The following is a 57,671-nucleotide window of genomic DNA, read 5'->3' as shown; positions in this document are numbered from 1 at the left end:
AGGTTGTTGGTGCGGGCGCCCACGACGTCGATGGTGTCGCGCGTCTTGCCGGCCCCGGCAGCGTGTGGGGCCGGCACGCGCGTGTCCGGTACGGGCGGGGTCACGCCTCGTCCGCCTTCCCGCCGAGCTTGGCGAGGTCGGGGGCGAACACGGCCATCCACTGCGGGTGCAGCCGGTAGAAGACCACGTCGTTGTCCCAGTCGAAGGCGTCGTCGCCGTAGAAGTCCCGGAAGTACGCCAGCAGGTCCGGCCAGTCGGCGGCCGGCTCGCCGCGGTGGGGGTTGAGGACTTCCGCTGTGCCGTGTGTGAACACGCCCAGGTCCTCCCCGCGCATGTGCGCGGCGCTGACGGCGGGCCGGGCGGCGAGGTGCCGGGCTTTGGCGGCGCCGCGCGCGGTGCCGAAGTGCCACTTTCCGTGCAGGAAGTGCCCGTCCACGCCGCTGATCCGCGGCTCGCCCTTCGCCGTCACGGTGGACAGCGCAAGCGTGCACATGCCGGTGAGTACGCGAGTGAGCTGCTCGGCGGTGAGCGTGCGCTCGCTGCTGATGATCGACCGCAGGTGCGCCGTGGAGCGGGAGAGTGAGGCGTCGAGGAGGGCTTGGAGCCGGTGGAGGTCGTCGGGTGTTTCGCGCATGAGGGTCCTTGTCTGTCCGTCGTCCCGGCCCGCGCCACCACGGCACCGACCGGCGCCCCCACTGTCTCCACAAAACTCGACATCCTCTGTCGTATTTCTTGCGGTGTCCTCTGCATCCTGCCACCGGGGCGTGGGCAGGCGTACGAGCGACGACCGGCTGCGGACGCCGCGACCCTGCGCCGCGCCCGCTGCGCCGTCCCCGTTCGCCTTGCGGCGTACCGGCCGCCTTCCGGTGGTCGGCGACACTGGACCTATGGATGCGCTCGGACGTTTCCGCCGATCCTCGATACCGTTTTCCCGCCTGTTCGCTGGTTGGCGTGCGCGGAGTCGGCGTGAGGTTCCGCGTCCGGGAACGGGACAGCCGACTCGGCCCAAGGGCGAGCGGGAGGCCCCGCGCCGTTCGCCAGGGCGGCGCCTGCGCTCTCTGCTGTGCGCGCGAAGCGTCGCCGGTCAGGTGTTCCTTCTGCAGCTGGTGGTCGTGGTGGTGCTCGTCGCCGCGACGGTGGTGGCGCTGGTGGTGCAGGCGCGGCGCCAAGGCACGGAGGAGGCCCGCAAACGGACGATTGCCGTAGCCGAGGCGTTCGCGAACTCCCCGGGGATCGTGGAGGCACTGGACCGCCCTCACCCGACCGCGGTGCTGCAGCCGCTTACCGAGAAGGCCCGGAAACGGTCCGGTGTCGACGGCATCGTGATCATCAACACGCATGGGATCCGATACACCCACCCCGATCCGGACCGGATCGGAAAGCACGTCATCAAAGGTGACCCCTATCAGGAGGCGGTGAGGGGCAAAACCCTTACGGACACCCTCGTGACCCCTCTGGGCCTGACCGTGTTCGCGGAGGTCCCCGTCTTCAGGCCTGACGGCTCGGTCGCCGGCATCGTGTCCCCCGAAATCAAGATCAAGAATGTGAACGAACGGGTGGCGCAACAGCTGCCGACGCTCTTCGGTGCCGCGGGCAGTGCGCTCGTCCTGGCCGCGGGCGGGTCAGCGCTGGTGGGCCGGCGACTGCAGCGCCAGACCCGCGGACTGGGCCCGGTCGAGATGACCCGGATGTACGAGCACCATGACGCGGTGCTGCACGCGGTGCGGGAGGGGGTGCTGATCATCGCAGGGAACGGGCGGCTGCTGCTGGCCAACGACGAGGCGCGGCGGCTGCTGGACCTGCCCGCGGACGCGGAGCGGCGCCACGTCACCGACCTCGGCCTGGCGCCGGACACTGCCGGGCTGCTGGCCTCCGGACGTACGGCCACCGATGAGGTGCACCTTGCCGGGGAACGGCTGCTGGCCGTCAACCTGCGGCCGGTCGACAAGGGTGGCCAGGCAGGCAGCGTGGCCACGCTGCGCGACACCACCGAACTGCGCTCCGTGGCCAGTCGGGCGGAGGTGGCGCGGGAGCGCCTGAGACTGCTGTACGACGCCGGGGTCCGGATCGGCACCACGCTGGACGTGGTACGAACCGCCGAGGAGCTGGCCGAAGTAGCCGTGCCCCGCTTCGCCGACTTCGTCACCGTCGAGCTCCAGGACCCCGTCCTGCGAGGCGAGGAGCCGGAAGGCCCGAGCACCGAAATGCGCCGCACGGCCGTCCGCGGAATCCACAACGACCAGCCCCTCTTCCCGGTCGGCGAGTTGATCCGGTTCGTCCCCACCAACCCCATAGCCGCAGGTCTGGAAACAGGCCGTGCGATGCTCGAGCCCGACCTGGCGGCTTCCGACGGCTGGCGTGCCCAGGACCCAGAACGCTCTCAGAGGATCCTGGAGTACGGCATCCACTCCTTGATCTCGGTACCGCTGCAGGCGCGCGGGATCGTGCTGGGGATGACCGACTTCTGGCGTTCGGAGAACCAGCCCTTCGAGGAGGAGGACCTCTCCTTCGCCGAGGAGTTGGCCACCCGCGCCGCTGTGTGTATCGACAACGCCCGCCGCTATACCCGCGAGCACACCATGGCCGTCACCCTGCAGCGCAGCCTGTTGCCCCGCGGCCTGCCCGAGCAGTCTGCCGTCGAGGTCGCACACCGCTATCTGCCCGCCCAGGCCGGGGTGGGCGGCGACTGGTTCGACGTCATCCCGCTGCCCGGCGCCCGGGTCGCTTTGGTGGTCGGCGACGTGGTCGGGCATGGCCTGCACGCGGCGGCCACCATGGGCCGGCTGCGCACCGCGGTGCACAACTTCTCCGCCCTGGACCTGCCCCCGGACGAGCTGCTGGGGCACCTGGACGAGTTGGTGGCCCGGATCGACGCGGATCAGGCAGCGGAGGGCAATGGCCCGGGGGTCACCGGCGCCACCTGCCTGTACGCGATCTACGACTCTGTGTCGGGGCAGGTGACAGTGGCCCGGGCCGGCCACCCCGGTCCCGCCCTGGTCCTGCCCGACGGCATGGTGGCCTTTCCCGAGATCCCCGTCTCCCCACCGCTGGGCCTGGGCGGCAGCCTGCCAGTGGAGACCGCCGCACTGCGGCTGCCGGAGGGCAGCCGGCTGGTCCTGTTCACCGACGGGCTGATCGAGAACCGCCACCGCGACCTCGACACCGGCCTGGAACTGCTCCGCGACGCCCTCGCCCACCCCGATCGCACCCCGGAACAGACCTGCCAGGCGGTTTTCGACGCCCTGCTGCCCGAGCGCCCCAGCGACGACATCGCCCTCCTGGTCGCCCGCACCCACCTACTGGACCCGGCCCAAATCGCCGACTGGGACGTGCCCTCCGACCCCGCGGCCGTTTCCCGCGTCCGCGCCGACGTCACCCGCCGGCTGAAGAGTTGGGGCCTGGACCAGGTCGCCTTCGCTACCGAGCTGATCACCAGCGAACTGGTCACCAACGCCATCCACTACGGCAGCCAGCCCATCCGGCTGCGCCTGCTGCACAACCGCAACAGCCTGATCTGCGAGGTTTCCGACGGCTCCAGTACCTCTCCGCACCTGCGCCGGGCGGCCACCACCGACGAGGGCGGCCGCGGGCTGTTCCTCGTCGCCCAGTTCGCCCAGCGCTGGGGCACCCGGTACGGCGCCCGCGGCAAGGTCATCTGGACCGAACAATCCCTGCTCAATGCCGCAGCCGAACCCGCCGCAAGCCTCGGCGACAGCCTGTTGGATCTATGGACTGAGACAGAGCTTTGACGTGCTCCCTGGCCTAAAGTCCAGGGATTCCGGCCTGGGTCGGCTGACCCGTCCGGGGGCTTCCTGCTTCACTGCGCTGTGCCGGGACTTTCGTCCTGGTCTTACCGGCGCTCCACGAGGCGTTTAGCGTCTCCGCCCGTCCGGCGGCGACGATACGGCGTCCTTCGAACAGGACGTTGCGTGCTGCGTTGTGGTCGCGGTCGTGCACGGTGCCGCACTCGCCGCACGTCCACTCCCGGACGTGCAGGGGCTTGGGGCCGTCCCTGAATCCGCAGGCCGAGCAGACCTGAGAGGACGGGAAGGCACGGTTCACCTTGGCGAAGGTGCGGCCGTGTTTGACCGCCTTGTACTCCAGCATGCCGACGAACGCGGACCATCCCGCGTCGTGCACGGACTTGGCGAGCCGGGTGCGGCCGAGGCCGGACACCGCGAGGTCTTCCACGTACACCGCATGGTTGTCGCGAATGATCTGTGTGGATACCTTGTGGTGCCAGTCCCGGCGCCGGCCCGCCACCTTGGCGTGCTGGCGTGCGACCTTGATGCGGGCCTTGGCCCGGTTCTTCGATCCTTTGGCCTTGCGGGACACCTCCCGCTGAAGGCGCTTGAGTTTCTTCTCGGCCCGGCGCAGGAAGCGGGGGCTGTCGATTTTCCGGCCGTCGGACAGGACGGCGAAGGCGGACAGGCCGAGGTCGAGACCGGCGTCGGCCTCTCGCTCGGGGAGGATGTCCGGGTCGGTGTCCACGACGAAGCTGAGGAAGTACCGGCCGCAGCTGTCCTTGGTGACGGTCAGGGACGTGGGCGCGGCCGGAAGCCGGCGGGACCATGTGACCTTGAGGTTGCCGACCTTGGCCACGTACACCGTGCCGTTGTCCTGGAGGGAGAAGGCGTTGGTGTTGAGGCGGATCGACTGCCGGGTGTCCTTTTTCGACTTGTACCGGGGCGGCCCGGTCTTCCGGCCCTGCCGCTTGCCCTGGAGGCCGTCGAAGAAGTTCTTGTAGGCGGTGTCCAGGTCCCGCAGGGATTGTTGCAGGACGACCGCTGACACGTCGGCGAGCCAGGCCCGTTCCTCGGTGTGCTTGGCCTGGGTGATGCGAAGCCGGGACAACTGGGCCGACTTCACATACGGCAGTCCCGCCGCGTGCGCTTCCTTGCGGTCGCGCAGGCAGTCGTTCCACACCACGCGGGCGCACCCGAACGCGCGCGCCAGTGCACCGCGCTGGATGGCATCCGGGTAGGCCCGGTAGTTATAGCGGAGCTGCACAAACAAGACCCTACTGCGCTCGGTCTCATGGGCGAGGAGAACGACTACAGACGGGGCAGGCAAGTTGTTTCGGCGATGATGTGCACTTGGCGCTCAGTCAGCAGTTCGTGCGACGCATGGGGAACGACTCATGTCAGGCACGGTCTGGTGGAGAGCCTAGTGCCGCGGCAGGCTCCCTGGCGACGCCCGCCGAGCGGCCCGTCGGGGCGACTGACGTCCTGTGGGTCGACCCGAGTCACCCGCGCGGTCCAGCGGCATCGCGGTCGACTGAGTGACGGCGACCCGTGGCTTCCCTGTCGTAGGGGACAGTCGGGAGCGCGACCAGGTGTGAACGACCGGGTACACACGATGGCGCCGTTCACGGCCGAGGTGGTGACAACCGCCAGGACAGGAATCCTGCCGATTGTTCAGACTGGCAGGCATCAGGATTCTGATGAAGTCCTGGTCAACTCGCTGTGAAGTTCGGGGTGTTGTTCCCACAACTTAAGAGGCCCGGCTTGCCGGTGCCGCCGCGATGACGACGTGCTGGAGCATGTCGTCGGAGAACTGGTGCGGGTAGCGCCGCTGCGCGCCGCGCGAGTCGCGGATGCCCACGGACACCTCGGCCGCCCACGCCGACCCGCCCGTCACGACCCTGAACCTCCAGCCGGTGAGCGTGGCCGAGAAGGGCGTCGAGCTGCTCGTCGCGGCCCTGGAGAGCGGGAGCCTGGAGCCGACGGGCGCGCTGGTGCGGACGAGGCTGGAGATCCGGACGTCGTCGGAGCGCGGTGGCGAGCCCGCAGGCGGTGCCGCGCTCCGACGGCGCGGCCGTCAGGAGGCGGAGTACACCAGCGCTCCACCCACGTAGGTCCGCAGAGCCCGGGCCGTGTGGATCTCCTCGGCCGGGGCGGTGAAGATGTCCCGGTCGAGGACCACCAGGTCGGCGAGGTGGCCCGGCCGCAGGGTGCCGGCATCGTCCAGGCCGTTGACGTGGGCCGAACCCGCCGTGTAGGCCGCGACCGCGGTGGCGAGGTCGAGACGCTGTTCGGGCAGGAAGATCCGGCCGTCGGTCGCCCCTGGCTCCATCCGGTTGACGGCGACATGGAGCCCGGCGAGCGGGTCGGGGCTGCTCACGGACCAGTCGCTGCCCGCCGCCAGGGTCGCACCGGCCCGCAGCAGGGAGCCGAAGGGGTACTGCCAGGCGGCGCGTTCGGGACCCAGGAATGGAATGGTCAGCTTGTCCATCTGCGGCTCGTGGGCGGCCCAGAGAGGCTGGATGTTGGCGATCGCGCCGAGCTGCGCGAAGCGCGGGATGTCGTCCGGGTGGACCACCTGCAGGTGGGCGAGGTGGTGCCGGGTGGCACGGTGGCCGTTGGCCGTGCGGGCCGCCTCGATCGCGTCCAGCGCCTCGCGTACCGCGCGGTCGCCGAGGGCGTGGAAGTGTACCTGGAAGTCGAGTGCGTCGAGTTCGGTGACGTGTGAGCGCAGCGCGACCGGGTCGACGAAGCTCAGGCCGCTGTTGTCGGTGGCGCAGCCGCAGGCGTCCAGGTAGGGGCTGGTCAGCGCGGCGGTGAAGTTCTCCGCGATGCCGTCCTGCATGATCTTCACCGAGTCGGCCCGGAACCTGCCGTGGTTCAGTTCCGCGCGGCGGGAGACCAGCTCCGGGATCTGGTCCGGGCCGCGGCCGCGGTTCCACCAGAGCGCGCCGTTGACCCGGGCGGTGAGGGTGCCCTCGCGGGCGGCGGTGAGGTATGCGTCGGAGGGGTCCGGCTGGCCGTTGAACTCGCCGAGCAGGGCGTCCTGCCAGCCGGTGATACCGAGCGAGTGCAGCAGCCGCTGAGCGCGCAGCAGGCCGTCGAGGCGGTCGGCGGCGGTCTTCGCGGGTACCAGCCGGGCCACCAGGCCGGTGGCGCCTTCCTGGAGGACGCCGCTTGGTGTGCCGTCGGCCTCCCGTTCGATCCGGCCGTCGGCGGGGTCCGGGGTGTCCCGGGTGACGCCCGCGAGTTCCAGCGCACGGGTGTTGGCCCAGGCTCCGTGGTGGTCGCGGTTGACCAGATACACCGGCCGGTCCGGCACCACGGAGTCGAGCAGCTGCCTGCTCGGAAGGCCGCCCTCGAAGCTCTCCATGGACCAGCCGCCGCCGGTGATCCAGGTGTTCTCGGGGTGGGCGTCGGCGAACTCGCGGAGGCGGCGCAGATATTCGTCGACTTCCACGGCACCGGTGAGGTCGCACTCGGCCAGCTCCATGCCCCCGTAGACGGCGTGGATGTGGGAGTCCTGGAAGCCCGGGAGCAGCAGCTTGCCGCTGAGGTCGACCACTTCGGTCTTCGGGCCGATCAGCTCCCGTACCTCGTCATGGCCGACGGCCGAGATCCGCGGCCCGGTGACGGCGAGACTGCTCGCCCGGGTGCGGGCGGGGTCCCCGGTGTGCACGGGGCCGTGGGTGAAGACCAGATCTGCCTTGGTCATAGGAGGTTCTCCTGGTGGGTCGGTGGTCCGCGAGCGGGCCGGGAGGAAACGTGGATCGTGGTCTGCGTGGTGCGTCCGCAGTGGACTGGTCAGCCGGTGCTGTGCGGGTCGCTGTCGCAGGAGGTGTCGCGGGAACGGAAGAAGTAGGGCGACCGGCGGCGCCCGCGGGCCCACGCGGCGGCCAGGAGGCCGGAGCCGATCATCAACATCGGGACGAGCAACGCGAACCAGCCGTTGTCGGCGGAGAGTTCGAAGTGATCGGTGGAGCGGTAGAAGGTCCAGACGAGGTAGCCGCCGAGGGCGAGCAGCGCGAGCGCGCCCAGCACCGGTCCGACGACCGCGCGCAGAGCCTCCATCGGTGAGGTGCGCAGCAGGTGGCGGAAGTGCACGGCGGCGGCCGCGGCGGTGAGGGCGTAGTAGAGGGCGACGACGATGCCGATCGCGTTGACCGCGGCGAAGATCAAGTCGTTGACGGTGGGGATGACCAGCGCCAGCAGGGCGAGGGCAAGGGCGATCGCGGTGATCAGCAGGGTGCCGACGGCGGGGGTCCCGTGCCTGGGGTGCAGGCGCGTCCAGACGGAGCCGAGCACACCGTCGCGGCCCATCGCGTACATCCCGCGGGCGGTGGGGATGACGGAGGCCTGGAGCGACGCCACCGCGGAGAACATGAGGGCGATGAGCGGCAGTGCGGCCAGCGGCTGGTGGGCGAGCTTCGTACCGAAGTAGGCGAGCCCCTGTGCGCCGTTGTCCGACAGTTCGCCCAGTGGCAGGACCCGCTGGAAGGCGGTGCCGGCGAGCAGGAACAGGAGCAGCATGACGGTCAGCGCCATGAAACCGCCGCGGGAGGCGTCCCGCGGGTCTGCGACTTCCTCACTGACGCTGAAGACCGACTCGAAGCCCCAGTAGCAGAAGACGGCGAGCACCATGCCCTGGGCGAGGGCTTCGGCCGAGGGGATGTCGAAGGGGTTGTACCACTGGAGCGAGAAGGGCTGGTCCCCGGCGAACAGGCCGTAGCCGCAGAAGGCGAGCAGCACGCCGTACTCGAAGATCAGCAGGTATTTCTGGAGACGCGCAGCGAGGTCGAGTCCGCGGACGGCGACCAGCGCGGCGGCAATCAGGACGGCCATGCCGAGGAGGGTGGACTGGAGAGTGGAGTCCGGATCCAGGGAGAGGCCGGCGACGCTGTGGAGGTTGGCCTGGCCGAGGAGCTGGATGATTGCCGAGCCGGTCACCGTGGTGGTGTAAGCCATGAACACGATCGTGCCGACGACGTTGACCCATCCGGTCAAAAAGCCCAGCCAGGGGCTGAGAATGCGGCCGACCCACTGGTAGCTGCTGCCGGCGTTGGGTTCGGCACGGTTGAGCCGTCCGTATCCGCCGGCGATGCCGAGCACGGGCAGGAAGGCCAGCAGCATGATCGCCGGCAGGTGCAGGCCGACGATGCTCGCCATCAGACCGAGTCCGATACCGATGCTGCTGGTGGCCGCGGTGCTCGACGCGGCGAGGACGATGCCGTCGACGACGCCTATGGACTTGCGCATCGCGGTCTTGGGGGACTGCGGGCTGTTTCTCAGCGCGCTGCCCGCGTCCCTTACTGGTACTGCCAATGATCTCCGCCTTGCTGATAGGGGAACGTGGCCGAAGGGGCCGGATGGCAGGCCATGAAACGCCAGCCCCCTTCACACGTCAATGGTGTTGTCGTAAGCTCCGGATCCATGATCGAGCGTGTAGTGCCAGAGCCGCAGCGGCGACGCAGACGGCCGACCAAGCAGGGCACGATGCTGTCCGAGCGGATCATCGTCGAGACGGCCCTGCGGCTGATCGGCCGGCATGGTGCGGAGGCGTTGACGGTCCGGCGGCTGGGAGCTGCACTGGGTGCCGATCCGAGTGCGCTCTACCGGTACTACCGCAACACCGACGACCTGTTGCTGGCCATCGCCGACGAGCTCATCGGCCGGGCCCAGCACGGCTGGCAGCCCACCGGGGACTGGCGTGCCGACCTGTGCGAGGCGGGCCTGCGCATCCACGCCTCGTACCAGGCGCACCCACAGGCCGCCCTGCTGGCGGCGCACCGGACGACCGGGCGGGACAACGAGATGCGGGCCGTGGAGACGATCCTCGGCGTGCTGCGTTCGGCGGGCTTCGGCGACCGGGACGCGGTGCGGATCTATCACGCGTTCGTGGACCAGGCGCTCGCCTTCGCGGCCCTGGACGCGGCCGCGCTCGCCCTGCCGACCGCCGCACAGGCCGCCGACCTCGAGGTCTGGCAGGCGCGCTACGGCCGCCTGGACACGAGCACCCACCCCAACATCGCCGCCACCGCACGCCTGCTGGCGGCCGACATGAGGCACAGCGGCTACCCGTTCGCGCTGGACCTGCTGCTCGACGCCGTCGAGGTCAGGCTAGCCGGGGCGGGTGCGGAGGCGGGCTGAGGCCCGGATCGTGCGCCCCGCCATGCGCCCCGCAAGGGCTCGGGCAGGGCGGATCGCTGCCATTTCAGCAGTCGTTGTCCGCCCATTGCAGCGCGGCCAGTGCCCGCGCTGCGACCGTGGCCGGATCCTGGCGACGCTCCCACAGCGCTTCGGAGAGCTCGTCGATCGTCGCTTGGTCAAGCGTGGCCAGGGTGCGCCGCCGCGCCTGCGCACCGATCAACTCGAGCGCCTCTCGCTCCAGGTGCCGCAGCCTGCGCTTCTGCAACTGTCCGCTGCCGCGCCGGGTGTCAAGGAACTCCTCGACTTGCCGGACTACCTGCTCCACGCCATCGCCCATGTCTGCTTTGGTGAGCAGGACGACGGGACGGGGAGTCCGATCCTGCATGCGGAGCATGGCATTCAGTTCGCGCCGGGTGCGCAGCGCTCCCTCTCGGTCAGCCTTGTTCACCACGAAGACATCACCGATCTCCAGAACGCCGGCCTTCATCGCCTGGATCCCGTCACCGGCCCCGGGCATGGTGACGAGAACGGTGCAGTCGGCGGTGCCGGCGATGGCGATCTCGCTCTGACCCACCCCGACGGTCTCCACCACGATGACGTCCATACCCATGGCGTCCAGTACCCGCACGGCAGCAGGCGTGGCCTCGGCGAGCCCGCCGAGGTGGGCCCGGCTCGCCATCGACCGGACGTAGACGCCGGGATCGCCGGTCAGCGACGCCATCCGAATCCGGTCGCCGAGTATCGCGCCTCCGGTGAAAGGACTGGACGGGTCGACCGCCAGCACCCCCACCGTTCGGCCACGGTCGCGCCAGGCCCGCACCATGCCCTCCACCAGCGTGGACTTGCCGGCGCCGGGCGGGCCGGTGACGCCGATGACGGCGGCCCGGCCGGTGTGCGGGAACAGCTCTGCCAACCGGGATGCCGCCCCTGGGGCGTCGTTTTCGATCAGTGTGATCATTCGGGCGCCGGCTCGCTGGTCACGGGCGAGTACCCGGCTCACCAAGTCATCGTCCTCGGTCATCCAAGGCCTCCTGTTGCCACGAAGACTCCGTCGCCCGCCTTGGCGGCCCCGGACTCCAGCGCCTCTGTCACGTGTACCGCAGTCACGCTGGAGGCCCATGGGATGACGTCGTGAACCGCCGGTGGGTACACGCATCGCTCCAGTTCCGCGAAGGTCGCCGGCCCGCGGGCGAGGGCGGCCGTGATCCGTTCGGTGCGCGCTGCGATCTGCCGTTCGGTGGCCTCGATACTGATCGCCACCGCATGGGGTCCCTCCAGGAGCCCACCGTGTCCGGAGATGCCGAGCCGGGGTTCCAGCGCCGCGACCCGCCGCAGGCTCTCCCGGTAAGCGCCGGTGCCCCCGCCCCCTGGCGCGTACCAGGGGATCGCGGTACCCCGGGTGACCAGTAGGTCCGAGTAGACGAGCATCCCGGTGCGCTGCTCCCAGTAGCACATCAGGTGCGCGTCGTGCCCGGGCGTCGGCACTGCGGTCCACGCGTAGCCACCCAAGCGGATCACGGCTCCGGGCCGCACCTCCTCCACGGCGTGGTCCGGTGGCAGCGCGACCGCGCCGCATTCGTCCTGAAAGTGGCTGTCGATATCGAGATCGGCGAGCCAGGGGGCGAACTCCCGCACCACCGGGGGCAGGATCGCCTCGGCCACCAGCGCGGGGTCGTCAAGGATCGCGCGGGCACCGGCCGGAACCAGTACGCGACGTCCAGCGGCCAGGCTCGCCGCGGCTCCGGCATGGTCGGTGTGCGGGTGGGTGCACAGCACCGTGTGGACCGCCGCCAGGCTCCGCCCGACCGACCGTAGGCCGGCTTCCAGCGCCTCCATACCGTTCTCGGTGCCGAATCCGCAGTCGACCAGCGCTGCGCCGTCGCGGTCAAGGACCACCAGGACGTTCCCCGGGGAAGGCCACCTGCTGCTGTCGGCTCGCAGCAGCACCAGATCCGCGCCGAGCCATTCGACGCCGAACCGCCCCTGCCATCGACCTCCCAGGCCGCGGGCCGGGCTGACGCCGCACACCGTCAGCTCTCCCCGCCCGGTCGGCGCGCGCCGAGGAACTCGTACCAGCCGCCGCGACTGCCGGGCTTGAGCGCCGGTGCACCCCGGTATCCGGCCCGGAACACCTTCCGGGCCAATGGCGGCACGGCGTACCGGTCCCCGCACGTCTCGTGCAGATACTCCTGGGCGTGGTACCAGGAGTCGAAGCTGGCCGTGTCGTCCAACAGCTCGAAGACCCCCATCGGCCAGCCGAGACCGGTCTTCACCATCTCGTCGATCTCGGCGGGACCAGCCACCCCGAGCTCCACGAGCCGGATGGCTTCGGCGATGTAGAGGTTGATGAACCGGGTCATGAAGAAGCCCGGCGCGTCGCCGACCACCACCGGCTTCTTGCCGATCGTGCGCAGGAACCTGGTTACTCGTCGGACGGCATCGTCGTGGCTGAGCTCGCCACGGGCCAGCTCGATCAGCGGCATCACATTGGCCGGGTAGAACCAGTGCGTGCCGACCAGTCGGCCGGGATCGTTCAGCGTGCCGGCCAGTTCGGAGATCATGATCGATGAGGTGCCGCTGGCGAAGACGGCGGCGGGCGGGGCCACCTGCTCGGCTTGGGCGAGCACCTTCTGCTTGGCGGCCAGGACCTCGGGGACGGTTTCGAAGACCAGATCCACGTCGGCCAGGCCCTCTTCGTAGTCCAGGGTGAGCCGCAGCCGGGACAGCATGTCGTCGGCCTGCTCGCGGGTGATCTTGCCGCGCTCCACGCCGCGCTCGATGCCGAACGGGCCGCTGCGCACCAGCTGGGCACCGTGGTCGAGCGACTCCTGACGCCGGGACAGCAGCACAACCTCGGTTCCCGGACTGCGCAGACAGGCCAGTGCCATGCCGTGGCCCATGAGGCCACCACCGCCCAGGATCGCAACTCTCTTCACAGGGGAATCCTCTCCGCCGGGCCGGACCGGACCGGCTCACACCGCGCTGCGTTGCCGAACGTGCTCCTTGATGAACTCGACCGCCGACTCGGCCGACGCTCCCGGACCGAACACTGCAGGTACCCCCAGTCCGGCGAGTACCCGGGCGTCGACGTCGGGGATGATGCCACCCCCGATCACCAGCACATCGTCGACCGAAGCGGCCGCCAGCCCGGACATCAGCTCTTCGAAGACCGGCATGTGCCCGCCGGCGGAGCTGGACACGCCGATCACGTCCACGTCCTCCTGCAACGCGGTCGCGATGATCTCCTCGGCGACAAGGAAGTTGGTGAACACCACCTCGAACCCGGCATCGCGGAACTTGCGCGCGAGGTAGCGGGCTCCTCGATCGTGCGCGTCATGGGTGGGCTTGGTGAGCAGGACCTTGATTCTGTTCGCCATGGGTGTCCCCTCTCGTCAGGACTCGTGCGGGGGACCCCAGCCGAGGTGGCGTTTGAGCACCCCCATGATCTCGCCGGTGGTCGCGTCGGCCCGGGCCGCGTCGATCGCGGCCGGCAGGAGCTTGTCGTCGCCGAGCTGGTCCATCCTGCTGGCGGCGAATTCCTTGGCGGCCAGCTCGAGGGACTCCATGGCGCGGTCGAAGGCGGCCGCGTCGCGCTCGTCCCGCAGCCGGCGCACCCGTTCCACGGCGATCCGCTCGACCTCGGAGTCGACCTTGAACAGCTGCGGTTCCGGCTCCTCTCCTGCGGTGTAGCAGTTGAGCCCGACGATGCGCCGCTGCCCGGAATCGACCAGTTCTCGCCAGCGCTCGGAGGACTCTTCGACGATCGAGCGGATCCAGCCGTTGCGCTGGGCCCGCACATAGCCGCCCTGGGCCTCGATGTCGGCGACCAGGTTGAGAGCGGCATCAGCGAGCTGATCGGTGAGCGCCTCCACGTAGTAGGAGCCGGCCAGCGGGTCGCTCACGGCCGTGATGTTGGTCTCCTCCTGGATGACCTGCTGCACCCGCAGGGCCAGGGTCGCGGCGTCCCCCGTGGGGATGGCCAGGGCCTCGTCGTACGCCGAGACCTCCATGGCCTGGGTGCCGGCCATGGCGGCGCCGAACGCGTGCAGCGTGGTTCGGATCAGATTGACCAGGGGCTGCTGAGCGGTGAGCACCGCGCCCGAGGTGTGGGTGTGGATCCGCACGTGCATCGAACGCGGGTCGGTGACGCCGAACCGGTCCTTCATGGTGGTGGCCCAGATCCGGCGCATCGCGCGGATCTTGCACACTTCTTCGAAGAAGTCGTTGGCCTGCGCGAACTGGAAGCCGAAGCGGGGCAGCACGTCATCGGGCCGCAACCCCGCCTGCTGGCAGGCGCGGACCAGCTCGATGCCGAACGCCAGCATCAGGCCGATCTCCTGCACGGCGGTGCCGCCGGCCTCCTCAACGCCGTAACCGAAGAAGTTGGTGGTGTTCCACTTCGGCATGTGCTTGCTGCAGTACGAGATGAGCTCGACGGCGAGCTTGAGCCCCTGCTCCGGCGGGAAGGCGCTCATGCCGACGTAGGCCGACTGGTGATACCAGTTCATCGTGTTGCCGCGGAGCTCTGCGGGTGCGACACCCTGCCGTTCGGCGTAGGCGATGTACTGGGCCAGTGCGGCGATCACCTGGTAGTAGGTGATGTGCACGACGTTGATCTTGCGGAGATCGAGGCCGTCGAACAGCCGGGCCATGTCTGCGGCCGAGTAGACGGCCATTCCGCACTGGCCGATGCGCCCGCGGGCCGCGGGGTGGTCCGGGTCCAGCCCTTCGTGGGAGACCAAGTCGTAGACCAGGTTGTAGAACCTGCTGCCGAAGTAGCCGACCATGCCCTGTTCGGCGAGCAGATCCATGCGGCTGCGGGTGTCCTCGGGCAGCCCGTATCCGATCACCGGCTGGTTCGCCCAGTTCATGAACTGGTACTGGGTGGCCAGGTTTCCCCGAGTGTAGGGGTAGGAGCCCGGCGCCTCCGGACGCGTGGAGTCCGGGACGTCGTGCGGGAAGTAGCAGTTCTTGATCGGCAGCCCCGAGTGCGATTGCGGGTTTAAGGCCTGGGTTGGTGCCTGGTCGGCGAAGCGCTTCGCGATCCGCTCGTAGTCCGCCTGCCATCGCGCCTTTGCCTGTTGGGACGCGGACAGCGTCTCCTCGTCGAACATGTCACCCTCTCCCATCGGCGCGCGCCCGGAACTGCTCGGTGCGGCGCCGATGTTCGGCCGTATCCATCAGGAAGCTCTGCGTGCTGGCGCCCAACTGCAGCGCGTCGGCGAACGAGCGGGCTCCGTCCAACAGCGCCCGCTTCGCCTCTGTGTAGGCCGGCCGCGCCGCTGCCGCCGCCATTCCCGTCGCCGCCTCGAGCGCGGTTGCCTCCAGCTCGTCGTCCGCGACGACTCGGGCGACCATCCCCCACTCGCGGGCGGTCTCGGCATCGATGCGTTCGGCACCCAGGACAAGCCGACGGGCTCGCGAGAGCCCCACCACTCGCGGCAGCAGCCAGCTGCCTCCCATGTCCGGCACCAGGCCCATTGCCACAAAACCGGAGCCGAACGACGCCGAGCGGCCGGCCAGGCACAGGTCGGCACCCAGAGCCAGGTCGAGCCCGGCACCGGCGGCCGCGCCGTTGACCGCGGCCACGACCGGAAGCGGCAGCTCGGCAAGACGCATCGCCAGTTCGGCCGCCCGCTGGAACCGGACCCGGCGCTCCGCGGAGACCAGGCCCTGCCACCTGGTCAAGGTGTCCACATCGCCCCCGGCGCTGAACGCCCGCCCGGACCCGGTCACCACCAGTGCGTCCGCGTCCGGGTCGGCGGCGACCTCGGCCAGGCCCGCGTGCAGTGCCTCGAGCAGTTCCTCGTTCATCGCGTTCAGCCGGTCCGGCCGGTTCAGCCTCAGCAGCATCACCCGTCCGCGACGTTCCCGAAGCAGTACCTCGTCAGCCACGGCCGGCGTCCTCCAACGGCGCGCCTGCGGCCGGTGAGGCCGCCGGCTCCGCCCGCCCGGTGGCGACCAGGTCCCGCAGCCGGGTCTTCACCACCTTCCCGGACACGTTCTTGGGCAGCTCGTCGACGAAGTGGACGCGCTTGGGCAGCTTGTAGCCGGCCAGGTGCGAGCGGGCGTTCGCGATGAGCTGTTCGGCGGTCAGCCTGCTCCCGGGGCGCAGCACGACCACGGCATTGACCGCCTCGCCCCAGCGGTCGTCGGGCACCCCGATCACCGACACCTCGGCGAGCTGCGGGTTGGCCGCGAGCAAGCCCATCTCCACTTCGAGCGAGTAGACGTTCTCCCCGCCGCTCTTGATCATGTCCTTCTTGCGGTCGACGAAGAAGAGGTGGTTGTCGCTGTAGTAGGCGAGGTCGCCGGTGTGCAGCCAGCCTCTGCGCAGGACCTCGGCGTTGGCCTCCGGACGCTTGTAGTAGCCCTTGAAGACGTTGGGGCCGCGGACGATCAATTCGCCGATCCGGCCGTCCGGTACGTCCTGGTCCAGTTCGTCGACAATGCGCACGTCGTTGTACCAGAGAGGGAATCCGAGAGTGTTCTCCCTGGCCAGCGCCTCCCCGGAGAACTCCGTGATGGTGACCAGGGGAGCGGCCTCGGTGAGCCCGTAGGCGAACAGGAATCGCTCGAGCGACAACGCGTGCATGGCGTTGATCGGCAGGTCGCGGGTGTACTTTGCGGCCGCACTGAGCACCAGGCGCAGTGAGCTCAGGTCGTGGCTGCACAGCTCCGGCAGTTCCAGCAGTTGCTGCAGCGGGGTGACCAAGATGGTTGCCACGGTCACCCGGTGCTGCTCGATCAGCCGGCAGGCGTCGGCCGGGTCCCACTGCCGCATGATCACCAGCGGCAACCCGCGGATCAGGAACGACGTGGTCTGGATGTGCAGCCCGCTGACATGGTTCATCGGCATGCCGACGAGCAGGCAGTCGTACGGCATCGGCGGGGCATAGGTCAGGTAGCTGATGGCGTCCCAGCAGATGTTGCCGTGAGTCAGTACGGCGCCCTTGGGCAGCCCCGTCGTGCCCGAGGTGTACATGATCAACGCCTCGTCGCTGCTGTCCAACTCGGCCTTCGGCTCGGCATCGGAGGACACCGCGACCAGGTCCTCGTAGGACAGGGCTCCGGGAAGGGTCACGGCTCCGTCGAAGACCACCAGTGTGACGCCGGCCAGATCATCGATGACCGAGGCCACCGTGTCCTGGAATCCGGCCTCGATCACCAGCACCTTGGAATCGCTGTCGGTGACGATGAAGGAGATCTCCTTCGGAGCCAGTCGCCAGTTGACGGTTCCGAAGACCGCTCCGATCTTCGCGGAGGAGTGACACAACTCCAGGTACTCCACCGAGTTGCGGCCCAGGATCGCGACGTGGTCGCCGAAGCCGATTCCCAGCCCGGTCAGCGCATGGGCCGCCCGGTTGACCCTCCGGTTGTACTCGGCATAGGTATAGGTGCGGCCCTCGTAGATGACCGCCCTGCGTTGCGGGTACTGCGCGGCAGCCCGCCGGATGACATGACCTATCGTCAGGTTGTCGACCATCAGCTTCGCCCTCGCTCCCTCCGTGGGGCGGGGTCGGCCAGGCCCTCGATGGAACGGAGTCCGACCCCGCCGGCAAGCCCGTCCCGCAGCCGTTCACGCGTCTCGCTGAGCTCGGCCTCGAGCCGTTCGAGTTCGGCGCGCACCCGCTTCACCGACTGATCAGCCGGTTCGAACGCCTCGTCGAGGTTGGAGAAACGGGGGTGGGCCCCGCTGCGGCGCTCGCCAGGTCGGATCCCCGATTCCAGGATCAGGGCGAACTCCGCGGCGATCTCCTCCACGGCGCCGGGATCGGCGGCGTCCGGCCGGTGCCACTTGTAGATCCAGTTGCACATCCCCAGCAGCGCCAACACCATCAGCCGCACCGAGCCGGGGCGGAACACGCCCTGCCGCTGCCCCTCCGCGATCACCTTCTCGAAAAGCGCCTCATGGGCCCGCTTGCGGTGCCGGATCCCGCGCTGCAGCTCGGTTGGCAGCTCGGATTCCTCGGAGAACGCCACCGACAGACTCGGGAGCTCGGCCGTGACGACCGCGATGTGGGCGTGCACCATTCGGCGCAGCCGCTCGTCCACCGGCAGGTCCAAGGCCGCGAGCGGTGCGACCGCAGCCTCGATCCGATCGAAGATCTGCTGGTAGATGTCCGCGAGCAACTCGTCCTTCGAGCGGATGTAGTGGTACAGGGACGCCTTCTTCAGTCCCAGCTCGCCGGCGATGTCCTCCAGCGTGGTGGCTCGATAGCCCTTGCGTGCGAACAACTGTGCGGCCGTCGCGAGGAGCGACTCGCGGGTCAGCCCGCGTCCGGCAGCTTGAGGTCGAGATGTCATCGCCGCCTGCCTCAGGCCCGCTCGAGCACGACGGCGGTGCCGAGCCCGCTGCCGGCCGGGACGGTGGCCAGCCCGTACCGCAGGTCGCGCTGCCGCAGCGCCTTGGCAAGGTGGATCACGATCCGCAGGCCCGACATGCCGACCGGGTGGCCGAGGCCCACGCTGCCGCCGTCGACGTTGAGTCGTTCGCGCGGCCACTTGGCCTTGCGCTCGCAGGCCACCATCTGTACCGCGAAGCCCTCGTTGCACTCGATGAGGTCGACGTCGTCCTGGCTCAGCTCGGCGCCCGCCAGAGCGGACTCGGCGGCCAGCACGCAGCTGTAGCCCATCAGCTGCGGATCGCATCCGACCATGGCGGTGCCGGGCACGACGATCCGCGCGATCGGTTCCAGCCCGAGCCGGGCGACGGTCGCCGCGTCGCAGACCAGCGCTGCCGCCGCGGCGTCGTTGTGCGCGGAGGCATTGCCCGGGGTGATGGTGCCGCCCTCCCGCACCGGCGTCATGGCCGCCAGCCGCTCCGCCGAGACATCGGCACGTGGGTTCTCGTCGCGAGCGACAACCACCGGGCCGCCGCGGTGGGGCACCGTGACAGGCACCGTTTCATCCTCGAACCGGCCGGCTTCCATCGCCGCGATCGCCCGCTGGTGGGAGACCACGGCGTACTCGTCCATCTCACGCCGCGACACGCCGTCCACCCGGGCGTGGCGCTCCGCGACATCGATCATGGTCTGGGGATCGCCCCACATGCCGGAGCCGGCCAGCTTGCACTCCTCGAGGGAGTCGGTGAACCGGCCGTGTCCCAGCCGAAGCCCCCATCGGGCGCCCTGCACCGTGTAGGGCGCGTTGCTCATCGACTCCATCCCCACCGCGAGTACGCAGCCCACCGAGCCGAGCGCCACCTGACGTGCCGCCATGACGAGCGCCGCCATGCCCGACGCGCACTGCATGTTCAGGGTGAACGCCGGCGCAGCATCAGGAACCCCGACCCGCTGCCCCACGATCCGGGCAGGATTCGACTCGGTCATGTCCTGGAGCACCAAGCCGGCGATCACCTGTTCCACTTCGGTCGCCGGCAGGCCGGTTCGGGCGAGGAGCCCGGTGACCACCGGTGTGGCGATCTCGGTGGCGCGCAGCGGGGCCAGTGCCCCCCCGAAGCGGCCGATCGGCGACCGAAGGCCGTCCACCAGGTACACCTCATTCATGAGCGCGACTCCCTCGACATCAGCAGGCGGAGCGCGGCGACCATCCGCTCGCGCGATTCCTCAGGCAGGATGACCTCGTCGATGATCCCGGCCTCGGCGGCCAGGAACGGACGGGTGACGGTCTCGCGGTACTCCGCGGCCAACTCCCGCCGGGTGAGAGCCGGATCCGCGGCCGCGGCAAGCTCACGTCGGTGCAGCAACCCGACGGCGGCCTCCGGCCCCATGACCGCGAGTTCGGCCGAAGTCCATGCCCAGGTACGGTCCGCCCCCAACGACTGCGAGCCCATCGCGATGTAGGACCCGCCGTAGGCCTTGCGGACGACCACTGTCAGCTTGGGCACCGCGGCCTCGACATACGCTGCCAGCATCCCGGCGCCATGGGTGATCAGTGCCTTGCGCTCCTCGACCGACCCGGGCATGAACCCGGGCACGTCGAGGAAGGTCAGCACGGGCAGTCCGAACCGGCCGCAAAAGGCCACGAAGCGCGAGCACTTGACCGCGGTCTGCGCATCCAGGACACCGCCGAGGTATTTCGGCTGGGACGCAACCACCCAGGCGGTGGTGCCGCCCAGGGCGAAGGCATCATCGGCGAGCCGGACGAACGGCGTGTTCTGATCGGGGACGGCATACACGGCGACGCTGCCGAGTCCGACTTCCTTCGCGGTGCGAATCACCCGGACGGCGATCTCACTCCGGTTTGCGACGAGAACCTTGCGCAGCTTTCGCACGAAATGCCCTCCGTCAGGAGAGTACGGGCGCGACACGCGTCAGAGGCAACCGCCTCAGATGCAAGCGGATCTGACGGGCCGACCATCTGGTTGGTTTATCAACCGACTGTTCGTCAGTCCAAGTTGCGGCATCGCCGACGCGGATGTCAACAGGTAACCCATAACCCTCGTCGGTGGTCTTGGCGCGGCGCAGGTGGGGGAGGCGCTGCTGCCGTCGGAAACTTCGCAGACAAGGCTGCGGTCGCGCAGGATCCGGACCCGTACCGGCGCGGAACCGTAGCGGACGGCGTCGGTGACCAGCTCGCTGAGGATCAACTCGGCGGTGAAACCCGGCTCCTGCAGCCCCACGCCACGAGTTGGCGGTGCATGAGGCGCGGACCGGGGAAACAGTCGCAGGGTCGGACGGCACGTCCCAGTCGGCGACCTGTTCGGGGGTTGCAGGCGGGTGCGGGCGACCAGCAGGGCGATGTCGTCGCTTGGTTGCGGGGACAGCATGGTGTGGCAGACCGCCGCGCTGGTCTCCTCGGGGTTTCGGTTCGTGCTGCCGGTCAGCGCGGCGCCCAGCAGGTCGGGGCCGGTGTCGATGTCGCGGTTGCGGTCAACGACTTCTCGACGCCGTGGGACCCTCGGTGCTGTCAGGCCGGGGGAGTACCTGCCGCATGACGTCCCGCCGTACAAGACCGTGTACGACTACGTCGGCCAGGCCGGCGGCCAGGGTTTGCCGTGGCCGCCGGAGTACACCGCGGGCTGGGACGGGGGCGAGGCGTCATGTGGTGGTGTGCTCGCCCACGCGCCCGAGGAACCCGGTGACATGGCCGAATCAGAGGATCGGCACGCTGGACCAGGGGCGGGCGGCCTCGATCGCTGCCGCCGCGCGGAACACCGTGGTGTCGTCGTAGGTGCGTCCGACGACCTGCACCCCTGTCGGCACCCCGGTCGAGGCGAATCCGGACGGCACGCTCAGCACCGGGCAGCGGCTGGCGATGTTGAACACCGTAGTCATCGCGGATTCCAGGTAGAAGTCCAGCTCGACGCCATTGATCACGACCTTGGTCGAGAGGTGATCGTCGTCCGCCTTGAGCGCCGGGACGGCCGTGGTCGGGCACAGCAGCACGTCGTAACGGTCCAGCAGGGCGCCGAGCGTCGTCTGTATCGCGGCCTCGATCTCGAGGCCCAGCAGGAAGCTGCCGGGCTCGCGGACGGCCTCGGCGGCCCGTCGGGCGAAGTCGAGCGCGTACGTGGTGAGCTGGTCGCCGTGCTCGGCGGCGACCGATGCGATGTAGGGGCCGAAGATGGAACCGAAGTGGATCATCGCTGCCCGCATCACGTCCGCCCGCATGATGGGGACCTCGACCTCCTCGACGACGGCCCCAGCCGCGCGCAGCGCCTCGGCGACCGCGCGGGTGTTGGCCTCGACCTCGGGATCGACCGGCCAGTCCCCGAGGGTGACCGAGAGCGCCACCCGCAGGCCTTCGGCGCTCTCGAACCGCTCGGGCAGGACGAGTTTGGGCCGCAGCGAGACCGCGTCCAGGGGATGGGGACCCGCGATGACGTTCTCCAGCAGGGCGCAGTCATGGACGGTGCGCGCCATCGGACCGTCGTGGCAGTAGGTGTCGAGGTTGAACGGCGACATCGCCGGCACGCGCCCGTACGGCGGTTTGAAGCCGACCGTGCCCGTGTACGAAGCGGGGATGCGGATCGAGCCGCCGATGTCGGAGCCGGTCGCGAGGGTCGTCTCACCCGCCGCGAGTGCGGCGCCCGCGCCGCCCGAGGAGCCGCCCGGAGTGAATTCCAGGTTCCACGGGTTGCGGGTGACGCCCCACAGCCGTGACTGTGTGTACCCCGCACAGCTGAATTCCGGGGTCGTGGTCCGCGCGTGCACGATGCCGCCGGCAGCCTGGATCCGCTCGATGACCGGATGCGTCTGCTCGGCGATCTCGTGCTGGAACGCCAGGGACCCGTCCGTACTGCGGCGGCCCGCAATGGGCTGCTCCTCCTTCGTCGCGACGGCGAGACCCTCCAGCGCGCGGGGCGCCTCGCCCTTGCCCGCATACCGTGCCTCGGCCTCGCGGGCGGCGGCGAGCGCCTCCTCGAAGGTCTGCTCGGCGAGAGCGTTGACTTTTGGTTCGACAGCTTCGGCGCGCGCGATGACCGCGGTCATCAACTCGACCGGTGACAGGGAGCGGTCGCGGAACCGGCGCAGGGCCTCGGTGGCCGGCAGATGGGCGAGGTCGGTGAGGTCGGTCATGTGATGGTCCTTCGGGGTGAGTCGGAAGGGTCAGGCAAGCGCGCGGCGGCCTGCGGAGATGCGGGCCGGATCCCATCCGGGCCGCGGTACGGAGTCGAGCAGGAGACGGGTGTAGGGATGCTCGGGGCTGGTCAGGACGGATGTCGTGGGGCCGGATTCGACGATTGCTCCGGCCCTGAGCACGACCACCTCGTCGGTGATGTGCCGGACGACCGCGAGGTCGTGGCTGACGAAGAGGAAGCCGATGCCCTCGTCACGGCGGATGCCGGCGAGCAGGTCGAGGATCTGCGCCTGGATGGAGACGTCGAGGGCGGCGACCGCCTCGTCGAGGATGAGCACCTGCGGTCGGGCCGCCAACGCCCGGGCGATCGCCACGCGTTGACGCTGCCCTCCGGACAGCCGGCGGGGCAGCGCTGCGGCCTCGCGCTCTCCCAGCCCCACCTGGTCGAGGAGTTCGGCGACCCGCCTGCGCCGCGCCGGTGCGTCCAGCGGGAAGTGCAGGCGCAGGACCTCCTCGATGCACGCGCTCACACTGATGCGCGGGTCGAGGGAGAGATACGGGTCCTGGAACACCATCTGGATCTCGCGGGCGCGGGCCAGGCGCTCGGCCCGTCCGCGGGCGCGTGCCGAACGGTCGCGTCCACCCAGGTGGACCGTGCCGGCATCGGGTGTCTCAAGGCCGACGAGCATGCGTGCCGTGGTGGTCTTGCCGCATCCGGACTCGCCGACGATGCCGAGTGAGCCTCCTGGCCGCAGGGTGAAGGAGACGCCCTCGACGGCTGCGCGCCCGCCGAACTCCTTGCGCAGTCCGTCCACCACGAGACCGGACGCGCCGGTGGTTTCTGGCACGGCAGTCACAGCAGTCACAGCAGGATCCCTTCATCGGCGCGCAGACAGGCGGCCAGGCCCTGGCCGTCGTACTGCCGCAGGACGGGCTTCTCGACCGAGCAGCGCTCCTGCGCGTGCGCGCAGCGCGCGGCGAACGCGCACCCGGACGGTGACTCGGCGAGCGAGACCGGGCGGCCGGGGATGGGCCGTGGCGGCGCCGCGTCGGGTTCGACGCGGGGTGTGCAGGCGAGGAGGCCGGCCGTGTACGGGTGGCGCGGGCGGTCGAACAGGTCTGTTGCGGCCTGCGTCTCGACGATCCGTCCCGCGTACATGACGTAGACGCGGTCGCAGATGGCCGAGGCCAGTTCCAGGTCGTGGGTGACGAAGAGCATCCCCGTGCCGCGCTCGGCCTGAAGGCGGGTGAGGATCGCGATGACCTCGGCCTGGGTCGTGACGTCCAACGCGGTCGTCGGCTCGTCGGCGACGAGCAGTGAGGGCCGGCTCGCGAGTGCCGCCGCGATGACGACGCGCTGGAGCATGCCCCCGGAGAACTGGTGCGGGTGGCGTCGCAACGCGCCTCGTGGGTCGCGGATGCCCACGGCGTCGAGGAGTTCCTCGGCACGGTCCGTCGCCGCCGCCGCGGGCACGCCGGCGGCACGCATTCCCTCGGTGAGGAAGTCGCCGACGCGCCGCATCGGATTGACCGAGGCACGCGGGTCCTGGAAGATCATCGATACCTGACGGGTTCTCAGTTCCTTGAGCCCGTCGCGGCTCAGTGTCAGTACGTCGCGACCCGCCACACGGACTTCGCCGTCCGTCCGTGCCCTTTCGGGCAGCAGCCCGAGCACGCTGCGGCAGGCGACCGACTTGCCCGAACCGGATTCGCCGACCAGGCCGACCATCTCGCCCGCCGCGACGCTCAGAGACACGCCGTCCAGGATCGGCCGGGCGGCGCGCCCCTCGGGCAGCCGCACGGTGAGGTCGTCGATCTCAAGAAGATTCTGCTGCACGGTCATTCGCCTCACCGATCCCGCTTTGCGACCCGGTCGGCGATGCCCTCGCCGACGATGCTGAACGCCACGACGGCGAGCATGATGCACACGGACGGCGCGAGCGCGGGCAGCATCGCGCCCTGCAACAGCGCGCCCTCACCCTCGTTGATCATCGCGCCCCAGTCGGCGGTCGGCGGCTGAACTCCGAAGCCGAGAAAGGAGAGCGCCGCGAGGTCCATCAGCGCGTACCCGAAGTTGATCGCCGACTGGGCGAGCACCGTCGGCGCGATGTTGGGCAGCAGGTGCCGGACGCAGATCGTCCAGCCTGACCAGCCCTGGACGAGGTACGACTCGATGTACGGACGGGCCTTCTCCTGCTGGGCGATGCTGCGCACCAGGCGGCCCACGTACGGCGTGTACGCGACCGCCATGGCGATGACGGGCGCGGTCATGCCCGGTCCGGTGACCGCCACGAACATGATCGCCACAAGCAGGCCGGGGAAGGAGAACACCAGGTCCATCGACCGGGAGAGGAGCGCGTCCACCCGGCCGCCGCGCCAGGCGGCCACGACGCCCACCAGGATGCCCAGGAGGGTCGACAACGCGACGACCACGAGCGGTCCGAGCAGCCCGGAGCGCGCACCGTACAGCAGGCGCGACAGCACGTCGCGGCCCGACTGGTCGGCACCCAGGAGGTGGTCGGTGCTGCTCCCGGCCAGGGTGGCCTGCAGGTCGAGGGCGTCGGGGTCGTACGGCGCGAGCAGCGGTGCGAAGAGGGCGACGGCCACGAGTGCGGCCAGCAGCAGGACGGCCGCGGTGAACAGCGGCCCCTGCCCGAACACCCGCAGGCGGCGCAGACCGGGACGCCGGCGCAGCGCGGTGACGTCGACTGCGGTGGTCATGAGGCACCTCGCCGGGTGAGGGTCAGCCGGGGGTCGATGAGCGGCGCGAGGAGGTCCACGACCAGGTTCACCAGGACGAACGCCGCCACGGTGATCAGCGTGATCGCCTGCACGACGGGGAAGTCCTTGACCGTCACCGACTGCACGAGCAGGGAGCCGACCCCGGAGACGTTGAAGGCGGTCTCCACGATCGAGGTGCTCACCAGGAGTCCGGCGAGCATCGTGCCGCCGACGGTGACGATCGGACCGAGCGCGTTGCGCAGCACGTGCCGGCGCACCACGTCGTCCTCGGCGACCCCGCGGGAACGCGCCACCTCCACGTGCTCCCGCCCCAGTTGGTCGAGCATCGCGGAGCGGGTCACCCGGGCCAGCAGCCCGGTGAGGGTGACCGCGAGGGCGACGGCGGGCAGGGTCAGATGGTAGAGCCGGTCGGCGAAACCGGTGCCGGCGGCACCGGGACCCGGGAACCAGCCCAACTGCACCGAGAACAGCGAGACCAGCACGATGGCGCTGACGAACGGCGGGGTCGCCGTGGCCACGCCGGTGCACAGGAGCACCACGCGGTCGACCGCCCCGGGGCGCAGCGCGGCGAGGACGCCCGCGAGCACGCCGCCGAGGCAGACCAGCACGGCCGAGTAGCCGATGAGCAGGGCCGTGCTCGGCAGGCGCGAGCCGATCAGGGACCCGACGTCGTGCCGGAACTGGACGGAGCGCCCGAAGTCGCCGTGCAGAACGTTGCCGACCCATTTCAGGTACTGGGTGAAGAACGGGTCGTCGAGGTGGTACTGGGCGCGGATCGCGGCCTTGGTCTCCGGCGACACCGGGTGGCCCTTGAGGAGGAAGGACACCGGATCCCCCGGGGCCAGGTGCACCGCGCTGAAGACCAGGAAGGAGGTGATCAGCAGCACGGTCACCAACCCGAGGAGCCGGCCGAGAAGGTAACGGGTCATCAGTTCGCAGAGCCGATCTTCGCGGCCCAGGGGTAGTACAGCTGGGCGATGCCGGCCGGGGCACCGGTGATCCGGCTGCCCAGGAACACCGTGTGGGGAGCCTCGTACAGCGGGATGGCGGGCAGGTCGCGCAGCGCGATCTTCTGCAGCTGGGCGGTCAGGTCGGCACGGGCGGCTGGGTCGGCGACCGCCGTCGCCCGGTCGTAGAGCGCATCGAACTCGGGGTTCGAGTACTTGCCGTAGTTGCCGAAGTCGCCGGTGCGGAACGACTGGTAGAACTCGAGCGGGTCGGGTGAGTTGGTGTAGCCGTTGGTGAACACCAGGTCGATGCCGGCTCTGGCGTGCGGGTCGGTGAAGAGCGCGGTGTACGCGTCGGGTGCGATCGGCTTGATCTGCACGTCGAGACCGATCTGCTTGCCGGCCGCCTGCACGGCGTTGGCGACGACGGTGATCTCCGGAGTGAGCGTGCTGCTCGCGATGACGACCTTCTTGCCGGTCGCGCCGGTCTCCTTGATCAGCTTCCTGGCGCCGTCGATGTCGTACACCAGATCGGGAAGGGCGGAGAAGTAGCCGTCCGTCCGGTCCGGGACGGTTTGCCAGGCGCCCCGCGCGGCCGGGGCCTTGGCCGGGACGGCCACTCCCGCGACGGCGGCCTTGATGATGCTCTGCCGGTCCAGGGCCATGGACAGCGCCTTACGGACCTTCAGATCGCCGAGTGTGCCCTTGAGGTTGAACACCGCGAGGTCGGAGGCGGCGGTGTTCGGGCCGAAGTACAGCTTGCCCTGCGAGGTCGACTTGAGCTGCCCGATCGAGGTGGACGGCACCAGGTACCCGCCGTCGACCGAGCCGGAGAGCCAGGCGTTGGTGCGTGCGGCCGGGTCCTGGATGAAGACGAACTTGACGCTCTCCGCCTTGGGGGTCAGCGTGTTGTCCCAGTACGTGGGGTTCTTCTTCAGGGTGATGCTGTCGCCCTGGGCCCAACTGCCGAGCGCATAGGGGCCGGTGCAGTCGACGCCGGCCTTCGGGTTGCCGTAGTCCCGGCCCGTCCTGGCGAGGAACGCGGCGCTCTCGACGGTACCGGGGGAGGCCGCCATCAGTTCGTTGAGCAGGGCGTCGGGCTTGTTGAGCTTGATCGTCACTTCGAGCGGGCCGGTCTTGGTGACCGAGGCGACGTTCTTGAACGCGCTGCCCCACGCCGAGCCCACGGCCGGGTCGAGATGACGCTTCAGTGAGGCGACGACGTCGTCCGCGGTCATGGTCGAACCGGAGTGGAACTTCACGCCGCTGCGCAGGCTGTACACCCAGGTCAGCGGGTCGGGATTGGCCGACTTCACGGCCAGGGCCGGCGCGATCTTCATGTCCGGCGTGATGCGGAACAGCTGCTCGCAGACGTTCGCCAGGACGGTGTTGGGCGGGTAGTCCCAGGCCTGTGTGTAGTCGAGGGAGTACGGCTCGGCGTAGAGCGACCAGGAGAACGACGAGATCGAACCCTTGGCCGCGGGTGTGTCCGCGGAGACCTGGTAGGCGGTGCTGCCCTTGGCGGAACTGGCGCTGGTGGACGAGGCACCGGAGCAGCCGGTGACCGTCGCAGCCAGGGCGACGGCTCCGGCGAGCAGGGCGGTGGATCTGGGGGCACGCAAGGAACCGACCCCTTTCCGGGGGGTTGAGCGTTCTGGAGGTGGCAGTGAGTATTGATGCGGGAACGTTCCCGCACAAGAGTTTGCGGGAACGGTTTTTTTGAGGTCACAGACGCGTGGACGGCGGTGCGGGGGACTGGCAGCATCAGCGCATGACCGAAACTCCGCCCCGCAGGGACCACGGCGTCCCGGCCGCCGTCCCCCGGGTCCGCCTCGTCGACGTCGCTCGCGAGGCGGGCCTGTCCAAGACCACCGTCTCCGCGGCGCTCAACGGCACCGGACGCCTGTCGCCGGCCGTGCGCGAGCGCGCCCGCGAGGTCGCACGCCGCCTCGGCTACCGCCCCAACCCGACGGCACGGCTGCTGCGCGCCGGGCACGCCAGGCTCATCGGCTACGCCGTGGGGGAGTACCCCACGGGCCCCGGGTCCTACATGGACTCCCCCTACTTCACCCAGCTGACCAGCGCCATCGCGACCACGGCCCTGCGCCACGGCTATGCCCTGGTGCTACTGCCCACCGGCTCCTCGCCCGATGAGTGGGCCGACCTGCCGCTCGACGCCGCGATCGTCGCGGACCCGCTCGCGGACGATCCGCTGGTGGAGGGGTTCATCGCCGCCCGTATACCGCTGTCCTCCGACCGCTCGGTGGAGGGCCGCTCCGGTACGCACTGGGTGGACGTCGACGCCGAGGCCGCGGTACGCGAGGTGCTGGATCACCTGCGCGCACAGGGTGCGCGGCGCATCGCGGTCGTGGCGCCCGACACCCCGACCAGCTTCTACACGGCGGCCCTGGACGCCTACCGGCGCTGGTGCGCCGAGCAGGGCGCCACGCCTCTGGTCACGCTTTCGACGCGGCCGGGCAACGGCCCCGCCGTCGAGGCGGTCGAGCGGTCCCTCACCACGCCCGACCGGCCCGACGCGCTCTTCATGCTGACCGAGGCCAATCCGCCACTGGTGCTCGATGCCGCACGCCGCCTGGGCCTGTCGGTCCCCGCAGACCTGCTGCTGGTGTGCGCGAGCGAGGACACCTCGGCCGCCCACGCCGACCCGCCCGTCACGACCCTGAGCCTCCAGCCGGTGAGCGTGGCCGAGAAGGGCGTCGAGCTGCTCGTCGCGGCCCTGGAGAGCGGGAGCCTGGAGCCGACGGGCGCGCTGGTGCGGACGAGGCTGGAGATCCGGACGTCGTCGGAGCGCGGCGGCGAGCCCGCAGGCGGTGCCGCGCTCCGACGACGCGGCCGGCAGGAGGCGGAGTACACCAGCGCTCCACCCACGTAGGTCCGCAGAACCCGGGCCGTGTGGATCTCCGCAGGCGCGGCGGCCCGCCCGTATCGCGCAGAGGGCGGCGCCGCGGTCCAGGGGGTGGCGGCTGCCGAGCGTTCCCCGGCGATCAGTCAGGACAGGTCCTAGCCAGTGCCGCGGCAGGCAACGTTTGCCCGTTCAGGAGCGGCGTCGTGGGGGCACCTCCCGCTCGAGCGAAGCCGAGAGTGGGGGAGCGTGCTCTCGGCGTGCCGGCCGGAAGCCCTCGTACTGGACGTACTTGGGCTTTCGGTCGGTGCGGCGAGTGGGGGTACCCCCTGCTCGAAGAGCTTGGGGGAGGCGTGCCGGGCGTCGCGACGGGGCAAACGTTGCCTGTTGCGGCACTAGCTAGAGCCAGGCGGGCCGGTCAGAGCCCCACGGGTGTGCCTCCTCGAGCTGGGAGGCCAGGCGGATGAGCAGGTCGTCGCGGCCGTATGCGGCGGCGAGTTGGACGCCGATAGGGAGGCCTTGGGCGTTGCGGTGCAGAGGCAGCGAGATCGCGGGCTGCCCCGTCACGTTGAAGGCGGGGGTGTAGGGGAAGTAGGAGTAGTGCTTGTGCAGCGACTCGTCGGGGTTGCGCTCGTCGAGGTCGAGTTCGCCGACCAGTGCCGGCGGACCGCTGAGGGTCGGGGTGAGCAGGATGTCGTGGACGCCCTCCTGCCACCAGGAGGCCACGTCGCGGCCCCACCGCTGGAGTCGGTCGATGGCCTCGATGAAGTCACTGGGGGACGCCTTGAGGCCTCGGTGGGCGTAGTGCCTGGTCATGGGGTCGTATTCGGCGATGTCGACCCTACGGCCCACCAGCATGTCGATCAGCCTGAGGTCGGCCGCCACATAGCAGGAGATGAGGTCGGTGAAGGTCGGCAGCATGTCCGCCCAGCCTCCGACCGCTGTCGGGTAGGCGTCGATGACATCGTGTCCGAGTGCTTCGAGCATGCGTGCGGTGTCCTCCACCGCGGTCACGCAGTCGGGGTGGGTGGTGAACCCTGGCATCGACGTCAGGACGCCGATGCGCAGCCTGCCTGTGGGAGCTCCGACCTCCTGGGCGAAGGGCCGGGCCGGCGGCGGGCACACGTAGGGGTCGCCGGGGAACGGGCCGGAGATGGCGTCCAGGATGGCAGCCGTGTCACGGACGGACCGGGTGATGGCGCCCTGGTGGGCCAGCCCCTGCCAGATTTCGCCGGCATCGGGCCCGTTGGAGACTCGGGCACGGGTGGATTTCAGGCCCACGCAGCCGTTGATGGAGGCGGGCATGCGAATGGACCCGGCACCGTCGTTGCCGTGGGCTGCCGGGACGATCCGGGCGGCCACCGCGGCGGCCGCGCCGCCGGACGACCCTCCGGTGATCCGGTCCAGGTCCCAGGGGTTGCGGGTGATGCCGGTGGCGCTCGATTCGGTGACAACGCTGACCGCGAACTCGGGTGTGGTCGTCCGGCCGAGGCTGATGAACCCGGCCTCCCGGAACCTGATGCCGAGGTGGCTGTCGTTCTCGGCCACGTAGCCAGAGTCTTGCAGCACCTTGCACCCGAAGTGATGCGGCTCGCCCTTGATCGCCGCTCCCGCGTCCTTGGCCAGGAACGGCACTCCGGCGAACGGCCCGCTCACCGGCTGGTCCGCAGCCGCGAGGGCCTTGTCGAAATGGCGCGAGGACAGCGCGTTGATCCTCGGGTTGCGCTCCTCGATCCGGCTGATCGCGGCCTCCACCAGTTCGCGGGGGCTGACCTGACCGGACGCGACCAGTTGCGCGAGGCCGGTGGCATCGTACTCGTCGAAATCCTTCAAGGGATTCTCCTCAGCTTCATCGATGGGGGCACGGCAACGCGCAGCATGTGCTGCCGGCGGTACGGGCGTCGCCATGGACAGTCGCTTTGTGGAAGGCCGACGTGCGGAAGCGGCCCTGAGCCGGTCAAGGTGAGCGCAGCTCACCGGCTTCTGTCGGCAGGACGGAGAATGCGGTCGCTCGCCTGGGGACCCAGCCGGGGCGCGGAATCGCGTCCACGAGCCGCCGGGTGTAGGGGTCGGCCGGGTAGTCGAGGACGGCGTCCACCGGGCCGTGTTCCACGACCTGGCCGTGCCGCATGACCAGGATCTCGTCGCTGATGTGCGGGACCACGGCCAGGTCGTGGGTGATGAACAGCAGGGTCACCCCGGTCTCGCGGCGTATGGCCGAGAGCAGGGTGAGGATCTGTGCCTGGATGGAGACGTCCAGCGCCGCCACGGCCTCGTCCAGTACGAGGATCTTCGGCGAGGCCGCCAGCGAGCGGGCGATGGCGACGCGCTGCCGTTGGCCCCCGGACAGGGCCCTGGGAAGGGCACGGCCTTGGCGTTCGTCCAGGCCGACCATGTCGAGCAGTTCGTCCACCCGCTCCTGGAACGCCGCGCCTCGCAGGCGGGAGTGCAGGCGCAGGGCCTCGGCGATGCAGTCGCGGACTTTCTGCCGGCGGTCCAGTGAGGAGTAGGGGTCCTGGAAGACCATCTGGATCTGGCGTGCCCTGCCCAGCCTGTCGTGCGAGGGCGGAGCGCCGCCGATCGCCAGCGTGCCGGAGGTGGGCCTCTCCAGCCCCACGATCATGCGGGCGGTGGTGGTCTTGCCGGACCCCGACTCCCCCACGATCGCCAGCGACCCGCCGGGCGGTACCGCGAAGGACACGTCGTCCACAGCCACGAAGTCGCCGAACGTCTTGCGGAGGCCGACGACCTCCAGTGCGGGCTCAGACACTCGGTGCCTCCGATCCGGGGAACAGGCAGGCGGCGCTTCCCTTGCCCGCGGGCGACAGGGAGGGCCGCTGGGTACGGCAGGTCTCCTGGGCCCGGGAGCAGCGGGGCGCGAAGGCGCAGCCGGCACCGACCTCGAAGGCCGACAGCGGGCGTCCGGGGATCGCCCGGAGGCTGCCGCCGCGTTCGCCGATGCTGGGGCGGGAGGCCAGAAGGGCCCGGGTGTAGGGATGGGCTGAGCGGTCGTGCAGGGCGCCGGCCGGCAGATCCTCTACGACGGAGCCCGCGTACATCACGGCGATGCGGTCGCAGACGGCAGCGGCGAGTTCCAGATCGTGGGTGATGAAGAGCATCGCGAGGCCCCGTTCGGCGCGGGCCTCGTCGATGATGGCCATGACCTCGGCCTGGGTGGTCACGTCCAGGGCGGTGGTGGGTTCGTCGGCCAGCAGCAGCTTGGGTTCGGCGGCCAGCGCAGCGGCGATCATGACGCGCTGCAGCAGTCCGCCGGACAATTCGTGCGGGTGCTGGCGCATCCGGCGGGCGGCGTCGGCGACGCCGACCTCCTGGAGCAGCGCGACCACCTTCGCCTCGGCCTGTCTGCGTGGCAGGCCTCGGGTGGTGACCAGGCCCTCGGTGAGGAAGTCGCCGATGGAGCGGACCGGGTTGATGTGGGCCCGGGGGTCCTGGAAGATCATCGCGATCTCGGTGGATCGGAAGGTGCGCAGCGCGGACGAGCCGCTCTGGGGCACGGGCATGCCGTCGAAACGGATGTCTCCGCGCAGCCGCGCGCCGGGCGGCAGCAGCCGGAGCACGCTGCGCGCGGTCAGCGACTTGCCCGACCCCGACTCCCCGACGAGCCCGACCGCCTCGCCCCGACCGACCGTCAGATCGACCTGGTGGATCACGCTCCGGTAGGACCCGTCGACCCGCAGCTCCAGGCCGAGCCCTTCCAGCGACAGCAGCGGCGAACTCACAGGCCCTCCCCGAGCAGTTTGCGCGATAGTCCCGACCCGAGCAGATTGAAGGCGATCACGATGACCACGATGGTGATCCCGGAGTAGAGGACCTGGCCTGCCTGGCCGGACAGGATGCCCGGATAGCCGCTGGATACCATGAGGCCCCACTCGGCCTGCGGCGGCTGCGCGCCGAGCCCGATGAAGGAGATCGCGGCGATGTCCAGCAGCGCATAGCCGAAGCCGACGGTGGCCTGGACGGTGACGATCGGCAGCAGGTTGGGCAGCAGGTGGCGCAACCAGATCCGCCAGGTCGGGGTTCCGAGGAGTTGCAGTGCGGCGATGTAGGGGAGGTTGCGCTCCTTCAGCGCGGAGTTCCGCAGCACTCGCGCGATCAACGGCACATATGCGATCGACATGGCCAGCACCGGCACGAGCAGCCCCGGGCCGAAGATCGTCGCGGCGACCACGGCCATGATGAGGCCGGGGAAGCCGAAGATGACGTCGAGGACGCCGGAGATGACCCGGTCCACCCAGCCGCCGGCCCATGCGGCGGCGATGGCCAGCGTGGTGCCGGCTGCGGTGGCCAGCAGGACCACCGCTGCGGGGGCGATGAGGCTGGGCCGGGCGCCGTGGATGAGACGTGACAGGATGTCACGTCCGGTGTCGTCGGTGCCGAGCCAGTGCGCTCCGGAGGGGCCCGCGTAGACCGCGGCGGGGTCGACGGCGTTGGGGTCGTACGGCGCGATGAGCGGGGCGAGCAGAGCCACCAGGACCACGAGTGCGACCACACAGCCGGCGGCCGTCATCACCGGGTCGGCGACCGCGACCCGTCGCCTGCCCCCGCGCAGGGCACCGGCGATCTGATAGGTGCTCATGAGGGCCTCCCCTTGAGGACGCGGGGGTCGAGCAGGGCGGTGACCAGGTCGACCAGTGTGTTGAGGACGACGAACGAGGCCACCATGATCAGCGAGATGGCCTGCACGGTGGCCAGATCCTGCTTGGCGGCGGCGTCGACGAGCAGCGCGCCGATGCCGCTGATGCCGAACGCCTTCTCGACCACGGCGGTGGTGGCGGTCAGCCCGGCGATCGCGATGCCGGAGACCGCGAAGATCGGACCCGAGGCGTTGCGCAGCACATGGCGACGGATGACGCCCGGGCGCGGGATGCCACGGCTGTCGGCGGTTTCCACGTGTTCGGAGCGGAGTTCGGCGCGGACGGAGGTGCGGGTGATCTGGGCCACGTAGCCGATCCAGGAGAACGCCAGCGCGACAGCCGGAAGGGTGAGGTAGCGGAAGGCGCCGGAGATGCCGCTGCCGCTGCCCGAAGGCGCGAACCAGGACAGCCGGACTCCGAAGACATAAGCCAGCAGCGCGCCGATCACAAACGTCGGAACCGCCATGGCGCCTGCTGAGATCGCGGTCGCGGACGTCTCGAACCGGCCGCCCCGCAGCGCGCCCGCTGTGCCAAGGGTGATGCCGACCAGCAGGATGATCGCCGAGGCGTACCCCACGAGCGTCAGCGTGTTGGAGATCCGCTCCGCCAACAGGTGGTTCACGCTGTCGCGGTAGGCCAGCGAGGGCCCGAAGTCCCCCTGGAGCACGCCGGTCAGCCACCGCCAGTAACGGACCGCGAAGGGGTCGTCCAGGTGGTACTCGCGGTGGATGGAGGCAATGAGCTCGGGGTTGGGCGGCTTCCCGCCGCCGACCAGCAGCGTCGCCGGATCGCCCGGCGCCAGCAGCATCGACCCGTAGATGGCCACGCTGGCGACGGCCAGGATGATCACCAGCCCGGCCACCCGGGTGAGCAGGAACCGGCTCATCGTCCGGTGCCGCCGATCATGGCCGCCCACGGGATGTTGATGTAGGCGAAGGAGGCCGGAGCGCCGCTGATCCGCTTGTTCATGAACATGCGCTCATAGGGCGCTGCCACCGACACGACCGGGTGCGTGGCGGTGTACCGGGCCTGGGCCTGGTTGAAGAGCTTCGCCGACCGGACCGGGTCCAGGGTGGACTGGGCCTCCTCCAGCAGCTTGGTGACCTGGGGGTCGCTGTACCCCGACCAGTTGAACAGGCCTCCCGGCGCGACGAAGGCGGGCGCGTAGGAGAGCGGATCGGGGACCTCGATGTAGCCGAATGCGATCATCAGGTCGATCCCGGCGCGCCCGGTAGGCACGTAGAAGAGGTTGGAGTAGTCGACCATCTGCATCTGCTTGATCTGCAGGTCCAGGCCGATCTCCTTGGCTCCGGCCTGGAGGAAGGTGAGGATCTGCATGCTCATCTGGTCCCCGGCCGGGGTGGCGACGACCAGTGTGCGCCGGGCGGGATCGGCCTCTGCGACCAGCTTCTTGGCCGCCGCGACATCGACGGCGGGGACGTCGGGCAGGGCGTCGAATCCTTGCCGGTAGGTCTTGTGGGCCTGCGAGCTCTGCCAGACGGCCGGCGGGATGAAGGTCTTCTCCGCGGACGCCAGCCCGCCGAACACGTTCTTGATGATGGCGCTGCGGTCCAGGACCAGGCTGAGCGCGTCGGTGAGGCGCTTGTCGGCCAGCGGGGACTTGTCGGAGGCGACGAGAAGGGTGACCGACTGGGTGGCGATGCCGTAGTGACGGTTGCCGGTCTGGCTCCCGGCCACCGCCCGCATTGTCTGCAGCGGCACCTCGTAGGAACCGTCGATCTGGCCGGACAGCAGCGCACTGGAGAGGGTGTTGCCGTCGGTGATGAACTTGAACACCACCTTGTCGGCCTTGGGCTGCAGCGTGGGGTCCCAGTAGGCGGGGTTGCGGGTGATGGTGATGGACTGGCCCGACTTCCAGGAGTCCAGCTTGAAGGGCCCGGTGCACATCAGGCCGCCGGCCACCTGGCCGTAGTTCTTCCCGGCCTTGGTGGCGTACGCCTTCTGGCTGACCGCGCCCACCTCGGTCGACAGCAGTTTGAGGAACAGCTCGTCCGGCTTGGAGAACCTGACGGTCACCTGCAACGGCCCGCTCTTGGCGATGGAGGACACGTTCGCAAAAAGGGCGGTGCTGATCGACCCGGACTTGGGGTCCTGCTGGCGGGTCAGGCTGTGGACGACGTCGTCGGCCGTCATCGGCTTGCCGTCCCAGAAGGTGATGTCCGGTCGCAGGTTGAGGATCAGGGTCCTGGGGTCTGGAGCCGTCCAGGATTTCGCCAGGCCCGGGCCGTAGGAGTAGTCCGGCTTGAGGCGCAGCAGCGAGTCGCAGAGGTTGGCCTCCACGGTGCTGGGCGAGTAGTCGCCGACCTTGGCCGGGTCCAGCGTGGTCGGCTCACCCATCGGCAGGTTCCAGGTGATCTCGTCGAGCTTCCCGGACGCGGCGGAGGTGATGACGGTCGGTGTGATCCGGTCGGCCTCCTTGCCGGAGTCGGCCGAGGCTCCCCCACAGGCTGCGGTCGTCGCAAGGAGCCCCCCGGCTGCGATGGACACGAGGCAGTGTCTGGTCGATGTCCGCATGAGATGTCCCTTGAGGCAGAAGAGAGTTATCTGGTCACGGTGAGGCTGAGGACTCCGGAGTGCAGAGTCTGGGTGCTCGGTTTGGGTGCGACGGTCAGCCACGGGCTCTCGTCAGTCCCGGAGTTGGGGACGTACAGTGGGAAATCGCTGCTGGCGATCATCAGGGCCAGCCGGTGGCCGGGCCGGAGACGGTAGCCGGTGTGGCCGAGGTCCAGGCGCAGTTCGCCACGGCAGGTGCCCTGAGCGTTGCCGCGAACGATCAGGTGAGTGGCTCCGTCGGGACCGACGTCGACCAGCTTGGCGAGGACGTCGAAGGTGGGTGCGGTGCTCTCCACCTCCAGCCGCAGCTCGACCGGACCGGTCAGGTCGAGCGGCTCCTCCAGCACTGCGCCGCTGAACAGCAGCACATCGCCGCGGTCGGCGGTGGCACTCTCGTCCGGGTAGCGGCGCAGGAACTCCCAGGTGTTGGGAACGGCGGAGGGGACCAGGTCGTCCGGGTCGTAGCGCCAGTCGACCCTGCCGGTCCCGGCCTGCTCGCTCAGCGAGCCTCCGGGGGCGGTTCCGGTGGCGGCCTCGACATCGGCGAGGAAGAGGGAGTACGTCTGCGCGTCTGTCGGCGGCCACACCTCGGAGGTCTGCCAGCCGACATGGCCCAGGTGCCAGCGCACCCGGGGCAGGCTGCCGGGGTCCTTGAGCCCCTTCAGGAAGATGTCGTAAAAGTCCAGCGCCGGGCCGGTGTAGGAGTCCAGCATGCGTTCCAGCGCCTCGTCGTTGGCACTGTGGTCGTCGTCATCCCGCAGGGGCGCTTCGTGGAGGAAGTTGTTCTCGTGGTCGATGGAGTCGGCCCACAGGTACTGCACGGCCGCCCAGCCGGGCCGCTTGGCCAGCTGCGTGTAGTCGTACATGTGAGCGGAGCCGATGTTGTCGAACCAGCCCACGCAGTGCAGCACCGGTACCGGGCGCGCGTCGTAGGGGTGGGTGGCGTTGTAGGCGTCCAGCGCGATCGGGCTGGGCACCGTGAGGTCGAAGGCGGTCGAACGGGAACCGACCATCTCGAATGCCTGCTCGAAGGCATTGCGCAGTGGCCTCACGGAGTAGTCCGGCTTGTAGTCGTAGGTGTGGTTGTCCACCCAGTGAGTGGCCAGGTAGATGGCCCCCTCCATCCACGGCACCCGGCGGATCGACGGGTCGCCCGGGTTCATCACGCTGGGTGCGAAGCCCGTGGAGGTGACGCGGGGGACGATGGCGCGCAGCGCCGGGTGCTGGCTCGCGACCGCCGACCACTGGGCGAAGCCGTAGTAGGAGTCGCCGAACATCCCGACGACCCCGTCCGACCACTCCTGGTTGACGATCCACTCGATGGAGTCATAGCCGTCGTTGACCTCACCGGTCCAGGCCGTGGTCGCGCCCTCGGAGCGGAACTTGCCCCGCACGTCCTGGACAATGAGCACATAGCCGCGGGCAGTGAACCGTTCGGCCACCTTGTCCATGAAGACGTACCGGCTGTTCTTGTCGTACGGCAGCCGGACCAGCACGGCCGGCGCCGGACCGCCACCCGCGGGGGCATAGACGTCGGTGGCCAGCCGGATGCCGTCGCGCATGCGCACCATGTGCTGCTGCGCGGTCGGCGGGACCGGCTCGGCCTCGATGCAACGGAACTCCAAGGACATGATTCCCCTGCCGATAGGGCGCGTGACGCGCGGAAAGATCTGTCCCGCCGGCCAGGAGCCGACGTAATACAACGCTGTTGTGCAACAACGTTGCATCTCGCGATAATGCTCGTCAAGGCTCTGCAGTAGATTGCTTGAATGCCGATTGACGTCGATGAAACCCAGCGGCTTCAGGAGATCGCAGCCGCGACTGTCCGGGTTGCCGAAGAGAGTGGGCCCCGGTCGGTGACCATCCGCGCGGTCGCCAAGGAGCTTGGCGGCTCCACGGCGGTGATCACCAACTACCTGCCCAGCCGCGCCGCCCTGATGTTCAACGCCTTCCAGGTCAACCAACAGCTCTGGCAGGACGATCTGGAACAGCATGTGCGCGGTCTGACCGGGATCCCCCGGCTGCGCGCCCTGGTCGAGTGGCACTGCACCAGCACCGGCGACGACGACGTACTGCGTCGGCTGTGGGTCGAGATGCTCGCCACCGTGCAGACCCTGCCGGCCGACCTCACCGCCTCGGCCCACGCGCAGGCGCGCGACGCCTATGCCACCATCGCCGGTGCGATGGCCGATGCCGGCGTCACCGACACCGTCGCCGCCGACGTGCTGTTTCTGATCATCCGGGGCTTCTTCGTCGCCACCATCGAGGACCCGGCCTCTTGGCCCCCGGAACGCGCCGCCGCCGCCGCGCTCAGGGCCCTCGAACTGCTGTTGACCGCCCGCTAGGTGTTCTGTCCCGGGAGGTTGTGGACAGGTGATGCAGGTCTCGGCTGAGGGACCTTGGCATGGGTGAGGGCCTTCTGGCGCGGTGTGGATTGCGACATCTACCCGGCGACCGGAAAGGCCCTCATGCCTCACCGTAATGCACCGCTGACCGAGACCGGCCGTGTCAATCCCCTGGTCGGAGTCCGGACCCATGAGGCTGACGTGCGCGACGCCGACGTCACCGGCGCCGACCTACCCGCGCTCACCTCCGCCACGCGAACGTCACCCGCGCCGACGTCACCGGCGCCGAACTCCCCAACGCCGACCTCACCCGCGCCGAGCTGTGCGGCGTCCGAGGCCTGATGGTGCATCAGTTGAATGGCCAGCAGGTTCGGGAGGCGGCGTCGCCGCCCTGGGCGTACCGGTGGCCGCCGGCCCCGGCGCCAAACTGATGTTCCCGCTGTTACTCGGAGTCAGGTTGCTGGAGGATTACTGATCCCAGTTGCACGGAGGGCCGCTCCCCATGCCCAAGCAATACCCGCCGGAGTTCCGGCGGAAGGTGCTCGACCTGATCGCTGCGGGCCGTCGTGTCGCACAGATCGCTGCGGATCTCGACATCGGCGACCAGACGATCTACACGTGGCGGCGACAGGAGCTGAGCGGCGCCGGCCGGCTTCCCGGTACGACCAGCGCCGACAACGCCGAACCGAATGCGGTGCCGCGGCGGATCGCCGAGTTCGTGTCCATCCCCCGCACCTCGCTCGAACGCCTCTCCCTCAACGAAGCCGGGACCGGCTCCGACAGTGCGGCGTTGTCCGCACACTGTGTCGTTACTCCCGAAAGGTGCCCGAACCCATCGGCCGAGGCGTCGCAGTCCCTTCATCCCGAGACATGGGGCCTGACGCGCGCCGAAGGAGCGCTGTGCCTGGAGGGGAAGACGCTCTCGAGCCTGGCGGATCGCTGGGGGAGCCCTCTCTTCGTCGTCCACGGCGCCCGGCTCGCCGAGAACGTCCGGCGCTTCCAACAGGTGCCGCGGGGCCGGTCACTGGGTGTCGAAGTCTTCTACTCCTACAAGACCAATCCGATTCCGGCCGTGCTCCAGAGGCTCTCGCAGCTCGGCGTCGGAGCCGAGGTGGTCTCTCCGTACGAGCTGTGGCTCGCCCTGCGGCTCGGGGTCGAGCCCGGAAGGATCATCTACAACGGCCCGGGCAAGACCCCGAGTGTCGTGCGCACGTTGGTCCAGAGCGATCTGCTGCTCACCCATCTGAATCATCGCGAGGAAATCGCGCTCGTCGCACAGGCCGCCGCGGAGTTCGGCAAGCGCACCGACGTGGGCCTGCGCGTGGCCACCTCCGACAGCTGGTCGGGCAAGTTCGGCGTCCCGATCGCCGGAGGGCAGGCCCTGGCGGCCTACGAGGAGGCCCTGGCACATCCCTCGCTGCGGGTCGTCGGGTTGCACGCGCACCGCGGCGTGGCCATCGAGGATGCGGACACGTTGGAGCGCTTCGTCCGCGAGGTGCTGGAGTTCTGCGATGCGCTCCACGCCCGGCTCGGCCTCGGCGTGGAGCTGCTCGACCTCGGTGGGAGCCTGGCGGTCCCGACGGTGCTGCCGCTCGATACCTCGCCGCTCCCGCTCGCCGAGCGGGTGGGCCGCAGGCTTTCCATCGAACGCTACCTGGCGTTGCTCGTCGAGCAGGTCGAGGATCACTTCCGTCGCGCCGGCCGACCGGCGCCTCGCGTCCTGCTGGAGCCCGGACGCGCGCTGACCGGGAACACCCAGATACTGCTCTGCCGGGTCAACAGCCTCAACGCGCCCGGAGCGGGGCCCGCGCACGCGATCCTGGATGCCGGCGAGAACATCGCCCACATCCTGCACCGCGAGTATCACGAGATCTTCCATGCCGAGCGGTGGGGCCAATCCCGGAGCGAGGCCTACACCCTCGACGGCCCTACCTGCAGCCCGATGGACTGCCTGCGTCAAACCGTCGAGCTCCCCCCACTCCGGGTCGGAGACACGCTCGCGATCATGGACGCGGGGGCCTATCTGGTCTCCTTCTCGAACTCCTTCTGCTTTCCACAGCCGGGCATCGTGGTCCTGGACCAGGGCCGCGAGACGCTCATCCGTCGCCCGGAGACCTACGAGGACATGATCGCCAGGGACCTCCACGCGAACGAGGCCACCCGATGACAGCCTCTTCGATGTTCGCGTATCCGCCGCCGGATGAGCCGTTCCGCGCGCTCCGTGGCAACGCCGTGATGCTCTCGCTCGGGCGCGTCGAGGTGAGGTACCTCGTCCCCGGACAGTTGCCGCGGATCGCCGTCGCCGGGCAGCCGCTGCCGATCGAGGACGCGCCGCCGGCCCAGGACGGGGCGGCGTTCGCCCTGGCGGCCGGATCTGACAGCATCCTCGTCTCGGATCGCGACGAGAGGCTGGCGGTGCTCGTCCCATGCGACGGCTCGTCGCTGCTGGAGGCGCAGGCCTCGCTCTATGCCACGAGACCGGATCCCCGGCGCGCGGGTCACTTCCGTGTGACGGTCCACGGCGCGTCCGCTTGTACGGGTGCGCTGTACGTTGCCCAAGCCTTCGGGCACACGACGGGCTGGGTACCAGCCGTGCACGGAGCCCTCGCCAGGCTCCCGGAACCGATCCCTTTCACCGCCGCGATCCGGCGGCAGGAGGACGCGGCCCACGCTCGCCGCAAAGCCGAGAGCCCAGCGGGGCTCCACGTGATTCCGCTCTATTACAGCGACTCGGAGTCGGCGACGATCACACCCTCCGATGTAGCCAACCTCTCGCGACCGGAGCTCCTGAACCGCGAGGCCGCTCTCCTTTGGATCGCGGACAACCTCGAGCTCGCCCAGGCCGGCGCGGGCGCGGCCGCCATCGTCAATGACTGCCGGCCGGAGACCTGGATCCTGCACCAGCTCGCCGAGCACGCGCAGCAAAAGGAAGTCCCTCTGCATGCCGTGCGCTATGCGTTCGAGGAGTTCTCGTGCCTGAGGCAGCTGGCGGGCCAGGCCCGATCGTCGAAGCCGGCGACGGGAGTGGCCGAGCTCCTGGCCGCGTCCGCCCCGGCCATCCACACGCGGCGCGAACTCCAGGACGCGCTGCATGCGTCAGGGACCGATCCGCGGCGCAAGCCCTCGGCCGACTTCGAGGCCGCCAGCCGGGAGATCATGGCCCGCCTGCCTCAGAGCGGCACGATCTGGTATCAAGCCGTCAACTGGCGTGACTGGCTGTCGCTGGAGTCGGGCAAGCAGCCCTATGTGGTCGTCCCGCCGCTCGGCCAAGCCAGCGAGCTCTGCCCGGAACAGGCCGCAGAGCGGGCCGGCGCCGTCCTGGCCCAGCACTGGGCGGCGCTCCGGTACCTCTTCACCCCGCGAGATTCACGCGGCGTCGCGCTCGTGTCGCAGGGCAACGGCTTCTCCGCCCGCAGCCGCCAACACTGGCGCACGATGCTGGCGCTGGCGGCACGGATGGAGGAGACGCAGTTTCTGTTCGCGGGCGGGAGCGCGGAGGATCGCGCGTGGCTGGCCCTCGAGCTCGAGCGCCGGCCACGGGCGAACGTGACGCCCCTCGGATGGATCAACGAGCACTGGAGCACGTTCCTCCGAGCCCTCCGCGCCAAACCGCGGGCGACTTTCGTCTGCCGCCCGGGCCTGAGCAGCATCGGCGCCGCGCTTGCGAACGGCATCCCCCCGCTCCTCATGTCGCCCGATCCGCTGACGGGACCGGACGGAACCGTGGATGCGATCACGGCGGAGGTGGCCATGGAGCGCGCGGTCTATGCGTTCCAGCTCGAGCGGCTCTATGCCACCCAGTGCGCCAAACACCTCGACTCGCCGCTGCCGGTCCTCGTGGACACGCTCGGCGACGATCAGCAGAAGGCACTGATCACGCTGCGCCGTGCGGTGGAGCCGGACGTCCAGTCGCGCCAGCGGGCAGCGATCGACGGGTACTGCGACTGGTCGCGCGTCGCGCATCTCATCGCGAGCGTGCTCGCGCGCGAGGCGGTCTTTGGCGCGTTGCCGATGCAGGTCAAGCGCCGGGTGCGCGACCAGGAACTCCCGGTCCGTCACGAACCGCCCGGCGCAAGCCAAGGACGCCACAGTGGAATGCGTCCGGGTCCGCTTGAGCACGAGCGACGCGCACGCGCCCCCATTCCCGGGCACGGCTGAGGAAGAAGGACATGCCCCCGCGACCTGTGACCCCCCGAGACATCTACGAACTGCGGCTCTGGCAGATCTGGTCAGACCTCCTCCACGTGGACGACATCGGGGTGAAGGACGACTTCTTCACCCTCGGTGGCGACCACGCCAAGGCGGAGGCCGTCCTTGACACGATGGCGGCGCAACTCGACGCTCCGCCGCTCTCGATGAAGACGTTCCTCGAGGCGCCGACGATCGAGCGCATCGGCTGCCGCCTGCGCGCGCGATCGAGGAAGCTCTGCGAGCAGCCCGTCGTGTCGCTCCAGCCGCACGGCTCGAAATGCCCGTTCTTCTTCCTGCCGAGTGGGGAGGGAAACGTCTACTACTTCCACGCGCTCGCGCGCCGGATGGCGCCGGACCAACCCTTCCACGCCCTCCAGACCCGAGGGCTCCATGGTGCTGAACCGCCGTTCGACCACGTAGAGGACATGGCGGAGGACCACATCGAGTCCATGCGCTCCGTGCAGCCGCGCGGGCCGTATCTCCTGGGAGGTCACTGCGTCGGCGCCATGGTCGCCCTGGAGATGGCCCTGCAGCTGCAGCGCCGCGGGGAACGCGTGGCCTTGCTCGCCGCCATTGACGGCCTCGCGCCCGCCCCCTTCTTCCGCGACGAGATCACGGAAATCGTCCAGGACCCTTTCGAGGCCCTGATTTTCTTCGGGAGAGGGTTCAAGTCCTGGTTCAGCCAGGAGCTCCCGCTGAAGCGCGAGACGCTGCTCGCCGTCGAGCCGGAGCGACGATCGGCGTTCGTCATGGAGCTCGCCAGGGAGCGCAGCATGTTCACACCGGACGAGCCCGACCACCGCGTGAGCCGTGTCGCGGATCTCGGCGCTCGCATCTGTCGCGCCGGGTACGCTCCCAAGGATGTCTACACGGGCCCGATCTCGTTCTTTCGCGCCTACGACTCCGCGCTGTGCGAGACCGCCACGGGAGGCTGGGAAGAAGTCTCGACGCAGCCGCCGCGCGTCCGGGAGCTCCCCGGCGACCACGTCACGCTCGTCGTCGAGCCCCACGTCGATCGACTGGCGCGCGAGCTCCGGGTGGCGATCGCTTCGGCGTCCCGCTGATCTTGACGTGGACGCCACCGCCGCCACCCAGCACCGCATGGCGGATGCCCGCGCGGCCGGCCTCCTCCAGAACCGTGAAGGTGGACAGCGTGTTGACCGCGAAGACCTCGCGCGCCGGGTGCCTGCGGGGTGTGGGGATGGCCGCGAGGTGGACCACCGCGTCCACGCCGGCCAGCGCCTGCCGCACGGTGGCCGGATCGGCGGCGTCGCCCTTCACCACCAGGCGGGCGGGCAGGTCGCCGGGGTCCTCAAGCACCAGGGCGTTGACCTCGACTCCCTCCTCGGCGAACAGCGCGAGCACTGCCGTAGATCACCGACCAGAGTTCGTCCCGGATGCGCTCGTTGTCGTGGACGGTGTCCAGCTCGCCGCCGAACTCGATCCACCAGTAGGCGCAGCCGTTGTCGCCGGCCTTGATGATCCGGCGCTCGGGGATGGACGTCTGCGTGATGTCTTTGGCGAAGGACGGGGGGACGTACTTGACCGGGCCCTGTGCCGGGAGATCGAAGCCGCCCGGCCCTACTTCGTCGAGGACCCGCTGCGCAGCGAGAACCCCGACAGCTACCGGATGCTGCGGGCCCGTACCGGGGTGCCGCTGGCCGCGGGCGAGCAGTTCGGCTCCAAAAGCGAGTTCCGGCAGCTCATCGAGGAGGAGCTGATCGACTACACCCGCCTCGACGTGGGAGTGGTGGCGGGCCTGACGGAAGCCAAGAAGATCGCCGCCATGGCCGAGACGCACTGCATCAGACTCGCCACGCACAACCCGCTGGGCCCGGTCACGGCCGCCTCCTCCCTCCAGCTCAACCTGACCTGCCCCAACGTCGCCGTCCAGGAGCACCAGGCCGAACCGGAGGCGGTCGTGGCCGGGCTGTTCACCGTCCGCCCGACCGTGCTGCCGGGCCGGATCGAGCGCAACGCGGTACCCGGCATCGGGGTGGACATCGACCGCAAGGAAGCCCGGCGCTACCAGGCGGTGGCCGACGAACGGCCCCATCTGCGCACCGCTGACGGCGCGTTCATCAACTGGTAGACCCAACCGCCGTGTCTTGTAAGCCCGCAGGCGACGGCAGGAACGTCCTGGCACACCGTCCGGGCACGGGAGCGCCGCCGCTTCGACCGCGAGGCGGCGGCCGCGGCGTGCCGAACGCCGCTCACGCGGTGAACGACGGATGGGAGACTGGGCCATGGACCACAGAAGAAGCCTGCGCGTGACGCCGGACGACGCATCGGGCGTCTGGCGCGGATGCGTCGCGTGGACGCCGGTGGGTTGCGCCTGGCAGCCGTGGCGTCTGCCGCCCGCCCGGCTCGACACCGCGTTCGCCCCGGCTCTCGGCAGGATCGCCCGGATGGCGGCCGGTGTCCGCGCGGCGGTGCGCACCGACGCCGAGAAGCTGACCCTCGAGATCACGGCGGTCGACGACAGGGTCTCGCCGCTGGACGTGCTGGTCGACGGCGCGCTGTGGGTGCGACGGCCGCAGCACGCCGGCTCGAACGTGCACCGCGTGCGCCTGCCGGCCGGGAGCAAGGACGTCGAGTTGTGGCTGCCGCAGTTCGGCGAGATCACCGTCGGCCCGCTGACCCTGGACGGCACCCTGGAGCCGCCGGCCGCACCAGGTCCCCGGCCGCGCTGGATCACCTACGGCAGCTCGATCACGCACTGCGACGCCGCCCCCGGGCCCAGCGAGACCTGGCCGGCGCTGGTGGCGCGCGCACTCGGCTGGGACCTCACCTGCCTGGGGGTGGCCGGTCAGTGCCACATGGACGCCGTGGCCGTGCGCACGATCGCCGAGGCCGAAGCCGACCTCGTCTCCCTGTGCCTCGGCATCAACATCTACGGCGAGGCGAGCTACGGTCCGCGGACGCTTCCCGGGCGGGTCGCCGCGTTCATCGGCGACATCCGCGAGCGCCATCCGGACACGCCCCTCGCCGTGATCTCGCCGATCGTCTCCCCGGCGCGCGAGGACAAGCCCAACGCCGTCGGCATGACCCTCGCCGACGTCCGGGAAACGGTCGCCTCGGTCGCCCGCGCCCTGCAGCGGCTCGGCGACCGCCGCCTCCATGTGATCGACGGTCGCACCGTTCTGGGCGCGAAGGACGCCGGCCTTCTTCCCGACGGCCTCCACCCCGGCCCGGAGGGCTATCGCCTGATGGCCGAGCGTCTCACCGGGCCCCTGCACCAGACCGCGGCGAACCGCCTCACGGCGACACCCGGCTGAGCCGTGCCGCGTCCGGCCGGCGGCCGATCCCGTCGCCAAGATCCTCACCGTGCGGCAAGGCCAGCGGCTGCCCGAGCGTGGTCGGGCGCGTGGTGGCCGTCTGGACGACGAAGCCCTCGTCTTCATCGCTGAGCAGGCGCGCGAGCAGCGTGAGAGGATGGCCGGCGTTCTGGGCGACGGCGGGCAGAGGAAGCCGGTGTGATTCCGGCGCGGTCCCGCCACTGTGATCGGCGAGTCGATCCCGACAGGCCACTGCCCGTGAGGGCGGGAAGGCCGGGATCGGCGGCGACCCGAGAGCCAGGAGACTCACGCTGTCGCCTCCTCGACGGATTCCGGGGCGGATCTCCCCGGTGAGAGGCAGCGTGCGGTATGACAGGAACAGCGACCGGCACGGCAGCGGCCCAGGGTGCGAGAGGCTCGGCTCCGAGCCGGGTCGTGGTGTGCCGGGACTGCTGCTGCGGCACCGTGAAGGTGCCGGGCGATCACGCGGCCCAGTCGGCGCGGCTGCGCGCCACGGTCCCTGTGCGCATCTCCGAGTGCCTGGATGTGTGCGAGCAGGCCAACGTCATCGTCGTCCAGCCGTCGGCCGCCGCACGCCGCGCCGGAGCGCGGCCGGTGTGGCTCGGCCTGGTCAACGACACCGACGCAACTGAGGACGTCATCACCTGGGTGCGGGCGGGTGGTCCCGGTGCGGCGCCGATGCCCGAGATTCTCGACCTGTACGTCATCGCTGCTCCACGGCGACCCGACGCGTCGTGACCGGTCGCCGGGCCGTGCTGAACCGCCGCGCAAGGAGGGGAGTTGAGGTCGTGGAGGAGAGCACGGGGGGTGCGCCCGCCGCCTCGGCGGACGTTGCACTTCGAGACGTGTCCGCGCTGGGCGGCTTTTTCGTCCTGCCTGAAGAAGCCGCGAGCCCGACACCGCTGGCGGAAGGGTTCGCCCACCGGGCACGTGAGGTGAGCCGCCGGTATGCGACGAAGGAAGCCCGTATCGGGGTGTCCCTCGTTCATCTGGGGTTGTCGGCCCGTCTGTGGTCACCTCTTCTGGCGTGCACGGTGCTGCACGGGATCGTGCCCGACCTGAGCGGCGTGGAGTGGGCCGACGACAGCTCATCGGTACGGCTGCGGCGTCCGGTGGGCCGCAGGGTCGAGCAGCTGCCGTGTGTCGTCGACGCGGTGTACGAGCAGGTCGCCTCGCTGTTGGCGGAAGTGGAAAGCACGCTCGACGTGAGGATCGCGCCGCGGCTCCTGGACGGAAACGTCGCCTCCGCTTTGGCCGGATCGGCCGCTGTGCTGCTGCGGGCCCGTCCCGGGACGCGTGCGGCCCTGACCCGGCTGACCACTGAACTGCTCGGCACGGGCCGCCTCGTGGGTACGGGCCGCATCACGGGCCCGGACCTGACGTTCCGCCGCCGCAGCTGCTGCCTCTACTACCGCGTGCCCGGTGGCGGGAAGTGCGGGGACTGCTGCCTCGCCGACTAGGGCCTATTCTGGCGAGCGTGCGTGCCGGGCGTCGGGGCGCAGACGGGGAACTCAGAACAGGCCCTGAGTGCCGGACCCGTCCCCCGGCATGAGCGCCGGGACCGTGCCCGCCTGGCCAAGGCGCAGCGGGAGTTGTCGCGGCCCCGCCGGCCGGACGGTGTGGTCCCTCCCGTGAGAGGGACAGGGGCGGAGCATCGGGTCTGGTCGTCCGTCTGGCACACTGTGCTCACCCAACCAAGGCGGCCAGGGCCAGGAAGCCGGTGTGATTCCGGTGCGGTCCCGCCACTGTGACCTGCCGTGCTCCCCTGGAGTCGGCTGGAAGCCAGATACTGCCGGGCCGCCTTTCCGTTCCGACCGGGGACGAGGATCCTCCGGAAAGGCTTCCGTATGTTCCGCATCGGCGCGGCCTCGCGCACGCTCGTGACGACTCTGCTCCTGCTCCCGCTCGCCGCGTGCGGCGCATCCGGCGGCAAGGACGACGACAAGGCGGGCGCCACGGCCGCCGGTTTCCCGTACACGGTCACCAACTGCGGTGTGAAGACGACGTTCGAGCAGCCGCCGAAGCGCGCTGTGACGCTCAACCAGCACGCTACCGAGATCCTGCTCGCCCTCGGCCTGCAGGACCGCATGGCGGGAACCGCCTACCTGGACGACAAGATCCAGCCCGCTTACCAGAAGGCATACGGCTCGGTGAGGGTGCTCGCCCGGGAGTACCCGTCGAGGGAGGCCCTGCTCGGCGCCGACCCGGACTTCGTGTACGGCGGTTACGCCAGTGCCTTCGACAAGGGCGAGGGCCGCGACCGCGACGGGCTCCAGAAAGCCGGGATCAACACCCGCCTGAACATCGAGAGTTGTGCCGGCGGTCCGATCGGCGTCGACGACCTCAAGACGGAGATCACGCAGGTGGCGCGGATCTTCGGTGTTCCTGAGCGCGGCAAGAAGCTCATCGAGCGGGAGCAGCAGGGCCTCGACTCCGTCGCTGCTCGCCTCAAGGGCGGCAAGCCGGTCTCCGTGTTCGTGTACGACTCCGGAGACTCCAGCGCGTTCACCGCCGGCGGCCAGGGACTCGGCAACGACATCATCCGCCGCGCGGGCGGCCGCAACGTCTTCTCCGACGTCCACAAGTCCTTCGCCGACGTCTCCTGGGAGCGGGTCATCGCCCGCAAGCCCGACGTCGTCGTGATCTACGACTACGGCGGCACCAGCGTCGCCGCGAAGAGGAAGCGGCTGCTGACCGACCCGGCCCTCAAGGACGTCCCGGCCATCCGGCACAAGCGGTTCGCCGTCCTGCCGCTGTCCTCGGCCGTGCTGGGGGTGCGCGCGGCCGACGCCGTCGACGACCTCGCCGCGCAGCTGCACCCCGAGGCGAAGTGAGCACCCGCATACGCTCCTTCCCCCTGCTCGTCGCCGCGCTGAGCCTCGCGGTCGGCGCGGCCGCCGTCGCGGGCCTCGCGATCGGCGCGGTCCGGATCCCGCCGGGACAGGTGGTGGGGATCCTGTTCTCCGGGGAGCACACGGGAGCGTTCGCATCGATCGTGTGGGACGTACGGATGCCACGCGTGATCCTCGCCGTCGTCGTCGGAGCGGGACTCGCCGTCGCAGGCACCGTGCTGCAGGCCGTCGTCCGCAACCCGCTCGCCGACCCGTACCTGCTCGGCGCCTCATCGGGAGCCTCCTTGGGCGCGGTCCTCGTCATCGTGCTCGGCGTGGGCGCGGGCACCGCCAGCACCGTCGCCCTGCCCGTCGCCGCGTTCCTCGGCTCCATGGGCGCGCTCGTCGTCGTGTACGCGCTCGCGCGGCGCGGCGGCATCATGACCGCCGGGCGGCTCGTGCTCGCCGGGGTCGCCGTGCAGTACATCCTGGCCGCGTTCACCAGCCTCGTCCTCGTACTGTCGGCAAAGGCCGAGCACGCGCGGGCCATCATGTTCTGGACGCTGGGCGGGCTCGGCGGCGCCCGCTGGGATCAACTCGCCCTGCCCGCCATTGTGCTGACTCTCGGCACAGTGCTGCTGGTCGCGCTCGCCCGTCCGCTCGACCTGCTGCTCGCGGGGGAGGAGAGCGCCCAGGTCCTCGGCCTGGACACCAACCGGTTCCGGGCCGCCGTCTTCGTGCTGACCTCGCTCGTCATCGGCGTCCTCGTCGCGTACAGCGGCGCGATCGGCTTCGTAGGACTGATGGTGCCGCATGTGGCCCGCATGATCACCGGGGCCGGACACCGCAGGCTCCTGCCCGTCGCCGCGCTCGGCGGCGCCGTGTTCCTCCTCCTCGCCGACCTGGTGGCCCGCACAGTCGCCGCCCCACAGGAGATCCCCGTCGGAGTGGTCACCGCGCTCACCGGAGGCCCCTACTTCCTGTGGCTCCTGCGCCGCCACACGCGGACGGAAGGGCTGATGGCATGACACCACACCCGGCAGCCCTCACCGTCACCGGCCTCGGCCACACGACCGCCGACGGCACATCCCTCATACGGGACGTCGACCTCGACGCCGTGCCCGGCGAGACGGTCGGCCTGGTCGGCCCGAACGGCAGCGGCAAGACCACCCTGCTGCGCTGCATCTACGGCACCCTGCGCCCCACCGCGGGCAGCATCAGCATCGACGGCACCGACTCCTTCGCGCTCACCGTCAAGGAACGCGCCCGCCGTGTCGCCGTCGTCCCGCAGGACGCCCCCGGGGCCTTCGGCCTCACCGTCGCCGAGGTGGTCGCCATGGGACGCAGCCCCCACAAACGCTTCTGGGAACAGGACACCAAGGACGACACCCGCCGCGTCACCGAAGCCCTCACCCGCGTCGGCTCCGCCGACCTCGCCCACCGCCCCTTCGAGCAGCTCTCCGGTGGCGAACGACAACGAGCCCTGGTAGCAAGGGCGTTGGTGCAGGAGCCGGGGCTCCTCGCCCTCGACGAACCCACCAACCACCTCGACATCCGCCACCAGCTGGAGCTCCTCTCCCTGCTGCGCACGCTGCCCGCCACCAAGCTGGTCGTCCTCCACGACCTCAACCTCGCCGCCTCGTACTGCGACCGCCTCCACGTCCTGGACGCGGGCCGCGTCGTCGCCTCCGGTCCGCCCGCCGACGTCATCACCGAAGAACTCCTGGACAGCGTCTACGGCGTGCGCGCTCGCATCGGCACCCATCCGACGACCAGCGCCCCGCACATCGTCTACATTCCGCCGGAGACGGAGCGTTGAGCGGCTCTGCGGGCAGGCGATCACGCTGGCACGTCGAGGAGGGCCCGCCGCCCGCCGCGCAGGCGGAGAGCTGGCTCGCGGCCGACCGGCTCCTGGACCCCGCAGGCCCCGAACTCGGCCGGCTGCTCGCCTACGAGCACGCGGCCGCGGGCCACCGCACCGCTCACGCCACCGCCCTGACCGTCATGGCGGTGTACGCGGGCCATGTCACCGCGGCGGCACTGCTGCACTGGGCACTGCACGACCAGGTCCTCGACCTGTCCGCATCGAACGTCCTTGTCGCCCCGGACGGCCACGGCATCAAGGGCGTACGCGTCCTGCACCCGCGCACCCTGCCCCAGCGCGGCGCCACCGTGCGCCAGTTGTACGGCGTCGTCCTCGAGCGACATCTGCTGCCGCTCGCCGACGCTCTGCACCGGCGCACCCGAGCGGGCCTGCGCCAGCTCAGGGGCGGCATCGCCCACGGCTGCGCTACCGCCCTGTGCGCGTCGGACGCGGACCCGGACCTGCTCGAGGAGCGCTGGAACCTCTTCGTCGGACACGCGCCCGGTGGACTCGCCGCGCTCGGCCGCGTCGCCCGGGTCCGACGGGCGAGCGACGGCCGGACCCGGCTCGTGTATCTGCGCCGCACCTGCTGCCTCTACTACACGAGCAGCGAAGCCGTCCGGTGCACCAGCTGCTGCCTGACCGGAGAGGGAGAGCGTCTGGCGGCCTACGCAGCGCGCGGGTAGGGGCATGAGGCACCGTGCGTGGCTGCACATGGGAGAGAACGGTCAGGCAGACGGTTGCCGGGGAGAACACCAACCGGCTTCTACAGCGGTACTTCCCCAAGGGCGCAGACCTCCGCACGTTTAGCCAGTCCGACCCAGGGCGTGTATCGAAAGTGGATGGCGGAGAGCCCATTTGTGATCCAGAATGATTGGATGGTCGCGCTTGAGACTCCCCGTTTGATCCTGCGTCGCTGGCGCGAGGAAGACGTTGCGCCCATGGCTGCCGTCAATGCCGACCCCGAGGTCATGCGGTGGATCCGTGACGGCAGCGTCCGTGACGAGCAGCAGACTCGCGGCGCGGTCCAGGCATGGGAGAGCGAGTGGGAGTCGCAGGGCTTCGGCCTGTTCGCCGTGGAGATCCGGTCCACTGGCGAGCTGGCCGGGTTCACCGGCCTTTCGGTGCCCGACTTCTTGCCGGAGGTACTGCCGGCGGTTGAGGTCGGCTGGCGGCTGGGACGTTCCCACTGGGGGCAGGGCTTGGCCACCGAGGCCGCTGCGGCCGCTGTACGGTTCGGGTTCGAAGAGCGAGGGCTGGAGCGGATCGTCAGCATCGCTCAAGTGGGCAACGACGCCTCCGAACGGATCATGACCAAACTGGGGATGCATCCGGTCCGTGAGACCGTCAATCCCACCTGCGGTCGGCGAGTACGGGTGTTCGAGTTGTCGTCGGACCAGTACGTCACAACCACTCGTTGATGGCGGCAACGAGGACGGCCCGCTGGGCGGGAGTGGCCGACTAGCCGGTCAGCCCGTCCGTTCCCGCTGGACAACCCCGTGTCGGGGCTGAGGAGATCCAGTCATCTCGATGAGGGCTCCACTCGGTCGTCGCCGTCGCCCATCTCGTCGTCACGCTCATCCGTGCACAACTGGATGCGTGACTCGACGTTGGGATCGCACGGTCCCGGCTTACGCACTCGCCCAGGCGCCGGCACCGGCAGGGCGCCTGCGCTCTTCGTGGTGTGCCGGGACGTCAGGCCGGCCGGATCGGGAGAGTTGATCCGGCCGGTCCCGGCCCGGGACACCGCCGCCGGTGCCGTCAGTCGCTGTAGACGCCGACCTCTTGGAGTGAGTAGCCCCACTTGGTGCCGCGCTCCAGGCCGTGGATTCGTACGTAGCGCGCCACAGTTCGGGCGAACCACGCTGTGTCCAGGCCGCCGTCACCAGCGGTCGTGGACCATGCCGTCTGCCAGTTCTTGCCGTCCTGCGACAGCTCGATGCGGTACGACTTCGCGTATGCCGCCTCCCAGTCGAGGGTGACGCGCTTGACCGGCTTCGCGGATCCGAGGTCGATCTGCAGCCACTGGTCGTCCTCCCACTCGCTGGCCCAGCGGGTGCCCTTGTCTCCGTCCACGGCCTTGTCGGGAGCGAAGCTGACGAACGGGTTCCACCACTCCGACGTGGACGCCGAGGCGGCCGCGCCCGAGGCCAGATTCACCCCGGACTTGTACTTCTCGGCGTTCCCCCAGGTGCGCAGGTAGGACTCGGCACCCGTGAAGAGGTCGTCCACGACCTTCTGGCCGCCGACGATCCGGATGTCCTCGATCCAGTCCGGGACCATGCCGTAGTGCGCCGCGCCATCGGTGTTGATGTCCCACGTGCGCTCGCCGGTGATCTGCTTGTCGATCACCGAGCCGCCGTCCGTGCTGCGGAAGGGGTACTTCACCGGGTTGGGGGTGTCCCCGCCCCGCGGGCCCGGCCAGCCGCCGACGCCGTTCATGTCGGTGCCGTAGCCGTAGCCGACCTGGTACTTCTCGCGCAGAGCGTCCGTGCGCCCGGCCTCCGCGCTGAACGCCGCGGAGCCGTTCATGTACTGGGCGGCGAACCCGCCGAGCTTGTAGAGCCGCTCGGTCCACCCCAGGTCCATCCAGCTGTGCGAGGAGATGACGCCCGGGTACGACTCGGACTCGAGGAGGTCGAAGGCCTGACCCGCGGCCTTGACGCTCATGTGGTCGACCTCCAGCATCATGTGGCGCTTCATCAGCCCGCGCACCGCGTACTCACCCAGGCTGGTCAGACCGCGGGTGTTGCACTGCGCGCCCGAGGCATACGAGGGGACGGTCACCCCCTTCGGCAGTTGCTTCTCCGCCTCCGCCGCCACCGCGTTGCCGATGGGGTTGTCGTGCTGCGGGCCGGGGCAGGTCTCCGTCTTCCAGAAGGTGCCGGTCGACAGGAACTGGCCCACGTTGATCGCCGTTCCGAGGGCGCCGGAGTCGAAGCGCACCCCGCACAGGGCGTTGTCGAACTTGTGGCACAGGAACATGCTGCTCACGCCCAGTTCGTGCAGCTCGTCCAGGCCGCGGTCGATGTCCTCCTTGCTGCACTGCGCGATGTCCAGGATTTGCTTGCAGCCGAACGGCTCGGAAGTCTCGACCCCCAGGACGACGGCCAGCTTGCCCTGCTCGATGACTTCCCGGGCCTGCGCGCTGTCGGTGACGATCCGGAACCAGCCCTTGCCCGGGCCGCCGTACATCTTGTCGATGAAGGCCTGCATGTCGTACGACTTCTTCGCCTCAAGACGGATGGCGGTCATCTCGTCGCAGCTGCGGTCCTTGAAGAAGTAGACCGAGCAGATCACGCCGTTGGTGACCAGGTCGTTGACCAGCACCCGCTGGCCGCCGCGCCATGCCCGTTCGATTCCGGCGTAGTAGTTCTGCTGGTGGGTCAGCGAGTCGTGGGCGGGCCAGTCCTTGAAGGTGGGCCACCCAGTGGGGTCGTGCTTGCCGTCGCCGCCCTTGGTGACGAAGTCGAAGATGGCGAGCGAGCCGTCGGGGTAGTGCTCGGGGCAGTCCTTGAGCGCATCAGCGACACCCTGCTCCGAGAACGGCTTGCCGCAGATCAGCCGGCCGCCGAAGCCCTCGTTGGCCATGATGTGGTCGTGGGCGTCGACGAAGCCTCTTACCCGGCCCTGGGCGTCGGTGCCCTTGAAGGGCTCGCCCGTGACGTCGATCTGCGCGTCGGGCGTGGGCCGCGCGGTCGGGGTCCACCAGCCGGGGTCGGGCTCCGCCGCGGAGCTGGGCATCGGGCCGAGCACCAGGGCCATCACGGCGAGGAGCAGTGACACCACCGTGAGGGATCTGAGTCTGCGGCGCGGAGGTAGAACCATGGTCATCACTCACCTTGATTGACATGTACGCTCAAGTTACTGACGAGTTTTCAGAATCGCGACCACCGTCGACGGAGTCAACGGCCTGGGCCTAAAAAGATGAGGATTTCTCAACTTTGGTGAACTCGTGCTCATCTGCGGTCAGTTGATGATTGATCGAGTGTCGAGTGTCGAGAGTCGGGTGGCCCGGTCGGACAGGCCCGCCCGTCCGGCCAACTTCAGGCCACGCTGCGGATGCGGTTGACGAGGAGGCCGCCGATGAGGATGACCAGGGCCGCGGTGGTGTAGAGGCCGGTGTAGCCGCCGAGGTGGGTGATGATCGGTGAGGCGAGGGCGGGGGCGAGGACCTGCGGGCCGGAGTTGGCGATGTTGATGACGCCGAGGTCTTTTGCGCGGTCGGCGGCCTCGGGCAGGACTTGGGTGACCAGGGCCTGGTCGACGGCGAGGTAGATGCCGTAACCCGCGCCGAGGACGGCCGCGGCGGCGAGGGCGGACGGCCAGGTGTGGAGCAGGGCGAGCAGTACTGCTGCTGCGGCCATGACCAGCGAACAGAGGACGACGAAGACCTTGCGGCGTCCAACGCGGTCGGACAGGACACCGGCGGGGACGGCCGTGAGTGCGGCGCAGAGGGTGTAGATCACCGTGAGGATCAGTACGCCGGTGCCGGGGTCGCCGTAGTGGACGGCGTCGGCGAGGAAGTAGAACAGGTAGAGGGTGCCGAGGGCGTTGCCGAGGTTGATCAGGAATCGGGTGAGCCAGGCCCAGCCGAAGTCGGGGTGCTGCCGGGGACTCACCCAGAGCGAGCGGGCGAAGGCGCGGGCGTCGAAGGCGGGGCGCAGTGCCCGGGGCAGGGGCGGCTCGGAGTGGCGCAGCACGAAGGGGAGGGCGAGTGCGACGGTGAGCACGGCGAGGGTGCCGTAGCCGGAGCGGACACCGGTGATCAGCAGTGTGGTGATCAGGGCGCCGAGGACGAGGCCGAAGGACTGCATGAGGCCGGTCCAGCCGGAGACCTGAGCGCGTTGGGTGAGCGGTACACGGTCGGCGATCGGGGTGGTGACCCCGGCCAGCATCGCGTTCAGGCCTGCCTGCGCGAGGCACCAGCCGACGGCGACCCCGGCCACGGTGTGCTGGGTGGCGGTGACCGACAACCCCGCTGCCCCGGCGAGGGCGCCGCCGAGAATCCAGGGCCGGCGGCGGCCGAACCGGCTCGTGGTGCGGTCCGACCATGCGCCGGCGAGCGGGTTGGCCAGCACCGCGACAAGCGCGCCGAGGCCGGTGACGAGCGAGAGCGCATCGTTCTTGCCGTGCGGGTCGATGTGCTCCAACTGGAGTGGCAGCAGGATCTGAATGGGTGTCATGAACGCCATGAAGACGGCGAGCGTGGCCAGCGAGAGGTTTGCCGTCCAGTCGGCCCTGACCGCGACGGTGGGCTCGGCGAGGACGGCGGCGTCGTCCGCCGCGGAGGCGTGGGACATGACGATTCCGTCGCTCAGGACCGCTGGGAGGCGATCAGGTCGCGGTACCACTCGAAGCTCGCCCGGGGCGTGCGACGTCGGGTGGCGAAGTCGACCTCGACCAGACCGAAGCGCTGGTGATACCCCTCGGCCCACTCGAAGTTGTCGAGCAACGACCAGGTGAAGTAGCCGCGCACGTCCACCCCGCGGGACATGGCGCGGGCGACCGCGGCGATGTGTCCGGCGAGGTACTCGATGCGCGCCTGGTCGTGCAGCCCGGCCGGCTGCGAGCAGCCGTTCTCGGTGATCCACACCGGCGGAAGGTCTTCGCCGTAGCGGGCCTTGAGGCCGGTGAGCAGCTCCGTGAGCCCGTCGGGGACCACCGGCCAGTCGAACGCGGTTCGCTCGTACGGCTCCGCGGGCTCGGTCAGGTCGAAGGGCAGCGCGGCGGCGGGATCGGCCGGGGCGGTGACCCAGGTGGGGTTGTAGTAGTTGACGCCCAGCCCGTCCAGCGGTGCGGCGATGGTGGCGAGATCGCCGTCGCGCACCACTCCTCCCCAGCTCGGGTCGGTCATGCCGTAGGCCGACAGGTCGGGATAACTCCCCAGCAGCAGGGGGTCGTTGAAGAGCCGGTTGTGCAGGGCGTCATAGGCAGAGGCCGCCGCCACGTCCTTGTCCTGCTGGGCGTCGGAGTGCAGACGGACGGGCGTGCAGTTGTTGGCGATCAGTATCTGCCCACCTGCAACGGTGGCCCGCAGCGCCGCGGTCGCAAGGCCATGGGCGAGCAGCTGGTGATGTGCGACGGGCAGTGCGTCCAGCATCAGTGCGCGGCCTGGGGCGTGGACGCCGAAGCCGTAGCCGAAAGACATGTGAACGAAGGGCTCGTTCAGGGTGATCCACCGCTTGACCCGGTCGCCCAGCCGTTCCGCGACCACGGCCGCGTACTGTGCGAACCGATCGACGGTCTCGCGGTTCAGCCATCCGCCCTCGTCCTCCAGGGCCTGCGGCAGGTCCCAATGGAACAGGGTGGGTGTGGGCTCGATCCCGGCGTCGAGCAGCGCGTCGACCAGGCGGTCGTAGAAGTCCAGTCCGCGCGGCTCGACCTTGCCCGCGCCGGTCGGCAGGATGCGAGGCCAGGAGACCGAGAAGCGGTACGCGTCGAGCCCGAGTCGGCGCATCAGCGTGACATCCTCGTCGAACCTGTGGTGGTGGTCGCAGGCGACGTCGCCGGTGTGGCCGTCGCGTACGGCCCCGGGGCGCCGTACGAAGGTGTCCCAGATGGACGCTCCCTTGCCGTCCTCGTCGGCCGCGCCCTCGATCTGGTACGCGGCGGTCGACGCGCCCCAAGCGAAGTCGGCCGGGAACCGGGGGAGTCGGGTGGCATCGGTGGAGCTCGTCGTCACTGGCGCCTGCCTTCATCGGTGATGCGCGAGTCGCCCAGGTGCGACCGCCCGCGCGCGGCTCTGGAATTCTGCCGACGGCCGCTCTTCGCGCCCCAACGGCAGCCTGGGGGGCATCTGTTCGTGGCCGGGGCATGCCGTCCAAGGTGGGCCGCACCGTAACATGAACTATCGTTCACGTTCTATGGGTCGGGCCTGGCCGCAACCTGGCCGGCGGGGAGGGGGCGCTGCTGGTGCCGCGGCAGGCAATGTTCGCCCCGTCGCGACGCCCGGCACGCTTCCCCAAGCTCTTCGAGCAGGGG

General features: G+C 69.9%; 50 protein-coding genes, 1 pseudogene and 2 riboswitches (1 of these 53 running past the window's edge). Of the genes and pseudogenes, 19 read left to right on the top strand and 32 right to left on the bottom strand.

What is annotated here, in order from left to right; all coding sequences use genetic code 11:
• Both BIV24_RS04785 and BIV24_RS04780 read right to left on the bottom strand, forming a co-directional pair.
• Positions 1–104, bottom strand: partial view of an excinuclease ABC subunit UvrA gene (locus BIV24_RS04785; RefSeq protein ID WP_245766670.1) — the 5' portion only. Its footprint begins 2,446 nt before the window's first position; the window shows 104 of its 2,550 coding nt (coding positions 1–104); its start codon is at positions 102–104; the stop codon falls past the left edge of the window.
• Positions 101–634 (bottom strand): pyridoxamine 5'-phosphate oxidase family protein, encoded by a 534-nt coding sequence (locus BIV24_RS04780; protein WP_030757430.1) that lies wholly within the window; start codon positions 632–634, stop codon positions 101–103. Before BIV24_RS04780 ends, BIV24_RS04785 begins: the two co-directional genes overlap by 4 nt.
• 454 nt (positions 635–1,088) lie before the next feature.
• On the opposite strand from BIV24_RS04780, the gene BIV24_RS04775 reads away from it, so the two are divergent.
• Complete coding sequence (locus BIV24_RS04775) at positions 1,089–3,749, top strand: SpoIIE family protein phosphatase (protein WP_425442523.1); 2,661 nt, start codon at positions 1,089–1,091, stop codon at positions 3,747–3,749.
• Between the two features lie 13 nt (positions 3,750–3,762).
• Here the strand turns inward: BIV24_RS04775 and BIV24_RS04770 are convergent, their stop codons facing one another.
• Complete coding sequence (locus BIV24_RS04770) at positions 3,763–5,010, bottom strand: RNA-guided endonuclease InsQ/TnpB family protein (RefSeq protein WP_071364876.1); 1,248 nt, start codon at positions 5,008–5,010, stop codon at positions 3,763–3,765.
• A gap of 586 nt (positions 5,011–5,596) precedes the next feature.
• On the opposite strand from BIV24_RS04770, the gene BIV24_RS04765 reads away from it, so the two are divergent.
• Positions 5,597–5,857, top strand: coding sequence for a hypothetical protein (locus tag BIV24_RS04765; RefSeq protein WP_071364875.1), 261 nt, complete (start codon positions 5,597–5,599; stop codon positions 5,855–5,857).
• Here the strand turns inward: BIV24_RS04765 and BIV24_RS04760 are convergent.
• Both BIV24_RS04760 and BIV24_RS04755 read right to left on the bottom strand, forming a co-directional pair.
• Positions 5,821–7,458, bottom strand: coding sequence for an amidohydrolase (locus tag BIV24_RS04760; protein WP_071364874.1), 1,638 nt, complete (start codon positions 7,456–7,458; stop codon positions 5,821–5,823). The two genes, BIV24_RS04765 and BIV24_RS04760, sit on opposite strands and share 37 nt — an antisense overlap.
• Positions 7,459–7,547: 89 nt before the next feature.
• Positions 7,548–8,999 carry an APC family permease gene (locus BIV24_RS04755; protein WP_079168010.1) on the bottom strand — a complete coding sequence of 484 codons (1,452 nt, stop codon included), beginning with the start codon at positions 8,997–8,999 and terminating at the stop codon, positions 7,548–7,550.
• Positions 9,000–9,173: 174 nt separating this feature from the next.
• On the opposite strand from BIV24_RS04755, the gene BIV24_RS04750 reads away from it, so the two are divergent.
• Positions 9,174–9,890 (top strand): TetR/AcrR family transcriptional regulator, encoded by a 717-nt coding sequence (locus BIV24_RS04750; protein WP_071364873.1) that lies wholly within the window; start codon positions 9,174–9,176, stop codon positions 9,888–9,890.
• 64 nt (positions 9,891–9,954) lie between these two features.
• Here the strand turns inward: BIV24_RS04750 and meaB are convergent, their stop codons facing one another.
• The 16 genes from meaB to BIV24_RS04670 all read right to left on the bottom strand — a co-directional run bounded on the left by meaB (position 9,955) and on the right by BIV24_RS04670 (position 27,687).
• A complete protein-coding gene (gene meaB, locus BIV24_RS04745; RefSeq protein WP_071364872.1) occupies positions 9,955–10,911 on the bottom strand; it encodes a methylmalonyl Co-A mutase-associated GTPase MeaB in 957 nt (318 codons plus the stop codon).
• Positions 10,908–11,918 (bottom strand): MBL fold metallo-hydrolase, encoded by a 1,011-nt coding sequence (locus BIV24_RS04740; RefSeq protein WP_071364871.1) that lies wholly within the window; start codon positions 11,916–11,918, stop codon positions 10,908–10,910. Before BIV24_RS04740 ends, meaB begins: the two co-directional genes overlap by 4 nt.
• A gap of 2 nt (positions 11,919–11,920) precedes the next feature.
• Positions 11,921–12,826 carry a 3-hydroxyacyl-CoA dehydrogenase family protein gene (locus tag BIV24_RS04735; RefSeq protein WP_079168009.1) on the bottom strand — a complete coding sequence of 302 codons (906 nt, stop codon included), beginning with the start codon at positions 12,824–12,826 and terminating at the stop codon, positions 11,921–11,923.
• Between the two features lie 36 nt (positions 12,827–12,862).
• Entirely contained in the window at positions 12,863–13,267 is a 405-nt protein-coding gene (locus BIV24_RS04730) for a cobalamin-dependent protein (protein WP_071364870.1), read from the bottom strand.
• Between the two features lie 15 nt (positions 13,268–13,282).
• The gene (locus BIV24_RS04725) at positions 13,283–15,004 is read right to left on the bottom strand and encodes an acyl-CoA mutase large subunit family protein (protein ID WP_071364869.1); all 1,722 of its coding nucleotides are present in this window, start codon (positions 15,002–15,004) and stop codon (positions 13,283–13,285) included.
• 1 nt (position 15,005) lies between these two features.
• Positions 15,006–15,785, bottom strand: a complete 780-nt coding sequence (locus BIV24_RS04720) for an enoyl-CoA hydratase/isomerase family protein (protein ID WP_079168007.1) — start codon at positions 15,783–15,785, stop codon at positions 15,006–15,008.
• Complete coding sequence (locus tag BIV24_RS04715; protein ID WP_071364868.1) at positions 15,778–17,376, bottom strand: AMP-binding protein; 1,599 nt, start codon at positions 17,374–17,376, stop codon at positions 15,778–15,780. Before BIV24_RS04715 ends, BIV24_RS04720 begins: the two co-directional genes overlap by 8 nt.
• Entirely contained in the window at positions 17,376–18,197 is an 822-nt protein-coding gene (locus BIV24_RS04710) for a TetR/AcrR family transcriptional regulator (RefSeq protein ID WP_079168006.1), read from the bottom strand. The genes BIV24_RS04715 and BIV24_RS04710 overlap by 1 nt, the downstream gene beginning before the upstream one ends.
• 11 nt (positions 18,198–18,208) lie before the next feature.
• A complete protein-coding gene (locus BIV24_RS04705; RefSeq protein ID WP_071364866.1) occupies positions 18,209–19,399 on the bottom strand; it encodes a thiolase family protein in 1,191 nt (396 codons plus the stop codon).
• Positions 19,396–20,127, bottom strand: a complete 732-nt coding sequence (locus BIV24_RS04700) for a carboxyl transferase domain-containing protein (RefSeq protein ID WP_071364865.1) — start codon at positions 20,125–20,127, stop codon at positions 19,396–19,398. The genes BIV24_RS04705 and BIV24_RS04700 overlap by 4 nt, the downstream gene beginning before the upstream one ends.
• Positions 20,128–20,947: 820 nt before the next feature.
• Entirely contained in the window at positions 20,948–22,375 is a 1,428-nt protein-coding gene (locus tag BIV24_RS04695; protein ID WP_071364864.1) for an amidase, read from the bottom strand.
• A gap of 30 nt (positions 22,376–22,405) precedes the next feature.
• Positions 22,406–23,233, bottom strand: a complete 828-nt coding sequence (locus BIV24_RS04690; RefSeq protein WP_071364863.1) for an ABC transporter ATP-binding protein — start codon at positions 23,231–23,233, stop codon at positions 22,406–22,408.
• A 5-nt stretch (positions 23,234–23,238) separates the two neighbouring features.
• The gene (locus BIV24_RS04685) at positions 23,239–24,219 is read right to left on the bottom strand and encodes an ABC transporter ATP-binding protein (RefSeq protein WP_071364862.1); all 981 of its coding nucleotides are present in this window, start codon (positions 24,217–24,219) and stop codon (positions 23,239–23,241) included.
• 5 nt (positions 24,220–24,224) lie between these two features.
• The gene (locus tag BIV24_RS04680; RefSeq protein WP_071364861.1) at positions 24,225–25,097 is read right to left on the bottom strand and encodes an ABC transporter permease; all 873 of its coding nucleotides are present in this window, start codon (positions 25,095–25,097) and stop codon (positions 24,225–24,227) included.
• A complete protein-coding gene (locus tag BIV24_RS04675; protein WP_071364860.1) occupies positions 25,094–26,047 on the bottom strand; it encodes an ABC transporter permease in 954 nt (317 codons plus the stop codon). Before BIV24_RS04675 ends, BIV24_RS04680 begins: the two co-directional genes overlap by 4 nt.
• A complete protein-coding gene (locus BIV24_RS04670; protein ID WP_071364859.1) occupies positions 26,047–27,687 on the bottom strand; it encodes an ABC transporter substrate-binding protein in 1,641 nt (546 codons plus the stop codon). The genes BIV24_RS04675 and BIV24_RS04670 overlap by 1 nt, the downstream gene beginning before the upstream one ends.
• Positions 27,688–27,836: 149 nt before the next feature.
• On the opposite strand from BIV24_RS04670, the gene BIV24_RS04665 reads away from it, so the two are divergent.
• Positions 27,837–28,958 (top strand): LacI family DNA-binding transcriptional regulator, encoded by a 1,122-nt coding sequence (locus BIV24_RS04665; RefSeq protein WP_071364878.1) that lies wholly within the window; start codon positions 27,837–27,839, stop codon positions 28,956–28,958.
• 369 nt (positions 28,959–29,327) lie between these two features.
• Here BIV24_RS04665 and BIV24_RS04660 read toward each other — a convergent pair whose 3' ends face one another.
• From BIV24_RS04660 to BIV24_RS04630, 7 genes are all read right to left on the bottom strand, one after another.
• On the bottom strand, positions 29,328–30,761 hold the full coding sequence (locus tag BIV24_RS04660) for an amidase (RefSeq protein WP_071364858.1): 1,434 nt from the start codon (positions 30,759–30,761) through the stop codon (positions 29,328–29,330).
• Between the two features lie 124 nt (positions 30,762–30,885).
• Positions 30,886–31,698, bottom strand: a complete 813-nt coding sequence (locus tag BIV24_RS04655; protein ID WP_071364857.1) for an ABC transporter ATP-binding protein — start codon at positions 31,696–31,698, stop codon at positions 30,886–30,888.
• Complete coding sequence (locus BIV24_RS32980; RefSeq protein ID WP_177198620.1) at positions 31,691–32,668, bottom strand: ABC transporter ATP-binding protein; 978 nt, start codon at positions 32,666–32,668, stop codon at positions 31,691–31,693. Before BIV24_RS32980 ends, BIV24_RS04655 begins: the two co-directional genes overlap by 8 nt.
• Positions 32,665–33,525 (bottom strand): ABC transporter permease, encoded by an 861-nt coding sequence (locus BIV24_RS32975; RefSeq protein WP_071364856.1) that lies wholly within the window; start codon positions 33,523–33,525, stop codon positions 32,665–32,667. Before BIV24_RS32975 ends, BIV24_RS32980 begins: the two co-directional genes overlap by 4 nt.
• Positions 33,522–34,469 carry an ABC transporter permease gene (locus BIV24_RS04640; protein WP_071364855.1) on the bottom strand — a complete coding sequence of 316 codons (948 nt, stop codon included), beginning with the start codon at positions 34,467–34,469 and terminating at the stop codon, positions 33,522–33,524. The genes BIV24_RS32975 and BIV24_RS04640 overlap by 4 nt, the downstream gene beginning before the upstream one ends.
• On the bottom strand, positions 34,466–36,091 hold the full coding sequence (locus BIV24_RS04635; RefSeq protein ID WP_245766669.1) for an ABC transporter substrate-binding protein: 1,626 nt from the start codon (positions 36,089–36,091) through the stop codon (positions 34,466–34,468). Before BIV24_RS04635 ends, BIV24_RS04640 begins: the two co-directional genes overlap by 4 nt.
• A gap of 53 nt (positions 36,092–36,144) precedes the next feature.
• A complete protein-coding gene (locus tag BIV24_RS04630; RefSeq protein WP_071364853.1) occupies positions 36,145–37,788 on the bottom strand; it encodes a CocE/NonD family hydrolase in 1,644 nt (547 codons plus the stop codon).
• Between the two features lie 138 nt (positions 37,789–37,926).
• Here BIV24_RS04630 and BIV24_RS04625 point away from each other — a divergent pair, with 138 nt between their 5' ends.
• The 5 genes and pseudogenes from BIV24_RS04625 (at position 37,927) to BIV24_RS04610 (ending at position 43,757) form a co-directional block, all read left to right on the top strand.
• Positions 37,927–38,502, top strand: coding sequence for a TetR/AcrR family transcriptional regulator (locus BIV24_RS04625; RefSeq protein ID WP_071364852.1), 576 nt, complete (start codon positions 37,927–37,929; stop codon positions 38,500–38,502).
• A 245-nt stretch (positions 38,503–38,747) separates the two neighbouring features.
• Positions 38,748–38,933, top strand: a pseudogene (locus BIV24_RS36340) (pentapeptide repeat-containing protein); the annotation flags it as partial.
• A gap of 71 nt (positions 38,934–39,004) precedes the next feature.
• Complete coding sequence (locus BIV24_RS04620) at positions 39,005–40,669, top strand: transposase (protein WP_071364851.1); 1,665 nt, start codon at positions 39,005–39,007, stop codon at positions 40,667–40,669.
• The gene (locus tag BIV24_RS04615; RefSeq protein WP_071364850.1) at positions 40,666–42,660 is read left to right on the top strand and encodes a hypothetical protein; all 1,995 of its coding nucleotides are present in this window, start codon (positions 40,666–40,668) and stop codon (positions 42,658–42,660) included. The genes BIV24_RS04620 and BIV24_RS04615 overlap by 4 nt, the downstream gene beginning before the upstream one ends.
• Positions 42,661–42,671: 11 nt before the next feature.
• Positions 42,672–43,757 carry a thioesterase domain-containing protein gene (locus tag BIV24_RS04610; protein ID WP_071364849.1) on the top strand — a complete coding sequence of 362 codons (1,086 nt, stop codon included), beginning with the start codon at positions 42,672–42,674 and terminating at the stop codon, positions 43,755–43,757.
• On the opposite strand, the gene BIV24_RS04605 is transcribed toward BIV24_RS04610, so the two are convergent.
• Positions 43,681–44,058: an NAD-dependent epimerase/dehydratase family protein gene (locus BIV24_RS04605; RefSeq protein ID WP_071364848.1), complete on the bottom strand. Its 378-nt coding sequence runs from the start codon at positions 44,056–44,058 to the stop codon at positions 43,681–43,683. The two genes, BIV24_RS04610 and BIV24_RS04605, sit on opposite strands and share 77 nt — an antisense overlap.
• A 46-nt stretch (positions 44,059–44,104) precedes the next feature.
• Here BIV24_RS04605 and BIV24_RS04600 point away from each other — a divergent pair, with 46 nt between their 5' ends.
• The 10 genes from BIV24_RS04600 to BIV24_RS04560 all read left to right on the top strand — a co-directional run bounded on the left by BIV24_RS04600 (position 44,105) and on the right by BIV24_RS04560 (position 52,108).
• Positions 44,105–44,785: an enolase C-terminal domain-like protein gene (locus tag BIV24_RS04600; protein ID WP_071364847.1), complete on the top strand. Its 681-nt coding sequence runs from the start codon at positions 44,105–44,107 to the stop codon at positions 44,783–44,785.
• A gap of 154 nt (positions 44,786–44,939) precedes the next feature.
• Positions 44,940–45,971 carry a GDSL-type esterase/lipase family protein gene (locus tag BIV24_RS04595; protein WP_143064560.1) on the top strand — a complete coding sequence of 344 codons (1,032 nt, stop codon included), beginning with the start codon at positions 44,940–44,942 and terminating at the stop codon, positions 45,969–45,971.
• Positions 45,972–46,020: 49 nt separating this feature from the next.
• Positions 46,021–46,173, top strand: a complete 153-nt coding sequence (locus BIV24_RS34160; RefSeq protein ID WP_177198619.1) for a hypothetical protein — start codon at positions 46,021–46,023, stop codon at positions 46,171–46,173.
• A riboswitch (cobalamin riboswitch) is annotated at positions 46,158–46,279 on the top strand. Its footprint overlaps the gene before it by 16 nt.
• A 61-nt stretch (positions 46,280–46,340) precedes the next feature.
• On the top strand, positions 46,341–46,730 hold the full coding sequence (locus BIV24_RS04590; RefSeq protein ID WP_245766668.1) for a (2Fe-2S) ferredoxin domain-containing protein: 390 nt from the start codon (positions 46,341–46,343) through the stop codon (positions 46,728–46,730).
• Positions 46,731–46,780: 50 nt separating this feature from the next.
• Positions 46,781–47,452 carry a (2Fe-2S)-binding protein gene (locus BIV24_RS04585; protein WP_071364844.1) on the top strand — a complete coding sequence of 224 codons (672 nt, stop codon included), beginning with the start codon at positions 46,781–46,783 and terminating at the stop codon, positions 47,450–47,452.
• Positions 47,453–47,679: 227 nt separating this feature from the next.
• Positions 47,680–47,804, top strand: a riboswitch (cobalamin riboswitch).
• 35 nt (positions 47,805–47,839) lie between these two features.
• Entirely contained in the window at positions 47,840–48,826 is a 987-nt protein-coding gene (locus tag BIV24_RS04580; protein WP_071364843.1) for an ABC transporter substrate-binding protein, read from the top strand.
• 8 nt (positions 48,827–48,834) lie between these two features.
• Positions 48,835–49,851 (top strand): FecCD family ABC transporter permease, encoded by a 1,017-nt coding sequence (locus tag BIV24_RS04575; RefSeq protein ID WP_425442524.1) that lies wholly within the window; start codon positions 48,835–48,837, stop codon positions 49,849–49,851.
• Positions 49,848–50,642, top strand: coding sequence for an ABC transporter ATP-binding protein (locus tag BIV24_RS04570; RefSeq protein ID WP_071364841.1), 795 nt, complete (start codon positions 49,848–49,850; stop codon positions 50,640–50,642). The genes BIV24_RS04575 and BIV24_RS04570 overlap by 4 nt, the downstream gene beginning before the upstream one ends.
• Entirely contained in the window at positions 50,639–51,373 is a 735-nt protein-coding gene (locus tag BIV24_RS04565) for a (2Fe-2S)-binding protein (RefSeq protein ID WP_071364840.1), read from the top strand. The genes BIV24_RS04570 and BIV24_RS04565 overlap by 4 nt, the downstream gene beginning before the upstream one ends.
• 192 nt (positions 51,374–51,565) lie before the next feature.
• A complete protein-coding gene (locus tag BIV24_RS04560; RefSeq protein ID WP_079168000.1) occupies positions 51,566–52,108 on the top strand; it encodes a GNAT family N-acetyltransferase in 543 nt (180 codons plus the stop codon).
• A 340-nt stretch (positions 52,109–52,448) separates the two neighbouring features.
• Here the strand turns inward: BIV24_RS04560 and BIV24_RS04555 are convergent, their stop codons facing one another.
• From BIV24_RS04555 to BIV24_RS04545, 3 genes are all read right to left on the bottom strand, one after another.
• A complete protein-coding gene (locus tag BIV24_RS04555) occupies positions 52,449–54,521 on the bottom strand; it encodes a discoidin domain-containing protein (RefSeq protein WP_177198618.1) in 2,073 nt (690 codons plus the stop codon).
• Between the two features lie 212 nt (positions 54,522–54,733).
• Positions 54,734–55,990: an MFS transporter gene (locus tag BIV24_RS04550; RefSeq protein WP_071364837.1), complete on the bottom strand. Its 1,257-nt coding sequence runs from the start codon at positions 55,988–55,990 to the stop codon at positions 54,734–54,736.
• 14 nt (positions 55,991–56,004) lie between these two features.
• Positions 56,005–57,372: a GH1 family beta-glucosidase gene (locus BIV24_RS04545; RefSeq protein WP_071364836.1), complete on the bottom strand. Its 1,368-nt coding sequence runs from the start codon at positions 57,370–57,372 to the stop codon at positions 56,005–56,007.
• Positions 57,373–57,671 lie beyond the last annotated feature (299 nt).

It is taken from the genome of Streptomyces colonosanans, from assembly GCF_001866645.1.
GTDB classification, from domain to species: Bacteria; Actinomycetota; Actinomycetes; order Streptomycetales; family Streptomycetaceae; genus Streptomyces; species Streptomyces colonosanans.
Note: the sequence above shows the minus strand (reverse complement) of the source record. Positions and strands in the feature narration are given on the sequence as shown.

Excerpts from the sequence above, each read along its gene's own strand:
- BIV24_RS04595 (WP_143064560.1), top strand. The coding sequence starts at position 44,940 with ATGGACCACAGAAGAAGCCTGCGCGTGACGCCGGACGACGCATCGGGC.
- BIV24_RS04765 (WP_071364875.1), top strand. The coding sequence starts at position 5,597 with ATGCCCACGGACACCTCGGCCGCCCACGCCGACCCGCCCGTCACGACC.
- BIV24_RS04560 (WP_079168000.1), top strand. The coding sequence starts at position 51,566 with ATGGTCGCGCTTGAGACTCCCCGTTTGATCCTGCGTCGCTGGCGCGAG.
- BIV24_RS04570 (WP_071364841.1), top strand. The coding sequence starts at position 49,848 with ATGACACCACACCCGGCAGCCCTCACCGTCACCGGCCTCGGCCACACG.
- BIV24_RS04710 (WP_079168006.1), bottom strand. The coding sequence starts at position 18,197 with ATGACATCTCGACCTCAAGCTGCCGGACGCGGGCTGACCCGCGAGTCG.
- BIV24_RS32975 (WP_071364856.1), bottom strand. The coding sequence starts at position 33,525 with ATGAGCACCTATCAGATCGCCGGTGCCCTGCGCGGGGGCAGGCGACGG.
- BIV24_RS04705 (WP_071364866.1), bottom strand. The coding sequence starts at position 19,399 with ATGAATGAGGTGTACCTGGTGGACGGCCTTCGGTCGCCGATCGGCCGC.
- BIV24_RS04730 (WP_071364870.1), bottom strand. The coding sequence starts at position 13,267 with ATGGCGAACAGAATCAAGGTCCTGCTCACCAAGCCCACCCATGACGCG.
- meaB (WP_071364872.1), bottom strand. The coding sequence starts at position 10,911 with ATGACCGAGGACGATGACTTGGTGAGCCGGGTACTCGCCCGTGACCAG.
- BIV24_RS04555 (WP_177198618.1), bottom strand. The coding sequence starts at position 54,521 with ATGACCATGGTTCTACCTCCGCGCCGCAGACTCAGATCCCTCACGGTG.
- BIV24_RS04615 (WP_071364850.1), top strand. The coding sequence starts at position 40,666 with ATGACAGCCTCTTCGATGTTCGCGTATCCGCCGCCGGATGAGCCGTTC.
- BIV24_RS04580 (WP_071364843.1), top strand. The coding sequence starts at position 47,840 with ATGTTCCGCATCGGCGCGGCCTCGCGCACGCTCGTGACGACTCTGCTC.
- BIV24_RS04680 (WP_071364861.1), bottom strand. The coding sequence starts at position 25,097 with ATGACCACCGCAGTCGACGTCACCGCGCTGCGCCGGCGTCCCGGTCTG.
- BIV24_RS04755 (WP_079168010.1), bottom strand. The coding sequence starts at position 8,999 with ATGCGCAAGTCCATAGGCGTCGTCGACGGCATCGTCCTCGCCGCGTCG.
- BIV24_RS04760 (WP_071364874.1), bottom strand. The coding sequence starts at position 7,458 with ATGACCAAGGCAGATCTGGTCTTCACCCACGGCCCCGTGCACACCGGG.
- BIV24_RS04610 (WP_071364849.1), top strand. The coding sequence starts at position 42,672 with ATGCCCCCGCGACCTGTGACCCCCCGAGACATCTACGAACTGCGGCTC.
- BIV24_RS04750 (WP_071364873.1), top strand. The coding sequence starts at position 9,174 with ATGATCGAGCGTGTAGTGCCAGAGCCGCAGCGGCGACGCAGACGGCCG.
- BIV24_RS04665 (WP_071364878.1), top strand. The coding sequence starts at position 27,837 with ATGACCGAAACTCCGCCCCGCAGGGACCACGGCGTCCCGGCCGCCGTC.
- BIV24_RS04620 (WP_071364851.1), top strand. The coding sequence starts at position 39,005 with ATGCCCAAGCAATACCCGCCGGAGTTCCGGCGGAAGGTGCTCGACCTG.
- BIV24_RS04675 (WP_071364860.1), bottom strand. The coding sequence starts at position 26,047 with ATGACCCGTTACCTTCTCGGCCGGCTCCTCGGGTTGGTGACCGTGCTG.
- BIV24_RS04625 (WP_071364852.1), top strand. The coding sequence starts at position 37,927 with ATGCCGATTGACGTCGATGAAACCCAGCGGCTTCAGGAGATCGCAGCC.
- BIV24_RS04715 (WP_071364868.1), bottom strand. The coding sequence starts at position 17,376 with ATGGTCGACAACCTGACGATAGGTCATGTCATCCGGCGGGCTGCCGCG.
- BIV24_RS04550 (WP_071364837.1), bottom strand. The coding sequence starts at position 55,990 with ATGTCCCACGCCTCCGCGGCGGACGACGCCGCCGTCCTCGCCGAGCCC.
- BIV24_RS04725 (WP_071364869.1), bottom strand. The coding sequence starts at position 15,004 with ATGTTCGACGAGGAGACGCTGTCCGCGTCCCAACAGGCAAAGGCGCGA.
- BIV24_RS04695 (WP_071364864.1), bottom strand. The coding sequence starts at position 22,375 with ATGACCGACCTCACCGACCTCGCCCATCTGCCGGCCACCGAGGCCCTG.
- BIV24_RS04780 (WP_030757430.1), bottom strand. The coding sequence starts at position 634 with ATGCGCGAAACACCCGACGACCTCCACCGGCTCCAAGCCCTCCTCGAC.
- BIV24_RS04590 (WP_245766668.1), top strand. The coding sequence starts at position 46,341 with ATGACAGGAACAGCGACCGGCACGGCAGCGGCCCAGGGTGCGAGAGGC.
- BIV24_RS04640 (WP_071364855.1), bottom strand. The coding sequence starts at position 34,469 with ATGAGCCGGTTCCTGCTCACCCGGGTGGCCGGGCTGGTGATCATCCTG.
- BIV24_RS04630 (WP_071364853.1), bottom strand. The coding sequence starts at position 37,788 with ATGTCCTTGGAGTTCCGTTGCATCGAGGCCGAGCCGGTCCCGCCGACC.
- BIV24_RS04685 (WP_071364862.1), bottom strand. The coding sequence starts at position 24,219 with ATGACCGTGCAGCAGAATCTTCTTGAGATCGACGACCTCACCGTGCGG.